This window comes from Methylocystis sp. (assembly GCF_021731785.1).
Classification (GTDB): domain Bacteria; phylum Pseudomonadota; class Alphaproteobacteria; order Rhizobiales; family Beijerinckiaceae; genus Methylocystis.
This window is the reverse complement of the sequence record NZ_JAKFWS010000016.1, coordinates 1-56,067: the sequence shown is the minus strand read 5'-3', so window position 1 is coordinate 56,067 and position 56,067 is coordinate 1. Positions and strand designations below refer to the sequence as shown.

Sequence of the window (56,067 nt, the reverse complement as noted above, 5' to 3'; positions counted from 1 at the left end):
TCGCTTCAATGATGCGGCGAACGCCGTCTATCGCTTCGTGTGGAGCGTCTTCTGCGACTGGTATGTGGAGCTGGCGAAGCCGCTGCTGCAGGGCGCCGACGGCGCGCAGAAGGACGAGACGCGCGCGACGGTCGCCTTCGCGCTCGACAAGATTTACGCGCTGCTGCATCCGTTCATGCCCTTCCTCACCGAGGAGCTTTGGGCGATCAAGGGCGCCGAGGGCCCCAAGCGCGAAACGATGCTGGCGCTCGCCGCGTGGCCCTCGCTCGAAGGCTTAGAAGACGCCGAAGCCGAGAGCGAAATCGGCTGGGTCGTCGACGTCATTTCGGAAGCGCGCTCGCTGCGCGCGGAAATGAATCTCACCAGCGAGACCGAGCTGCTGCTGATTGGCGCCGATGAGGCGCTGAAGGCGCGCGCGACGCGCTGGGAGGAGACGATTCGCAAGCTTGCGCGGCTCTCACGCCTCGGCTTCGCTGAGGTCGCGCCGAAATCTTCCGCGCAGATTCTCGTGCGCGGCGGCGTCGCCGCTATGCCGCTCGCAGGCGTGATCGACCTTGACGCCGAACGGGCGCGGCTTGCGAAAGAGACGGCCAAGCTCGAAGGCGAGTTGAAGAAACTCGACGCCAAGCTCGCCAATCAGGGCTTTCTCGCCAAGGCAGACGAAGAGGTGATCGAAGAGCACCGCGAACGGCGCGAAGAGATCGCCGCCCGCATCGAAAAGCTTAACGCGGCGCTCGCCCGCCTGAGCTAGCGCTTCGCCTTTTCAACGACGCCGACGATCGGCCCCATCGCCGGTATGAAGCGATCGTGACGCGAGAGCGATGGCGCATAGAGTCCCGACGCCGAACCGCCGTCGAGAAAGAGTGCGTCCCGGCAATGCAGGCGCTCGCGAAACAGCCGCGCGAATTCGTGAAAAGTCACCGGCTGGTTGGAGATCGCAAAACGCGCGACATGACCGTCTTGAACACAGACGCCGTTGCGAAATTTTTGCGACATGCCGTCTTCGTGAATGCGCGGATGAACGCGCCCGCCGATGACGAGCATCGGACCTGACTGCGTGGCGAATTCGACGCGCTGCCGGCTTTTCACGAAGCGGGCCGTCTCGGTGACGCCGGCGCGCGCGCCGTCGACCCAGAACACGCCATTGGGCTTCAAATGGAAATTGCCGGCGCCGCTGCGCATATCGGCGCCGTTGAGCATGCGCCCGTTCTCGACATAGAGGCCCACCGGCGCGCGATCTTCCGCATACATGCCGGCGTTGGTGGCGAAGACGAGCGTTTCGCCCTTGCCCGCGCGTTCGCTCGCCAGGCGAGAAAAGTCGCCATAGGGTTCGCCTGTTTCGCTGCGCAGAAAAAGCCGAATGTCGCTTGTACGCGCATCGAAGTCGCACACTGCGTAACGCGCGCCACCGTCCTCGACCTCAGCACAGGGGTTTTCGCCTGCGATCGCGGCCGGCGCAAAGAACGCCAGCGTTGCGGCCGCCAGCGGCTTAAGAAAATTCAAGATCGCCTGCTTTCTTAGTTCCGCGTTCTGCAACCGCTTCTCCGTTTTTCCCTGTCTTGGCGCAATGTCATTCCCGGCGGGCCGTAGGCCCCGACCGGGAATCCAGCTCAAGGTCAGGCGTGCTGGCGTCCCTCGATTCTCCATACGCTGCCCGCCAAAAACTGCACATAGAACCACTTGCCAAGCGGACGGTCCACATACGACAGACCCGGCGACGGGATCGACCGCTATTCGTATCAGGGGGCCGGGCTCTCTAAAAATTCACCTTCGACGCAAGATAGAAGCTGCGGCCGGGAGACGGGTATCCGTCGGCGAGCACATAATAGTCGTCGAAAGCGTTGCGCACGCCGCCGGAGAATTTGATGTTGTCGCCCGGCTGATAGTCGACGTTAAAGTTCGTCATGCAGAATGCGCCGATCCGATAGTACCATTGGCCATTCGTCGTGGACGTCCAGCGAGCACCGTCTATTTCAATATTCGGCGTGAAGGTGAGTTCGGGAATCGGGCGGTAGCCGGCGTAAAGAAGCAGCTTCACGTCAGGCACGCCGATCGGCTGAAAATTGACGATCGACGGCGAATAGACGCGACGCCGCATCAGCGTGAGATTGCCGCCGAGTGAGAAATCCTCGCGCGCGAAATAGTCGGCGGAGATTTCCGCGCCATAGAATCTGCCGCTGCCGACATTCTGGGACTGCGTGACGTTGACGCCGAACTGGGGCGCCGGCACGCTTTGAATCAGATTGTCGACGATGCTGTAAAAGACGTCGACCGAGACTCGGCTTCCAGGCGCGAACAGGCTTGACCAGCCGAGGTCGAAATTGGTGGCCCGTTCCGGCCTTAGCGCAGGATTCGACGTCGCGCCGCCAAAGCGGGTGCTGAAACGTTCGAATAAAGTCGGATAGCGCGTCCGGCTCGAGCCATTGAAGTAGATTCGGTCCGTGTCGTTATAGCGCCAGATGGCTGCGCCCTGATAGTTCGGCGCCTGCACGTCGAGCGGCCGATAGTCGATGACGCCCTGCGGAACCGCAAAGCCTTGCGCCTGGCGCAGATGCCGCCAGTCGTAGCTGAAGCCCGCAACGATATCGATATCCTGCCTCGGGTGAAACGTGTTCTCGACCGCCGCCGAATAAGTGTCTTCAATGCTTGCAATCACCGGCTGGGTGAAACAGGGCGCGCTGATCACGCAGCCCACGCGCGTGCCGCGGAAATTCTGCCCGAAGTTCTCCTGCCACTCGGAATGATTATCGAGCCGGTAGAAGAACAGCGCTTTCAGCGTGTCGACGTCGCCGATCTGCGTCCCCGCCTCGACTTCGGCGCCGAGCGCATAGTCAGCGTATTGGCTGTTGAAAGACCGAGGCAGCGACTGATTGATGAAGGAGGGGGCATCATAGGAGACCAATGAATTGTCGAATTTGCTCCAATAGCCGCGCATCTTCACATAGGCCGCTTCATTGAGCTGAGTCCTAGACAGGAAATAGAGGTTCTGGACGCGCCAGTAGGGCCACCGCCAGAAGCGCTGCGTGGCGATCGGATCAGTTATGTGTAGGGGCGCGCCCTTTTGGCCTTCCTGTCGGCTGAAGCTTAAGGAATATTCGTCGGTGGCGTTGGGCGTCACGGCGACACGCGCATTCATGTTGTAGTCTTGGGTGTAGGATTGCCCACGCATGCCCGGTCCCTGCGCAAGGGTCGAGCGATAGCTCGCGGGCAGCATCCATCCGTCGTAGTTCTGAAACGTGCCGCTGAGCTGCGCGTACCAGAGATTGTTTTTCGTGCCCGCGAAGCCGTAGGTCATCGGTCCCAGGAACGTGCCGTCGCGGCCAAAATCGAAACGCGTGCGCCATTCGGCTTCGATCTCTCGGGTCGGCCGCCGCGTCACCAGATTGATCTGGCCGCCCATGCCGCCCGGACCGTCGAGCACCGAGACATAGCCCTTGGCGATTTGCACTTCGGCGATGTCGGCGGTCAGAAAGCGCGCAAAATCGAGTCGGTTGTCGACCGGCAGATAAACCCGAACGCCGTCGACGGTGAGCGGCACCTGCCAGCGATCGAAACCGCGCACATAGATATTTTGCTCGTTGCGGGAATTGCCCGAAATCTGACTATTGACGCCCGGCGCAATATTGACTGCGCTGTCGAGCGTCGGGCGCGCAAAAGTCTCCATCTGTCTGTTGGTGATGGTATAGCCACCGAAGGCGTCGGTGTGCTGCCTTGGCGTCGGGCCATTGTCGACGTTTTCGGACGGCGGCGCCTGCGTCCTCCGCGACTCGCCGTCGCCGGGCTCCGCGACTCCTGCCGGCACGCCAAGCCGACGCGCACCGACTTTGATCTGACCGAGTTCGAACGCTTTCGGCGCATGCACTTCGATCGGCGGTAACGGCGTCTGCGCGCTCACGGGCGCCGAAAGCACAAGAAGCGCGCCGCCTGAGATCGCCGTTGTCGTCAGCAGTCTGGTCATCGTTGCCCCCATGGACGTCAGAGAGAGTTGAGGAAAGCGAGCAGCGCGTGGCGCTGGGGTTTGGGAAGACTGCAGAATGCGTCGGCGGAGGCTTGCGCTTCGCCGCCGTGCCAGAGGATCGCCTCAGTGGGCGTGCGCGCCCTGCCGTCATGCAGAAAATTGGCGCCGTCTCCGCCTTTCCCGGCGAGACCTAGCCCCCAGAGCGGCGGCGTTCGCCAATCGCGCGAGCCGGCATCGAAGTCGTCGCGGCCGTCGGCGAGCCCCTCGCCCATGTCGTGCAGCAGAAGGTCGGTGTAGGGATGGATCTCGGCGCCATCGAGCGCCGGTTGCAGCGCAAAGTCCGCAACATGCAACGCGTCGCGATGACAGTCCGAACAACCGATAGCGCGAAACAGGCTTTCGCCGTCCGCGACGCGCGGATCTTGAGGATTGCGCCGAGCCGGCGGCGCGAGCGCCCGGATGTAGGTTACGACCGCATCAAGTTGAGCGTCGTCTAACTCCGGCTTCGGCGCGCCAAGACATGCGCTCTGAGTCGGCGCGCAGTTTTCAAACGGAAAGAGCGATGAGGTTACGCCAATCTCGTCGGCAAAAGCGTTGGCGATCTGCTGCCTGAGATTCGGTTGATTGGCTTTCAGTCCGAAGCGGCCGAGAGACTTCCGGCCGTTCTCAACGCTGAAGACAAAATTTGGTCTGCCCTTGCCGGCGAGAATTTCGGCGTCGCTGACGGACTCGATCAAGCCCAAGCCGAAGACGGGCGGCGCATTGCGCAGCGAGGTCTTCGTCTCCGGCCCGAGCGCGCCATAAGCGAGATTGCGGAAGGAGAGTTTTGGTCGTCGAAGCGTTGTTGTTTCGCCGTCGGATAGCGTCACATCGAATTCGGCGTATTCGACGACGGCTTGGCCTTCGCAAGCGACGCCCGGAACGCCCTCGGGATTGAGCTGAGCGCCGTAATGTGGATGGGCGCGCGGTCCGCCATGCGAATCCCGTCCTTCGACGCTCAGCCTCGCCGCCATTGTGCGCGCCACGCCATTTTCGCTGTCTGGAGCGGCGCCGCGTCCGTTCTTGACGTGGCAGGCGATACAGGAAAGCCGATTGTAGAGCGGACCGAGACCGACAAAGTCGGGATGATCCTGTGAAGGCCCGATGATCCAGGCCTGCCGGAATATGCCGCTCCCCTGGCGAAAGCTCGCGGCATGATTGGCGTCCAGTCCCTCGATCGGCTGGGTGAACGCTTCGCTCTCCGGGCCGTTCGCCTCGTAGCGTCCGGCGCCGGCAAGCATCGCCGCGCAGAGAAGGACGCCGATGCGCTTCATGGCGCGGGCTCCAGGCTTTTGACGAGGTCGCGCGCCTGTCGCCGCGCAGACGCGATCTGATCGCGCCATTGCGCGATCAGTTGCGGATCGATCGCGTCGCGACGCGCGAAGCGCTCGAGGAACGCCGGCGCGCGCGATTCGGTTTCCGAAACGGGAACGAAGACGACGAATTTCTTCGCCTCGCGAATGACCGCCATAGCCTTGGCGTCGGGGGCGAATTTTCGCTCGGCGTCGTGAATCTTGCGCCACAGTTCGGCGTTGTCGGCATGGCCTTCGACAATCGCGAGATCGAAAAGGAGCGTTATCAGCGGCGGCCGCCGGCGGCCGATCTCGGCGTCATAATCGAGGAGCGTCGGCGACGGCAGGGCAAAGGGATTAACGAATCCCTCGGAGGCGTTCTGATAGGCGTCGGGTCGCGCCGGATGCCGGCGGCTGTCGCGCTCCATCATCAATTGCTGGCCGTCTTTCGACAACAGGAAGTCGATGAAGGCATGCGCGCCGGCGACATGCTTGGAGCCGGCGGTCATCGCGACATGAGCGGGTAGAAACGCGGTGCGCTCCGGATAGATCATCTCCACCGGGGCGCCATTGGCCCTAGCGGTCTCGGCGATGAAATCGATCGTCAGCGCAAGGGCCGCTTTGCCTTCACGTACCGAGGCCGTCGGCGCGAATCCGGAATCGAGCAGCGTCGCCTCGCCGGCCATCTCGCCGATGAGGCGCCATCCTTCCGTCCACCCTTCGCTTTGCAGAAGGATGTCGTAGAGCGCCGGCGAAAAGCCGACCTTGCCGGCGATCGGCATGGCCATTCGGCGCGCATATTCGGGCGAGGCGAGGTCTCGCCAGCGACGCGGCGCCGAAAGTCCGGCGGCCGCTAGCGCCCCCGGATTCGCGACGATCCCGTAGCCTGCGATGTCATATGCCTCGTACAGGCCAGTCGGATCCGACAACTCCTGCGCGACCAGCCGTCCGGGAAGCGCCGCGCGGTCGACCGAGATGTCGCGAAAGGCTCCGCGGTCGCGGAGGAGCGCAAAATTCGACGGCGACGGCGCCCAGTACAGATCGGCGCCGCCTTGCTCCGGCTTGGTCAGTTCGGCCAGCGCGTCGCGCGACTGCCTCCAGACGAATTGGACGTGAATTTGCGGGTGCCGGCGCTCGAACTCGCGCTCATAGCGGGTCGTCAATTCTTCTGGAAAGCTTGTGACGACGACGACCGTTTCCCGCTCCGCCGCCTGCGGGCGATCGGCGCCAGAAACGTTTATAAAACAAGACAATACAGCGGCGGCAAACGCGCGAAACATCGATTTCGATCTCGTTGTATATTTGCAGTACATAACCAACTACTACAACGTGCTGTATAAGAGTCAATACGCGAATTTTTTGCAGATGTTGATCAGTATGTAGGCTGCGATCCACAGGCGCCACCTATCACGCTGTGTTACAATTAAATATTGCGCATGTGATAAAATTACAACATTGAATCAACATGATGCGCGAGGCGTCCCGACGCTGGCGGGTCGTTCAGGCGGCTTTACTGCATTTTGTCGAATTCAATACAGGCAATAGTAGGATTCATACCAAACGAACAATCGAGCGAGTTCTCTTCGATTCAGCTTTTCACGGAATCTCCTCGGCAAAATCGGCCGCGAACATGCTTGAGGAGCCAGACATGGGCGGTTGTCACCGGCCGTTCGACCCTGTATCGGGGCGACAAGGCAGGGCGCTGACATGGCGGACAGCAAGATCGATGCTTCACTGGCGCTGCGCAGCGAGGGCCGACTCCTTGTCGGCCGCGATCGCGTCAAGCTGTTAGAGGCGGTCGCGCTTCATGGCAGCATCACCAAGGCCGCCAAGGCCGCCGGCTTCAGCTATAAGGCGGCATGGGATGCGGTGAACGCCATCAACAATCTGCTGCCGACGCCGGCCTTTCTCACCAAGGCGGGCGGCCGCAGCGGCGGCGGTGCCGAAGTGACCGACGAAGGACGCCGGCTGATCGCCACCTTCCACCGCCTCGAAGAAAAGCTCGCGCGCATATCCGAGACGATCGCCGAAGAGGGTCTCGCGGGCGCCGAGGATTTTCTGCTGTGGACCACGGGCATGACAATTTCGGCGCGCAATGTTTTTCGCGCCGAAGTGACTCAGGTCAAGAAGTGGCCGGTCGACGTTGAAGTGACGTTACGCGTGTCGGAAAAGGATACGATCCTGGCGATCGTCACCAACGAATCAGCGGAGCGACTGGGCCTTTCTCGCGGGCGCAAGGCGCTGGCGCTGATCAAGGCGTCCTTCGTCAATCTGGCGCCCGCCGGGGACGCGACGCCGCTGCAGCGCAACTGCTTTCGAGGCGTGGTCACGCAGCGGGTCGACGCCGAGCGCAATAGCGAAATCCTGCTCGACATCGGTTTCGGAAAGACGATGACCGTGGTGACGCCGCGTCGCCACGTCGAAGATATGGGATTGAAGGAAGGGGACGCCGCCCTGGCGACCTTCGACGCTTCACACGTCATTTTGGCTGTGGAATAGCGGCCTCCCGAGGCGTGGACGACTGCAGCGAAACTGGATAAGAGCGCAATTCCGCAATAGTCTCGCCTTTCCGCGCCTTGACGGAAGCGCGAGGCCGAAGGAGCGTCCTATGAAGCGAATCTATTTCATCGCCGCGGCAGGTTTATCCTTTTATGCGACTGATCTCGTAGCGGATACAAAAAAGCCGACGTCCAAATGGACGTGCGAGGAATTCCTGGCGATCGATGACCAATTTCAGCCAAAAGTGATCTATTGGGCCTCCGCTCAGAGCAAGACGGGCAGGCCGCTCGGATCGGCCGTCGACATCGAAGGCGCCGAGAAGGTCATTCCGATGGTCATCGACGACTGCAAGAAGGCGCCGAAAGAGACTTTCTGGAACAAGCTCAAGAGCGCTTGGAAAAAGGTCGAAGACGATGCGAAGTCTCTCGGCAAAAAATTGTGACCCCCTTGCCGTCTGGCCAAATGGAAGGCTGAACAATGCTTGAAACGATCGCGGTCATCCTCGTCATCATGTGGCTGCTCGGGCTGGTCTCCTCGTATACGATGGGCGGCTTCATTCACATCCTGCTAGTGATCGCAATTGTCGTGATCATTTTGCGCGTCATCCAGGGCCGCAGCATTCTTTAGCGAACGCCGCGCGAGCGCTCACGTCTGGCCGACGACCAGGGCGGGGACGCCAGCGCAACGCCGTTCGCCGGCTTTCCGATCGGCCTGCTCCATTCCGACTCGAAGCGGGCGAAGCGCGCTTCGAGCTCCCACTGCAGTCTGGCTTTTTCTGAACCCGCCAAGAAGCGGCTGCAGTCGCGCGAAGGCGCACTCCCCCCAAGTTGTCCATCCACGCAAGCGGAAACAGGGCGCGCGGCTGCGGGATCCCGCCACAAGCTTTCGCCGGGAAGAAAGGCGTAGGTCAGACTATTGCGAGAGAGCTGTTTCAAGTCGCGATAGGAAAGTTGATAGGCGTGCGCGGCGCGCTGGTACTCATGCGTGAGATCGATTCGCGATACGCCTTCGTCGTCTGTCGACAGCGCCGTGGGCACGCCCGCGTTACGATAGAGCGGAAATGGATGGTCCGCGCCTTCGACGCCAAGAATTTGCGCATTGGAAGTGAGATTGATCTCGACCATTATTCCATCGCGCGCCATTCGCCGCATCAGTTCTTTGGCGTCGCGTTCGAAACCTATGTCGACGCCGTGACCGATGCGCTTTGCGCCGGCGACCTCGACCGCCTCGCGAATATGGAAGGTCAGGTCTTTGGGAGGAACGAGACCCATTGTCAGCTCGCCAGCGTGGAGACTGATCCGCGCTTTTGGATGCCGGCGTCCGACATCGCCGACGATACGCATCTGATCGCTGTAGTTTCGCAGCGTGCTTTCATCATCTTCCGCAGCAACGAGGTTCAATCCGACGACCAGACCGTCGAGCGAGGCGAGGCGCGCGGCAAGCGCCGTCTGCGCAAACAACTTCGCGCGGTCGACATTACGATAGACTTGAGCGAGAAACCGGACGCCAACGTCGCATCCGGGCCGACGATGAACCGCGTCGCTACAGGCGAGTCGCCGGTCCTTGTCGGCGACGACCGCTGCGACGCTCGCCGCCGCCCGTTTGACAACATCGCCGAGCCCTTCGCTGTCGAGCGCAGCAAGCATTGCGTCAGGATCGTCTTTCCAGCCGATCTTCTCGCCCAGATCGCGCGCCTCGCCCATCAGCGGACTTATCATCAACTCGAGATAGAGGACATTCTGGGACGCGGCGCGATCGACAACCTCCGCGAGGGCGGCGCCGATATTGTTTCCTGTTACATCTGAAAAGCGGAAGAAGCTGTTGAAGAACTGATCATGGCTGCTCACCCGCGCGGTGATAACGTCGCGCATCGACCAAGCATTGATCGCGTCTCGGTAGGCTTGGGTGGAGCGCAACGCCTCGGCGAGAGGCGGCTTGGATGCGGCGTCGCAAGGCGGCGGCAACGCCGCCTTGCTTGCGACGTCGAAACACCAGCCCTCGGCGCGAGCCCAGGCCAAAGCGCTTTCCGCATACACGGCGCCGGCAAGGTGATTGTGCAAATCGGCGCCTTTCGGCATTTCGGCAAGGAAGCTGCGCAGAGCCGCGCCATTGCCGCGGAGACGATCCAGGGCCGCCGAAGCATCATTCACGTCGGCGCTTGACTTGTCTCGCGCGCTTACGGCGCAGCCGCCCCAGGCGATCGCGAGTATCGTCCAGAGAATGCGCAGCGGCGCAGAGGTTGGCCAAATTTCAGTGAAAGGGCGACGCAGAGGCGAGGTCATGAAAGGCTCCGGAAATGCAGCGTCTCAACCGAACCGAAACTCCGCTTGGCATTCGACTACGCAAATCGAATTTTTGCAAAGGAAGCTTGCTCAATTCAGTCGACCTATGACAGGACTGACGCTCATAATCTGGCGACTCCTTCACTGAAAGCCTCGGCGTTCTCTACGAACAGTCTTCGTCGGCTTTTTCGCGCAAGCGTTTCCCGCGATTGACGTATTGAATGGGGGCGTCTCGAGTTACGCGCCATCCGTCTATTGCGAGAAGCTCAAATATCTTCTCGACTCCGGGCTCAGGTTCGACGAAGCGGTCGTCTATGTCGATATCTCCGACATACAGGACGAAGCCATCCTCTATTCCTATGACGTGAACGGCGTATTGCAGATGGGCTTGTTTCAGACCGGCCCGAGGAGTGTTCGCCGGCGCCGCGCCCGCCGCTGCAGCGTCCGGAGAAGCGCTGGTGGGAGAAGGCCTCCAATATCGGCGAGTGCCTCGGCCAGATGCGCTATTCGCGCAGTGGCGACGGCAGGTTTCCCGGGGCGGCGCAACCTTCAGAAAAGGCGATAGAATTCTCGTCGATGAGACCCGGCCGCAGCAGAACCGGCAGCTTGATACCGGCGGAGATATCCATTAGTTTGCACCCTCAAATGAAGCGATGCGGAAATGTTTGCAAGGCCGCGAAAGTTTGCTGTTCGCGGGCCTTGGAGTTAATTTGCCGTCGAGGCGACCTGGGGGGTCTCGTCTGAATGTCGCATGAGGACTTTTCGAGAGACCGTTCGGCCGCGATGGGATCCGATCGATCGTTCGGATTCGTGATCGCCGCAGCGATTGCGATCATCAGCATGTTGCCAATTCGGCACGGCGAGGCGCCCAGTTTCTGGGGACTTGCGCTGGCGCTCGCCTTCGCCGCAGCCGCGTTCGTCGCGCCAGCCAAACTGCGGCCGCTTAACCGGCTTTGGTACAAGCTTGGATTGGCGCTGCACAAAATCACCAACCCGCTCATCATGGGCGTCCTGTTCTTTGGCGTGATCGTCCCGATTGCGGTGATTTTCCGATTGCGTCGCGCCGACCCGCTCAAACTTTCGTTCGACAAGAACGCGACTTCCTACTGGACCATGCGCAATACGCCCGACGAGGCGAGCGACATGAGCAAGCAGTTCTAAGGAGACAGGCAAAATGAGTTTTCTGGCCGAACTCTGGGATTATCTGAAGACCCGAAAGAAATACTGGATGGCGCCGGTGCTGGTCATCATGCTGCTGATCGGCGCCCTGATCGTTCTGCAAGGCACCGCGGTCGCTCCGTTCATCTACACGCTCTTTTAAAGCGCGATGCGGATACTTGGCATCTCCGCCTTCTACCACGACAGCGCTGCCGCCGTGGTGGAGGATGGCGAAATTATCGCCGCTGCGCAGGAAGAGCGATTCTCGCGCGTTAAGCACGACGCGCGCTTTCCGCGTCACGCGATCGACTATTGTCTTGAGGCAGCCCGCGCAACGCCTCAGGACATCGATTTCGTCGCCTTCTACGACAAGCCGTTCGTGAAATTCGAGCGGCTGCTGGAGACATACGTCGCCTTTGCGCCACGCGGATTCCAGTCCTTCAAGATGGCGCTGCCGCTCTGGCTGCGCGAGAAGCTCTTTCAAAAGTCGCTGCTGCTGAAGGAGATGAAAGCCTATTCGGGGGATGTCGACTGGGCGAAGAGGCTGCTGTTCGCCGAGCATCACTTCAGTCACGCCGCCAGCGCCTTCTATCCCTCTCCCTTCAACGACGCGATCGTTTTGACCATGGACGGAGTCGGCGAATGGGCGACGACATCGGTCGCATTCGGCAATAACAATCAACTGACCATGCAGCGCGAGCTGCGCTTTCCGCATTCGCTCGGCCTGCTTTATTCGGCCTTCACATATTATACCGGATTCAAGGTGAACTCCGGCGAATACAAGCTGATGGGCCTCGCCCCCTATGGCGAACCCAAATATGCGGACTTGATCCTGAACCGCCTCATCGACCTCAAGCAGGACGGCACCTTCCGGCTCGATCAGTCGTATTTCGACTATTGCACCGGATTGCGAATGACCAACGCCAAGTTCGACGAACTTTTCGGCGGTCCGGCGCGCAAGCCGGAAGAATTGCTGACGCAACGCCATATGGATATCGCCGCCTCGATACAGGCGGTCACCGAGGAGATTGTCCTCAGATTGACCCGCGGGCTCGCCCAGGAAACCGGCGCCCGGAATCTTTGTCTGGCCGGCGGCGTCGCGCTGAATTGCGTCGCCAACGGAAAACTGCTGCGTGACGGCAGTTTCGACCAAATCTGGATTCAGCCTGCGGCCGGAGACGCCGGCGGCGCGCTCGGCGCGGCGCTTGCCGCTTACTACGACCACAAGAAAAATCCGCGGAGCGTCAACGGCGGCGGCGACGCCATGCGCGGCTCCTATCTCGGCCCTTCGTTCTCGCAAGCCGAGATCGAGCGCCGGTTGCTAGCCGTCGGCGCCAAATTCGAAACAATGGCGGAAGGCGATCTGATCGAGGCGACAGCGCGGGATCTTGCGTCCGAGCGAGCCGTTGGCTGGTTTCAAGGCCGAATGGAGTTCGGGCCGCGCGCGCTCGGCGGGCGATCGATCCTCGGCGACCCGCGTTCAGATACGATGCAGAAGACCCTCAATCTGAAAATCAAATATCGCGAATCTTTTCGCCCCTTCGCACCCTCGGTTTTGCGCGAGGATGTCGCCGACTGGTTCGATCTCGACGGCGATTCGCCATACATGCTGCTCGTCGCCGACGTCGCTGAGAAGCATCGTCTTGCGATGACCGCCGAGCAGCAGGCGCTGTTTGGAATCGACAGGCTGAATGTTCCGCGCAGCGCAATTCCCGCCGTGACCCACGTCGACTATTCGGCGCGAATCCAGACTGTACACAAGGAGACAAACCCGCGCTATTACGCGCTGCTTACGGCGTTCAAACGCTTGACCGCCTGCCCCGTGCTGGTCAATACGAGCTTTAATGTGCGCGGCGAACCGATCGTCTGCACGCCGGAGGACGCCTTCGGTTGTTTCATGGGCACGGAGATGGACGCTCTGGTGATCGGCGACTGTTATCTCCGCAAAGAGCATCAGGACGCGTCGCTCAAGCACGACTATAAAGAGAAGTTCGAACTCGATTAATGCGGGCCTCTTTTCGTGAGCAAATCGGAACTCATGCAATGGCTGAAGCGCGCCGCGAAGATCGGGGCGATCAACGCCGCGATATTTTTGGGTCTGTTTGTTCTCGTCGAACTGGGCTTACACCTCAAATCTCCTAATCAGAACCCGCTGCTTGGACCGCCCTTCGTCAAGAGCGCCTTCAGAGTGCATGTTCCCGTCTACAGCCATTCATTGGCGGCCAATTTCGACGGCGACGATCAGTGGGGCGGGCGTCGTTACCGCATTCGGACGAATGCGCTCGGGTTCAAGGATGCCGTCAATCGAGAGGCGCCTTCGAAGTCGGACCGTCGGCGGGTTCTGTTTATCGGCGATTCCTTCACCGAAGGCATGGGGCTGCCCTATGAGCAGACGTTCGTCGGCCGCTTCGCTGCGGCGTTTCCTGATATCGATGTTCTCAACGCAGGCGTAAGCTCCTACGCCCCTTCCGTCTATTTCATGAAGATCAAGTCCTTGCTCGACGCAGGACTGCAGTTCGACGAAGTCATCGTCTACGTCGATATATCCGACGTGCAGGATGAAGCGATCTACTACCGCTATGGACCGGACGGAAAACTCGAATGGACTAATTTCGAAAAGGAGTGTGCTTCGCCGGAGGCGACTCTCGTCATTGAGCCGTCTTGGTGGGCGCGGCCTTCCTACATACTGGACTATCTCGAGAAGGACCGCTTGATGCGGCGCGCGATCAAGGATATTCGAAGCCTGAGCGGCGCAGAGCTGGTCAAGCCTGGCATGGGGTACGGACCCGATAGCGATCGCAGCAGCTGGACATATGACCCGAAAGCCAAGTGCTACGGCGCGATGGGGATTGACGGCGGCGTCGCCAAGGCGATGGACAACATGGATCGTCTTCACGCGCTTCTGAGCGCGCGCGGAATTCCGCTGTCCGTCGGAGTCTACCCTTGGCCGCAGCAGCTGCTATACGATCAGGAGAATTCACGGCAGGCGCAGATCTGGCGCGACTGGTGCGCGGACAAGTGCCGGAAGTTCTTCGACCATTTTCCGGTGTTCTTTGCCTATAAGAACTCTCACCCAAACTTTCTCGAAGACTTGTTCATATGGACGGACGTGCATTACAACGAACGTGGCAATGATCTCCTGGCTCAGGATCTCATCGCGAAATACCGCTAGTCGTCCGGCCGCGAAACCGGCGTCAAGCGGTATCTCGACGCACCGCAAGCACATGGATATCGCCGCGCTCGATACAGGCGGTCGTCTATCTGCTGCGCGGTGAGACGGCGGTCGCCCATTTGGAAAATCCAATCTCAACCGCTAGAGCGTAATGCGCAGAAGCGGCGCCACGTTTTTTGCGCAGTGCGTTCGCTCGAAACTTTTGAGATCAATCAATTTATCCGCATTTGGGCGGAATCGCCCATTTGCAGCGTGACCTGGTTCGCTCAATTCAAGCATTCGGCGACACCATCCAGCCGCCGCCCGTTTCCAAAAAAGTCTATGTCTGTCAATATCATAGAGGGCGCCGCCGCTTGCAAATTGCGGACGACCGCCGCAAAGTAAAGCGCCGAAAGCGCGCCGTCAGGAAGATGGATTATGGTGTTCAACGTAGCCTCGCCCTTCGACAATCTGTCTCCAGCGGACTTGCAAAGGCAGGTGATGGATTTCGCGTCGTCGGAGAATCCGAAGACTTGGGACAAGACAATTCTCGATCAATATGTAAACTGCATTATTCCACGGTCGATTTTCTTCCGAAACACCGCGGCGAACGCGCATGTGCTAGATCTCGGCGCAGGCGATGGAGGCTTGGCGACGCTGAAATCGTGGCCCTTGGTCACGCGCCGCGACATCAAAATGTACGCTGTCTCGCTCGAAAAGGGCGCCCAGTTTTCGCTTTATGAGGATTTCGAGTTAGGCAATTTCGAAGAAGCGTTGCCTAATTTCAACGCCATGCTCTTTGACGCGATCATGTGCTCCCACTTTATCGAGCATATATCCGACCCCATCCGGGCGCTGCAATTCATTTCAACCCGGCTCAAGCCAGGAGGATCCGTCTACTTGGAATGGCCGCATCCTATGTCGAAAAACATGCCGTCGTTGACGAAGCTTCACGATATTGGCGTCAATGTCATGACGACCAATTTTTATGACGATCTTACACACAAGGAGGCTTGGACAATGGATCACATCGCATCCGGATTGGAATCGAAAGGCCTGCGCATCAGCGCCTGTGGCCGCGTCTGGTTCGATTTCATTGCCGATGAGCTCATGGCGCACGGCAAGGCCGCCAACAATGCAATCGATCTGACCTATGCCGTCTGGTACAAGTTTGCATGGGCGCAGTTTGTCGTCGCCTCGAAGCCCTTGTGACAACGACGCGCTTTCTTTCAGTTCTCAAGAATTTCTTTCGGCGACCAGCTTCCGTGACGCGCACGGAGGCGATGAAACGCAAGCGATAGTTGCGCTCTGCCCCTTCCGGGCGTCGCTGAAGCCGCGATGGCTTTTTCGGCGCATCAATCTCGCGATGGCGGCGGATACGTTTTTTTCGTGCGACGCACAGCGGCTGCAACGCGTCGAATTTTATTCTTGCATGGAGCGGCAAATGGATTTCGATCACGTCAAGCGGGAAAGTCTTGTCCACAGTTTACGCGACGCTCTGCCCCTTTCTGGCCGACCCCGACCGGCGCTTCTCGCCTTTCTTCGCGCGCGCGGCGCGATCGGGCGCAACGCGCCGAAACTCCTCATCGTCGACATCCTCGACGCAGGCGCAAAAGATGTGATGTGCCGTTTCATGATCGCGGACGACGACGCGTCCAACTTCGTCGCGCCGCTGGCGCAAATTGCGTTGGACCGCAGACATCCCCTGGTCCAGAGGCTTGCCCTGCGTCGGCGAAATGCTGCGCGCCATGGGGGCTGCGCAAGATGACGCCTAACCGGCGTCCGCCCGTGCGACGCCTCCGGCGAACTGCGCCGTCAGCATGCCCGGAGTTGAATGGGCGCGGGCGCATCTTCCCTGCTGATCGACAAGAATGAGGCCGCCCTGGCCGTTCACTTTGGCGACGAGATAGCGCATCGCCTCGCGCGCGGCCTCTTCAGCTTGCATGGCGAGAAATTCCACGAAGAAACTGGCGGCGCGCGCCAGCGAAGCGCGGATGAAATCCTCGCCGACGCCCGTGCACGAGACGGCGCAACTGGCGTTGTCGGCGAATGTCCCCGCGCCGATAATCGGTGAATCGCCGACCCGTCCGTTGAGCTGATTGACGACGCCGCCGGTCGACGTCGCCGCCGCGAGATCGCCATTTCGGTCACGCGCGACGGCGCCAACCGTGCCGTATTTGTCATCGCCTGTTCCCGAATGATCGAGCGCGATCTCGCGCTTTCGCTTCGCCTTGGCCAATTGCGCGATGCGCTCCTGGGTTTTGAAGTAATCTTCGCCCTCGAACGCCAAATGCCGCGCGCGCGCGAAGCGCTCCGCACCTTCGCCGACGAGCAGCACGTGACCGCTCTTTTCCATCACCTCACAGGCAAGGCGCACCGGATTTCTGACGCCACGCACCGCCGCGACCGCCCCAGCCCTGAGCGTTCGGCCTTCCATAATCGATGCATCGCACAGGACTTCGCCCTCTGCATTCAGCACTGACCCCCGACCGGCGTTGAACAGTGGATCGTCCTCAAGCAGAGCGACGCAATGGACCACGGCGTCGAGCGCCGAAGACCCTGCCGCGAGAACCCTCACGCCTGATTCGAGAACCGCGCGCAGCGAGGCGTCATAGCGTTGCGGATCGCGGATTGCGCCCGCGCCGCCATGGATCATCAGCGAGAAGTCCATCATGACTTGCCCGGTCGCTTGCCAATTCATCTGGCCTTTGCGCTATATTCTTGCACGCCACGATATTCGGATGAACGCCATGCGCAACACATTGCTTGTTTCCTTGACCTTCGCAGCGCTTGCGGCGCCTGCGGCGTCGGAAACGTCGATCATAGGCCAAAAGGATGGAAAGGACATCGTCACCGTGCGCGTCGACCAAGCTGTGCGGTCCAAGCAGGCTCTGCCTTTCCTTCCTGGAATCTCCACAAAGACCGTCGGCTCAAAGGGGCTGTCGTTGCTCAAAGTGGTGATTCCTCCAGGCGGCAAGGCGGAGGCTCACATCCACAAAGGCCACGAGTCCGCGATCTATCTTTTGCAAGGCCGCGTCGAGACGCGCTATGGCGATCATCTCGAAAAGAGCGTCGTAAACGTCGCTGGAGATTTTATTTTTATTCCGCCCGACGTTCCGCATCAGCCCGTGAACTTGAGCGACAGCGAGCCAGCAATCGCGATTGTCGCCCGCACGGATGGGAACGAACAGGAGAATGTCATCCTCTATCTCGAGAAAAAATAGGATGTGGTCTCGATCGCCAGGATACGCGGCGGACGATCAAGCGCGACACCGCTGCGACGCGCGCCAAGGCGTCAGTAAAGCGCGGCGTCGTCGAACAAATGCCACAGCGACTTTTGCAGGTTGCGGCTGGTGATATGCGCGCCGGCTGTCCGGCGCTCGAGAACGAGTTTCTTGTCGTGAAAATCTTCCATGCCGACGCGATGGCCGACGCTGATCGCCGTCGCATCGGCCAAATCTTCGTTAAACAGCCGCAGCATCGAAACCTGACTTTCTTCGTCGAGCGCGGACGTCGCCTCGTCCATGATGATGATCTGCGGCCTTTGCAGCAAAAGCCGAACAAAGGCGGTTCGCTGCCGCTCGCCGCCGGAAAGAATTTGATCCCAGCGTTGCTCTTCATCGAGATGTTTGACGAGATAGCCGATGCCGCAGCGCCGCATCGCGCCTTCAATCATTTCGTCGGTGATTTCCTTGTCGGAGATCGAATAAAGTATCACTTGCCGAAGCGTGCCCAGCGGAATGTATGGCTTCTGCGGCACAAAGGCGATGTGCGCGTCTTTCGGCAATAAAATCCGGCCGGAGCCCCACGGCCATAATCCTGCGAGCGCGCGAATAAGCGTGCTTTTTCCCGTGCCGCTCGGCCCCGCGACAAGCAACTTCTCGCCGATCGGAATGACGACGTTCGCGTCGGCGATCACAATTCGTCCGTTGCGATGCGCGACGGCGAGATTTTGAATGTGAATCGCGTCGTCATCGCTGACGCCGAACTCGATAACCTTCTTTTCCTCCATGATGACGCCGACATCAAGGCTCTCAAGAGCTTCGACGAGTTCGTCAACCCGGTTAGCGGAAGCCATCCATTCCGCGACACGCACGGAATTGTCGATGAACCAGTTAAAGGCGACCTGCACCGACAGGAAAGCGGCGGCCAACTGCATGACAGCGCCGAGCGTCAAAGCGCCTGACAAGTATTTTGGCGCAACGAGCACGAATGGAATGAGCGGGGTCAGCGCGCCATTGGCGTTTTGAACGGTCGCGAGCACGCCATTGCGACGGATCTGGCGAACCCAGGCGGCGACGACGCGTCGATAGTTCTGCAAAACAGAATTTAACTCGTCAGCGTCGCCGCGAATGAGCGCGATGCTTTCCGCATTCTCCTTCATTCGCGAAAGTTCGGCGAGGAACTGCGCTTCGGCTTCGTTCTTTTGCGCAACAGCTGGAACGAGCGGACGTCCCGCGAGATAGGCGACGATGCCAGCGATCGTCGCGTAGGCCACGGCGGCAAAGCCGAGATAGCCTGGCAACACAATCCGAGCGCCAAAGAGATCGAACTCCAGCGGCCCGCCGACCGTCCACAAGATCCCGACGAAAGCCAAAGCCGTCGCCAACGCGGTTAAGAAGCCGACCGCGAATTCGACGAGCGGATCGATTGCTAATTGAACGTCCTTAGCGATCCGGTATTCCGGCGAGGTCTGCTCTCGAGCCGCGATCTCAAGCCGATAGTAGCGCTGGTCCTCGAGCCACCAGCCGGCGAGTCTCTGGGTGAGCCATTGCCGCCAACGCATCTGCAATGTCATGCGCGTGACGAGCGCGCCGCTGAGCGCGGTGGCGCTGAAAATCACAAGCGCTGGCAACAGGGCCGTCGCCCAGAGGAATGATTCGACGTTCTTGCTTTCGAGCGCGTCGAAGAATCTTCGGTTCCATTCATTGATGCTGAGTTGCGCCCCAAGCTGCAGGGCAATGCAGAAGGCGACCCAGCCGGTCAGGATCCATGCTCGCCGACTGGTTTCGCCGATCCAGTATTCCAGCGCGAGCGCGCAGAATTCCCGCCACCGCGTTCGATCCGACTGCTTGACCTCGGACGAGAAAGCGCGCTCTACAGCTTGATCATTCAATGTTAATGCGCCCCTCCGCTTGAGCGCTCGATGCGAGCGAAGGGGCTCATTTCAAGCGGCTTGCCGCGCTTCGCGTGCTCACGCCCCTATATGGCGCGCCAAACAACGCGAGACTACAGCTTTCAGGCGCCGCTTTCGTGGAACGAGATGCAAGAATGGTTGGGTCGCGGAGATTCTGCGCAAAACCAGCGTGATCTAGGCCGCGCGAGACGCCTTGCGCTCAAAGAACAGCGCCTGGCTGATCGTGGCCTTGACCGTATCGACCTTGTAGGGCTTGCTGATGAGAAAGGCGGGCTCCGGCCGTTCTCCGGTCAGCAGCCGCTCCGGAAATGCGGTGATGAAAATGACCGGCGCGTCAAAACTTTCGAGCATTTCGTTGACGGCGTTCAGACCCGAACTGCCGTCGGCGAGCTGAATGTCGGCGAGGATCAGTCCGGGCCGCTGACGCTTGGCGAGCTCCAGCGCCTCTTGATGCGTGCGCGCGACGCCGATGACGCGATGGCCGAGATCGCGCGCAATGAATTCGATGTCCTGCGCAATAAGCGACTCATCCTCGATAATCAGCACGTCCGTCGCGACGCGCTCGGCGATTTCGCGGCCAGCGTCCGTCACGAGCGCTTCAACTTCTTCTTGGGTCACGCCCAGAATCGCGGCGACGTCTTCGACCGAAAAGCCTTCCACAGTGCGCAGCAAAAAGGCCTGCCGCGAACGCGGCGTCAGCATGCTTATATTGCGCTGCGCCGCTGAAATTTCGTCGGTATTGGGCGACGGCTCGGTGTTCAGCCGGATCGATGACCAGGACGCCATGAACAGATGGTAAAGCCCGACTTTTGGCGACATATTTTCGGGGAAAGCATCGGGGTCCGCGACCAACGCTTCGAGCGTGGCGACGACATAGGCGTCGCCGCTTCTTTGCGAGCCGCAAAGCGCCCGAGCGAAGCGGCGCAAATACGGCAAGTGCACCGCGATTTCACGGGAAAGATTCATAGTTTCATCCTATTGCCGGCCAAACGGCGAAGTCAATCAGCGCGCCGTCTGATATATCACGGTCTTTGGTCGTCGGTTGCAATTACGGAACAATTAGTGTTCCTACGCGTTTGAACAAGGGAAGTCGTGCGCGCGGCACCCCGGGTTCGGGGCAGTCTCGAGGTGACCTCGGGGTCGAGAATGAGCCAACGCGAAAATCAGCACGATAACGATGGCCCATGCCGCGACGCGGAATCTGATCCTAATAGGGCTCCTGAGAACGATATTGACGGCTCCGTCGTTGACGGAGTCGCGCTGGATCCAAAAATTCAAGATCAGCTCGGGCGAGTGTTTCGAGCCTATTGCGATGATCTGATTCATCAACCAATTCCAGACAAATTTACTGTGCTGCTGGCCAAGCTGGAAGCCAAACAGCGCGAAAAGAAATGACCGAAGAATCCTTTGGAGATCAGATTGTGGCGCAGATGCCCTATCTGCGCGCCTTCGCCATTTCGCTTTGCGGCTCACATAGCCTTGCCGACGATTTGGTTCAGGACGCTCTGGTCAAGGCTTGGTCACACGCCGATTCCTTCCAGCCGAATACCAACCTGCGCGCTTGGCTGGTGACCATCCTGCGCAACACCTATTTTTCAGCTTATCGCAAGCGCTCGCGGGAAGTGCAGGACAGCGACAATCTCCTCGCCCAGCAGATTCCTGTGAAGGGCGGCCAGGAGTCGGCGCTGACCCTCACCGACGTTCAGGCGGCGCTGGACAAGCTCGCGCCCGAGCACAAGGAAATCTTGCTGATGATCGGGATCACCGAGCTTTCGTACGAGGAAGCCGCCGAGATTTGCGGCGTCGCCATCGGCACGGTCAAGAGCCGCTTGAATCGGGCGCGCGCCAAACTTGCCGAGCATTTGGGCCTGCTTGCCACGAGCGAAATCGATACAGATCCCACCGTCTCGGACCTTGCGGCGCGGCGGCCGTCCCGCGCGATTTAGCTGGCCGGAGCTTTGCGTGGGTGTGCGCCGGGAAGCATTTGCTCTATCTGAAACTTACGCTTGGAAGGTCCCCCAGCAATCGGCAGCGTCGATGACGAATGGCTGCGAAGGTCAATGTTCCCGACCCCGTCCAATAGCGACCAAGCACGCGGCTGGCCAAGCCGCGGCCGGCCGCGCCATGGCCACCGCTCTGCTCACACTGTTCCTAACGTCGGGGGCGTTCGCCGCAGACGACGCTGCGACAATGGCTGAGGTCTGGCTCTCCGTCGTCGTAGCTCTAAGCATCGCGCTGGCCGCCGCCCTTGCAGTGATCTTCCAGCTCGCGAGGCAGCGCCGCGAAGCGCAAAAGGCGCAACATGAACTCGCCGAACTGACTCTCGCGGTGGAAGTGCGCGGCGACCCGCATTGGCGCGACACTGGCATCGCCGAGGTCGACGCCATCGCCCACAGCCTTCAGGACATCGACGAGCGTCTGCGAGCGAAACGCAAAAGATTGTCTGAGTTGAACGACCTGTTGATGAAAACCACGACGGTCGTCAGCCGAGCCGGCGCCAATCTGCAACTGCGCGCGCTGCTCGACGCCGTGCCCGTTGGAATCCTTATTGCCGAAGCGCCAAGTGGACGCATCGTCGAGGGCAACTCCCTCATGGAAACCATCCTGCGCCGGCCCGTTCGCTATTCGGAAAGCACGGAAAGCTATGGCCAATGGAACGCCATCCATCCGGACGGCCGGCCCGTCGTGAGCGGGGAATATCCGCTGGCGCGAGCGCTTGCTGGCGAAGATCATCCGCAGCTCGAGTGCAAGATCGAGCGCGGCGATGGCGCCTATGTCTGGATCAATATCGTCGGCGCGCCGATCCGCAACGACCAGGGCGAGATCATCGGCGCGATCGTCGCCGTCACTGATGTCGACGACATCAAGAACGCAGAAATTCATAACCAAATGATGAACCGCGAGTTGCATCATCGCGTGAACAATTCGCTCGCGATGATGCAGGGAATCGCCAACATCACGGCGCGAACCGCGCCGGACTTTTCAAGCTTTCAGCAGGGTTTCTCCCACCGCGTGCAGTGCTTGAGCCGCATCTCGACGCTGCTCGTGCAGACGTCATGGGAGCGGACGCCGCTCAGAGACCTGGTCCTGGTCGCGATGTCCTGCGGCAGCCATGACTATGGCGACCGCATCTCAATATCGGGCGAAGACGTGCAATTGCGTTCCGCGGTGGCTTCGGCCTTGGGTTTGGCGCTCAACGAATTGCTCGTCAACGCCGAACAGCATGGAGCGCTGTCGAACGACGATGGCCGGGTCTCGATCGATTGGCGCGCGGATCGCGAAGGGGATCGGCCGCGTCTCATCTTGAATTGGACGGAGGCGGGCGGGCCAACCGTCGAAAACCCGCAGCAGACGGGCGTCGGGCATTTCTTGATCACGAATGTGCTGGCGCGCCAGATGGGCGGCGAAGTGAGGCTCACCTATCGCGCCGAGGGTCTGCAAGCCGAAATTTCAGCAGATATTTGAAACGTCCTCAGACGGCTTCCTGCGGCGTCACCTTGAGCGCGGTGACGCGGTTCCTGATCTTGCGCATCACCACGAAACGGAAGCCGTGATAGGTGAAGACCTGTCCGGCTTCAGGAATCGCTCCGGCCTCATGGATCACGAGGCCGGCGATCGTCGTCGCTTCCTCATCGGGCAATTCCCAGTCCATGACGCGGTTCAGGTCGCGCACCGGCACGGCGCCGTCGACCAACACCGATCCATCGGGCTGCGGGCGCACGCCCTGAACGGCGAGATCATGTTCGTCACGAATGTCGCCGACGATTTCCTCGAGTATGTCTTCCAGCGTGACCAGTCCCATCACCTCGCCATATTCGTCGACGACCAAAGCGAAATGGGTCTTGCGCTTGAGAAAGGCTTCGAGCTGATCCTCGAGCGTCGTCGCCTCGGGCACAAACCAAGGCGCGAGCATTACGTCGTCGACGCTGATTTTCGCGGCGTCGCCGCCAGCGGCGTTCAACGCCCGCAACATGTCCTTCGAATGAAGGACGCCGACAAAATTATCCGGTCGCTCGCGCCAGAGCGGCATGCGGGTGAATGGCGAGGACAGCACTTCGCGCACGATTTGCGCCGGCGGCAGATCGGCGTCGATCGTGCGCATCTTGGTGCGGTGGATCATCACGTCCGAAACATGCAGCACCTGCAAATCGAGGACGCCGCCGAACATATCGCGCGCGGAGCGTTCGACGTTGCCTTCTTCATGCAGAATATCGACGGCGCTTTTCAATTCGTCATATGGCGAAAGCACGGTTCGACCGTGGCCGACTTCCACTCCCACCATCTTCAACACCATGAGCACGACATATTCGACGCCGGCGAGCAGCGGGCCCACGATGCGCACGAAGGGCGCGATAAATTTCGCGACGCGCAAGGACGTCTCGTCCGGATGATTGATTGCCAGCGTCTTCGGCAAAACCTCGGCGAACACCAGCAGCAGCACGGTCATGATGATGGTCGCATAGATCGCGCCATTGTCGCCGGCGACGACAACGAGAACGCTCGTGGTGAAAGCGGAACCACCGATATTGACCAGCGTGCCGCCAAGCAGCAGCGCGGCGATCATCCGGTTGCGCTGGCGCAGCAGGCGGTTCACCGCCGCGGCGCGCTTGTCGCCCTCCTTTTCGAGAGAATGCATACGGGCATGCGATGCGGCGGTGAGCGCCGTCTCCGACCCTGCAAAGAACGCCGAAAGGAAGACGCAGATCGCGACGATGACAACCGCAGTCCATATGTCGACCTGCGGTGCGCCGGTCTCGAGGCCATGCATGGGACTATGTCCGATTCAACTCGTCTTTGAGAAAAGCAAGCACCTCAGCGGCGTCGACGGATTTCGCGATGAACGCCTCGCCAATGCCGCGCAGGAGAACGAAGGTAAGAGCGCCGCGCTCCACCTTTTTGTCCTGATACATCGCGTCGAGAATCGTCTGCGGGTCATCGCGCCAATCCGGAATGTCGCGGATTTTGGTCGGCAAGCCCACGGCCTTCAGATGGCGCTCGACACGCTCCGCCACGGCCGCGGCGCAGAGGCCACGGCGCGCCGAGAAGCGCGCTGCGCAAACCATCCCAATCGCGACGCCCTCGCCATGGACGAGGCGTGCGCTGTCATAATCAGTCAGGCTCTCGAACGCGTGGCCGAATGTGTGGCCGAGATTGAGAAGCGCCCGTTCGCCCTGCTCGGTTTCGTCGCGCGCGACGATCGTGGCTTTGGTCTCGCAGCTCACCGCGACCGCGCAAATCTGCTCCGCCTGACTGTGGAAAACGGCGTCCGCGTCCGCTTCGAGCCAGTCGAAAAAACGGGCGTCGCCGATAAGTCCATATTTCACGATCTCGGCATAGCCGGCGCGAAACTCGCGCAGCGGCAATGTCCGCAGCGTATCGACGTCGGCCAGAACCAGGGACGGCTGATGGAAAGCGCCGATGAGATTTTTGCCGTGCCGGGAATTGATCCCGGTTTTGCCGCCGACCGAAGAATCGACCTGGGACAGCAGCGTCGTCGGAATTTGCACGAAGCGCGAGCCGCGGCGCACGCTCGCCGCGACGAAACCCGCCAGATCGCCGACGACGCCGCCACCAAGCGCGACAATCAGGTCGCGTCTCTCGATCCTGGCGGCCAGCACGTCGTCGCAGACGCGGCCAAAGACCGAAAGCGATTTCGACGCTTCGCCCGGCGGAACGATGATCGTCGTCGTCGCCAGCCCGGCGCCCTTCAGGCTCTGTTCGACTGTTGGAAGGTGCAGTCTCGCGACGTTCTCGTCGGTGATGATCGCGCAAGCTGCGCCGGGAGCGATCCCCGCGACAAGCTCGCCGGCTCGCTGCAGCAGCCCGTCGCCGATAAGAATGTCATAGGAGCGCCCGCCAAGGGTGACCCGCACGGTCTCCTGACGAGTGGCTTCTTCGCCTTCCGCGCGCGCGGGATGAAGGTGAATCATGGCTTTGGCGAAACCTTTGCTTTGCGCGCGCCGTCTGAGCTCCTCGATCCGCGGCAGCTCAGCGGCAAGAACGGCGAGCGTATCATCCGCCATCGCGTCCTGAGGAATTTCCCGCGACTCGACACGAAGATCGGCCAATTCGTATACGGGGCGGCGCGCCTCGATCAGCTTGCGCAGCGTTTCCTCGGGATCGTCCGTCTGCAGCAAGGGCCGATCGCTCTTGCGGCGCACGCGCTTCAACAGGATTTTGAGATCGGCGTCGAGCCATATCGATACGCCCCGCTCGGCGATGCGGTCGCGGGTGCGCGGGTCGAGAAACGCCCCGCCGCCGGTCGCCAGCACGATCGGGCCGCCGTTTAAGAGGCGCATGATCACGCGACGTTCGCCGTCGCGGAAGTAGCGCTCGCCATATTTGGCGAAAATCTCTGGGATGGACATGCCGGCCGCGGCGACGATCTCCGCGTCGGCGTCGACGAAGGGCAGGCCCAGCCGCGCCGCGAGCCTCTGACCGATGGCGCTTTTTCCCGAGCCCATCATGCCGACGAGCACAATCGCTCGACCGTCAAGCGCCGCGCGAACGGAAAAAACGCGCGCGTCATTTGGCGCTTGAGGAGCCGGCAGGACGACGCCGGAGCATGGCGGTCGAGTCATTTGCGCCACATTTAACCCGCGCGGCGCGGAATTTCATCCGCTCCTCCAAGCGCGCGCATAAGATAAGCCACCATGAACACGGGCAGCCGAGCGTCTGACAGCGCCTCCGGACTGGAAATCATGTGAGCGTCCGCCAGTTCAGGCGCGCGCTCAACCGCTAGAAAGGCCTTCACTTTCGCGGCGAGGGCCTGCGAAGGCGCATCAAAATCCAGTCTCTTGATGCAGGCGATATTCTGCCGATCGAAAACGACCGTCCAGTTCGCGGCCGCGCGCGCCGCCGTCGCTTCGAGGCCCGTCTCTTCCGCGAGTTCACGCACGAGACTGCCTTCAAGGTCGACGCAGCCGCCCGCGACGATGTCGGAAGGATCGGGCGTGCCGCAGGGAAAATAGAGTTGGCCGGCGAATGAGTGGCTTGGCCCCATTTCGCCAAGGAGGTAGGCGCCGTCGCGAGCGCGGACCGCCGGCATCGAGAAGCAGTTATAGATGGATTTGTCCGGCCAGCCGAGATCGCGCCAGACGAGAAAGCGCGAGAAGCGGGTTTTGAAGAGCGACATGCGCAGGATGCGCGCGCCATCCTCGCCGATCACCCGCGCGACGCGACAGGCGAGCAACACGGAACCATCGTAGAGCGCCGGATTGGCGCGCCGGCGCTCCTCCCAGTGATCGTCGATCATGGCGGACCGCTCTTCCGCGAAGCCCCAGCGATGATCGACAATGCGACACTCAAGCCGGTCGACGTCCACGATTTCGAGAGTCACAGGCGGACCGCTCCTTGACCGCACTGGCGTCGCGCCGAGGAATGCATGTCGCGGCGCCTCGTCAAGCCTGCATCTGCAGAAGCGCCACGCTGTCACGAAATTCGACGAGTTCGACGATGCGGCCGTCCTCGTAGCGCACGAAATCTGCGAGCTGAACCTGACCGCGACGGCCGGTGCCGCGGTGGCGCCATTCGACGGTTCGACGCGTCGCTGCGGTTCCGCCGTCGACGATGACCTCGTCGGGGGTCGCATGTCCCAATTGCTCGAATTCCATTCCGATGCTGCGCACGATGTTGACCAGCGCCTCGACGCCGCGATGTCGCCCCGCATGTGAGATCGTCGCCCTGTCGCCAACGAATTCGCACACCACGTCGGGTGAACATATTTCGCGAAACAGCGCGATGTCGGGCCCGCACGAGAAGTTGCTCATAGCGACGAGCCGGCGCGCCATTTCATCACGCGGCAGTCCCGGGCCGCGAGGATTGAGAATTTCGTCGAGACTTTGCGGCAAGTAATCCGCTCCGCGCGAAACGCAACGATGGTCCCGGAACTCATACATTTCCGAAACCAGCCCGTTCCGCCAACGCAGAAAATGCGCCATGTCCATGCGGTGGATCCGGCCCGTCGCGCGGTGACGCCAACTGCTCAGCCAACGCAACGCCGTGTTGTCGCCTTCGACCAGAACCGAGAGAATTTCCGCGTCAATTGGTTCATAGTCGACATCGACGCGACGCAAATGAGCGCGCAGCGCATCTCGCCCGCGCCACTGTCCCGGCGGCAGCACGCCAAGCCGTGAACAGTTGTAGTTCAGTTCGACGTCTTCGACGAAGTGTTCGACCAAGGTCTGGACGTCATAGGTCATGCGGCTCCGCACGATCTCATGAACGCGGCGACGCGTTTCACTCTCGATCAGCTGACTCGACCGTCCGCCCGCCCCCTGCATTCATCCCCCGCTACGGCGACGCATTCGTCGTTGCGCTAACGGCCCGGTCAGAAATCTGCCAAACCCCAGTGCGCCCTCGCCTTTTTGGGATCATTATGCGCTAATTGCGGTCTTTGTCGACCAACTTGTTCTTGCCGATCCAGGGCATCATGCCGCGGAGGCGAAGGCCGACGTCTTCGATTGGATGAGCGTTATTTCGGGTGCGCGTGGCCTTAAAGGATGTCTGGCCGACTTTATTCTCCAGCATCCAGTCGCGGGTGAACTTGCCGGTCTGGATATCGTCAAGGACACGCTTCATCTCGGCCTTGGTTTCCTTGGTGATGATGCGCGGGCCGGTGACATATTCGCCATACTCGGCCGTGTTGGACACCGAGTAATTCATGTTGGCGATGCCGCCTTCATAGATGAGATCGACGATCAGCTTCACTTCGTGAAGACATTCAAAATAGGCCATTTCCGGCGCATAGCCCGCCTCGACCAGGGTCTCGAATCCAGCGCGGATCAATTCCACCAGGCCGCCGCAAAGGACGACCTGCTCGCCGAAGAGATCGGTCTCGCATTCTTCTCGGAAGGTCGTTTCGATAATGCCGGCGCGGCCGCCGCCGATCGCAGAGGCGTAGGAGAGCGCGATCTGCTTGGCGTTACCGGAAGCGTCCTGATGCACAGCCATTAGGCAGGGCACGCCGCCGCCCTTGAGATATTCGCCGCGGACGGTATGGCCCGGCCCTTTTGGCGCGACCATTGCGACGTCGAGATCGGCGCGCGGCTCGATCAGATTGAAATGGATGTTGAGCCCATGCGCGAAGAAAAGCGCCGCCCCTTGCTTGAGATTAGGGGCAAGCTCATTGGCGTAGATTTCGCTCTGAAGCTCATCCGGCGTAAGCATCATGACGACGTCGGCCCATTTAGCCGCGTCGGCGACGCTCATCACCTTCAGCCCGGCGCCCTCGGCCTTTTTGGCCGACGCCGAGCCGGCGCGCAGCGCGACGGCGACGTCTGGAACGCCGCTCTCCTTCAGATTGAGCGCATGCGCATGTCCCTGACTGCCATAGCCGACGATGGCGACTTTCTTACCCTTGATCAAATTGATGTCGGCGTCTCGATCGTAATAAACGCGCATGTGCTCTGCTTCCCTTGATATGCGTGCGCTCTTTTGGGGGAACGGCGCGCCCCCGCGCCGTCGAATTCGCTGGCGGCTCCTTCTACGCGGGCCGCCCCGGAAGGTCAAAATTCTCGCGCCTTAGATCGGCTCCGGCCCGCGCGAGATCGCCGCCACTCCGGTGCGGGACACCTCGACGAGTCCGATCGGGCGCATCAGGTCGACAAACTCGTCGATCTTATGCGGCTTGCCGGTCAGTTCGAAGATGAAGCTCTCGGTGGTCGCGTCGACAATGCGGGCGCGAAACGCTTTCGCGAGTTGCAGCGCGAAGGTGCGATGCTCGCCCCTGCCCTTGACCTTGACCATGGCGAGCTCGCGTTCGAGCGACCGCTGCGACACGGTGAGGTCGGTCACCTGATGCACGGGAACGAGGCGCTCGAGCTGATGATGGATCTGGTCAATGGTCTCCGGCGCGCCGGAGGTCAGAATGGTGATGCGCGAGAGATGTTCGGCATGGGCGACTTCGGCGACCGTGAGGCTTTCGATATTGTAGCCCCGGCCCGAAAACAGGCCGACGACCCGCGCCAACACGCCCGGCTCATTGTCGACGAGCACGGAGAGCGTATGCGACTCGACCTTGGAGTTCGTCGCCGCGGCGGCGTATGGGGAAGGCGGAGAAGCAGGGGCGTTCATCTTTTTTCCTGGCAGTCGGCAAATCGGCGGTCGGCAGTCAGTTGCAGTTCATACGCTGCCGATTGCCGAAGCGCGACTGCCTAGACAAGCATCTTTCCCTTTTCATCGATCACCGCGCCGATCTCAATTCCGGCGTCGTCGCAAAGATCGGCGAGCAGCATGTCGTTGTGCGCCTTGCCCGACGGGATCATCGGGAAGCAGTTCTCGACCTTGTCGACGACACAGTCGAAAATCACCGGTCCGTCGTAGTCGATCATCTCCTTTATCGCCGCGTCGAGCGATGCGGGATCGGCGCAGCGGATGCCCTTGGCGCCGAACGCTTCAGCAAGCTTGACGAAATCGGGGAGCGCTTCGGAGTAGCTGTGGGAATAGCGGCCGCCATGCAGCAGCTCCTGCCACTGGCGCACCATGCCCATATATTCGTTGTTGAGGATGAAGATCTTCACCGGCAGGCGGTATTGGATCGCCGTCGACATCTCCTGGATGCACATCAGGATCGAGGCTTCGCCGGCGATGTCGATCACGAGTGACCCGGGGTGCGCGAGCTGCGCGCCGATCGCCGCCGGCAGACCGTAACCCATCGTGCCGAGACCGCCTGACGTCATCCAGCGGTTGGGCTCTTCAAAATGATAATGCTGGGCCGCCCACATCTGATGCTGCCCGACCTCGGTCGTGACGTAGACGTCGCGATCCTTGGTCAGCGCATAGAGCCGCTGCACCGCATGTTGCGGCTTGATCGCCGTTTCCGAATTGCGGAATGCGAGCGATTTTTTGGCGCGCCACTCATCGATCTTCGCCCACCAATGATCGAGCGGCTGCTTATCGGCGCTCATCGCCTCGGCGCGCCATAGCCGCACCATGGCTTCGAGCACATGGGCGCAATCGCCGACGATGGCGAGATCGACTTTGACGTTCTTGTTGATCGACGAACGATCGATGTCGATGTGGATTTTTTTCGAGCCCGGCGAAAAGGCGTCGAGACGCCCGGTGATGCGGTCGTCGAAGCGCGCGCCGACCGCGATCATCAGATCGCAGTCATGCATGGCGTGATTGGCTTCCCAGGTGCCGTGCATGCCGAGCATGCCGAGCCAGTTCTCGCCCGATCCGGGATAGGCGCCAAGCCCCATCAACGTCGAGGTGATCGGAAACCCCGTGAGGCCGACGAGTTCTCGCAACAGGGTTGAGGCCGCAGGTCCTGAGTTGATGACGCCGCCGCCCGTATAAAAAATCGGACGCTCGGCCGCCGCCATCATCCGCACCGCCTGCTGGACCGTCTCCAAGTCGGCGTCGAGCTTGGGATGATAGGTCTTGTGCGCTGCGCTGCGCGGCGGCGCGTAGACGCCGCGCGCAAACTGCACGTCCTTGGGGATGTCGATGACCACGGGGCCGGGCCGGCCGGACGAGGCCACATAGAAAGCCTCATGCAGCACGCGCGGCAGATCGGCGACGTTCTTGACGAGATAATTGTGCTTCGTGCAGTGGCGGGTGATGCCGACCGTGTCGCATTCCTGAAAGGCGTCCGAGCCGATGAGATGCGTCGGCACCTGGCCGGTGATGCAGACGACCGGAATCGAGTCCATCAGCGCGTCGGTCAGGCCCGTTACCGTATTGGTGGCCCCCGGACCCGAGGTAACGAGCAGCACGCCGACCTTGCCCGAGGAACGCGCATAGCCCTCGGCGGCGTGAGCCGCGCCCTGCTCATGGCGCACGAGAATGTGCTGCACCTTGTCCTGATGGAACAGCGCGTCATAGATCGGAAGGACGGCGCCGCCGGGATAGCCGAAAATAATCTCCACGCCCTGGTCCTTCAGGGCTTCGACCACCATTTCGGCGCCGGTCATTTCCTTCGACATCGTCTCTTTCCGTCTTGCTACTCGCTGCGTGGACTGGGTTTCGGGCAACAAAAAAGGCCCTCTTGGGGCCTTGGGTCAAGCGCCGCTGGCGGAGGCCGGGCCTAGCCCCGCTCCGTTCCTGGCGCTCGAGATACGAGAATTGCGCGCATGTCTGCGTTTCCCTGCTAACCGAGGGACGTTACGGGAGGCCGGGCTGATAATCAAGGGTGCAATAAGTCTTCAGCGAGCGATCCATCCGCCGTCGACGACAAGCAGGTGGCCGATGATGAAGCGCGCCTGTTCCGAACACAGGAATAACACGGCCTCGGTAAGCTCTTCGGCCTTGCCCATGCGCCCGATGGGAAACAGCTTTCCCGCTTCCTCAGGGGTGATGCCCTCCTTCTCCATCCATTGATGGAACACGTCGCCCGGCGCATCGATTCCGCAGGCGCAGATGGCGTTGACGCTGATATTGTCCTTGGCGACCTCGAGCGCGACCGTCTTGGTCAGGCCGTCCACGCCGCCTTTGGAGGCGGCATAGGCGCCTTCCGCCGGATTGCCGGTGAGACTGCCGGTGATCGAAGATTGGTTGACGATGGCGCCGCCGCCGTTCTGGCGCATCTGCCGGATCTGGTGTTTCATGCAAAAGAACACGCCGCGCAGATTGACGTCGATGTGGAAATTGAAGCCTTCCTCCGTCTCCTCGACGATCGGCTTGAAGCGCACGACGCCGGCATTGTTCACCGCGCAGTCGAGGCGACCATAGGCTTCGACTGTCTTCGCGACCATGGCTTCGACGTCCCGCTCGACGCGCATGTCGGCAAGCGTGAACAGCCCCTCGCCGCCTTCCGCGATGATCATGTCGAGAGTCTCGCGCCCGCCAGCCTCGTCGATGTCGGCGAGCGCGACCCTCGCCCCCTCGCGCGCGAAGGCCAGCGCCGTTACCCGCCCGAGACCTCTCGCAGCGCCCGTGACGAGCGCGACTTTGCCGCTGAACCGACCCATGAACGACTCCAAGCCTTCGCGTCGGTGCAGGTTTCACACGCGAGCCGTTGCGGTCAAGCTCGGAAGCATTCATCCAAGACGTCATGCGCCTTCGGCGGCGAGCGCGCGCTTGACCCCCTCGTCCGCCGCCATCATGTCATGATGTTTCCGGACGCTTGGGTATTTCGACAGCCCGTCCTCGAGCATCGATGCGGCCCAACGCTCCATCGGAAAAACATAGGCGTCGAGATAGCTGCGCTTGTCGCCCACCATGTAGCGCCGCCCGGAAAGATGCGCTTCGAGAATGTCGAACTTCTTGCGCACGAGCGCCTTGGCGGCCTCGCGCACATCGTCGAAGGCCTCCTTCTCGCGGGCGCGCGTATAGCGGTTGGGCGAGAACAGCGAAAAAAAGGCGGGGTGAAGATCGCCGGTGATAAAGGAGGACCAGCGGTCCGCCTCGGCCTCGTCGCGCGGCGAGCTGTCTGCGGCGATTCCTGCTTTTGGGTAGCGGCGGGAGAGGTAGCGTAACACCGCCGCCGCCTGAGTGAGTATCCAGCCTTCGCCGGTGTCGAGCGCCGGCACCGCGCCCGCCGGATTGACCTTCAAATATTCTTTGTCGCCAAACTCGACCTCCTTGGTCTCATAAGGCTCGCCGATCCATTCGAGGGCAATGTGAGGGGCAAGGGAGCATGCGCCGGTATGGTAATAGAGCGTGACCATGAGGGCCTCCGATTGTGGGAGTCGCTCTTAGAATAGGGTGGCGGCCCGCGGGAGGGTCGCGCCTATCCCTCGCCGCAGTCGAGAATCCAGGTCTTGTCGCAGAAGGCCACATATAGGCGCTCCTGACCTAGCGCGGCGCCGAGTTCGCCAGCAAGCTCATTGAGCATCGCCTCGATCTGCGCATCGGGCAGGGAGCCCAGATAGGCGTGCACCGCTTCGCCGGTGAATATCGCGACCGGCTCGCGGTCCGAGCCGACGGCGCCGTCGTCTCTGCGCCAGGCGTAGGTCACCTCGCCGCGGGTGAACATGCCGGAGAGCGCGGGCTGCCCCGCTTCGACGCGGCGGCGCATCCAGGCGTGCGCGCAGCGCACCGCTTCCGAGACGTCATAGACGCGCCCCTCCGCCTCCCAGCCTTCGCGCAGCCCGACGGTGATACGGAAATCCCGCCGCGGCCCACGCGAGCCGTCAACGAGGCGATAAACACGCTTGGTCATGGCAGGAAAGGTAAGGCGCCCGGCGCGAACGAGGAAGGCTGTGGTTTGGTCAGCGCTTGCCCGTCCATGTGGACGCGAGCTTTTGCAGAGCCTTATCTGCTTCCTGCTCAGCTTCGCGCTTCGTGTCGTAGGCATGTGGGGACCGCAGATGAATCTGGGTCCCTTCGCAAACAGTCCAACGAAACCGCCCAGCGCAGAGCGGGTCCGGCTCAATTCTCGACGTAAATTGATCAGTTTCGCGCATGGCCATATTATGCGCGCAAGCAGGTCATTATCAAAATGACCGCCGTCTGCTCCGCCTTTTTTGCTTCGCGCAGGCGACTCAATGCGCGCGGTGGCGCGCTGATTGCGATTTGGGGGCAAGGGTGAAAAGAGCAGACCGTGGATGGCCCCGGGTTTTCGTTGGCGGACGTGAGTGCGATCTCCCCCTCACTCATCGGCTCCGCCCTCGCCGTCGGCGCTCCTCGCGCCCTACTGCGCCGCCACCGGCGTGTGTCGCGTCTCGTCGCCCCGGCCGGCGAGCAGTCCTTCGATGGAGATGTCCTCGTCGAGCTCGTCCCAATGCAGCCCTTTGCGGCTGATCTCATAAGCGAGGCGCTGCGCCAGCGTCGCATGCAGAAGACGCGGGAACCAAACGAGCGGCACGCCGAGCGTGCGTCCGTCGGACAGTTCGACCCACATGCTATCGTCGTCAAAGCGTAGGGACTTAGCCGAAATGCTCATGCCAGGCCCTTTCTATGAAAGTTGCGCGATCCTGGACGATTTTCTCCAATTGGCGCAAGGTCCGCGCGTCAAAACCATCGCTGGCGGCGAGGCTGACGGGCGAAAGCCAAAACTTCGCGTCGCCCTCGCCTTTTCGCACATGCACATGGATCGGCTCGAGCGGGCTGCCTCGTTTGAATAGAAAAAGAAGCGAAAGCCGTCCTGTCGAAAGATGACCGGCATTTCGCCCGTTCCCCATTCTCGTCCGCCGCCCTTACCCCTCCAGCAGCCGCCGCGCGATCACCTGCGCCTGAATTTCCGCGGCGCCTTCGAAAATATTGAGGATGCGGGCGTCGCAAAGCACGCGCGAGACCGGATATTCGAGCGCAAAGCCATTGCCGCCGTGGATCTGCAAGGCGTTGTCCGCCGCAGCCCATGCGACGCGGGCGCCGAGCAGCTTCGCCATGCCGGCCTCAAGGTCGCAGCGCTTGCCCTCGTCCTTCTCGCGCGCGGCGAAATAGGTGATCTGGCGGGCGATATGGATCTCGACCGCCATGGAGACGATCTTGTTGAAGACGCGCGGGAAGGAGAACAGCGGCTTGCCGAACTGGATGCGCTCCTTGGCGTATTTCAGTCCGAGATCGAGGGCGCATTGGGCGACGCCGAGCGCGCGCGCCGCCGTCTGGATGCGGGCCGACTCGAAGGTCTCCATGAGCTGCTTGAAGCCCCTGCCCTCCTCGCCGCCGAGAAGGTTTTCGGCCGGAACTTCGAAATTGTCGAAGCCGATCTCGAACTCCTTCATGCCGCGATAGCCGAGCACTTCGATCTCGCCGCCGGTCATGCCCTTGGCGGGGAAAGGATCGCTATCGGTGCCGCGCGGCTTCTCGGCGAGCAGCATGGAAAGGCCCTTGTAGCCCTTCTCGTTCGGGTTGGTGCGCACGAGCAGCGTCATCAGATCGGCGCGCACCGGATGGGTGATCCAGGTCTTGTTGCCAAAAACCTTATAGGCGCCGCCTTCGAGCGTCGCGCGGGTGCGCAGCCCGGCGAGGTCGGAGCCGTTGTTGGGCTCGGTGAAAACCGCGGTCGGCAGGATTTCGCCCGAGGCGATCTTGGGGAGATATTTCTCCTTCTGCGCCGGCGTGCCGCCGACCAGGATGAGTTCGCCGGCGATTTCCGAGCGCGTGCCGAGCGAGCCGACGCCGATATAGGCGCGCGACAATTCCTCGGAGACGACGCACATGGCGATCTTGCCCATGCCGGAGCCGCCATATTCGTCTGGAATCGTCAGGCCGAAGACGCCGAGTTCGGCGAGGCCGGAGATCACCTCGAGCGGGATGTAGTCGTTCTTCGAATGCCAATCCTGCGCATAGGGCGTGACATTCGCGGTGGCGAATTTGCGCATCTCGCTGCGGATCGCCTCGAGCGTCTCGTCGAGGCCCGACGCGCCGATGGTCTCCGCCGCCGCGTGATGGTCGATGAGTTCGGCGAGGCGGGCGCGGTTCGCCGGCGTATTGCCGGTAAGGATCAGCCGGTCGACCGAGGCGGGACGCCGTTCCGCGATCTGCTGGCTGGTGAGCCCGAAATCACTGAGCCGGACGATCTCGCCCTGGCTCATCGGTATGCCGCCATAAACTTGCGCGAGGAATTCGGCGAAGCCGATCTGGTTCAACAGCTCCTCGGTCTCGCCATAGGCGCCCTCGCCGGAGAGGCGCTCAGCGTAATCGATCAGTTCGCGCAGGCCCTGCACATAGGTCGCAAGCCAGGCGAGCCCGTGCGCGGCGTGCTGATCGGCCTCGAACAGATCATTGGCGATCTTGCCGTCGCGTGAGTCTCTGGCGCGCAGGCTCGCCAGCGCATCCTTGTAAAGCGCCTCGACGGCGGCGAGCGCCTCTTTCGCGTCGCTGGTCCAATCGGCGGCTTCAAGTTTCGTCGCGACGGCTGCGGTCATTCTTTCTTTCCGAAATGAGAGCCCACATGGGGCGGATGCCTACCCTCCCCTCGCAAACCGGCTGTTCCCGGTTTGCGCATTTAAATTGGCCAAAGTTGGCAACAGCCGACTTTGGCTGGGGAGGGTCGAGCCGCGTCAGCGGCTCGGGGTGGGGTGATACCGCCAGGCAATCCTGGCTACCACCCCCACCCGATCGCCTGCGGCGATCGGCCTCCCCCGTCGAGGGGGAGGTGTTTGCGCCCTACATGCCGACATTTGGCCTGAGACGCAACCGGTCCCGACTACGGGGTAATGTCAAACGGGGCCGCCGTGATCCTATTCGGGCTTTAACTTAAACCGGTTCGCCATTGGCTCGGCGATCGGCCGACGATCTTCTTGAACGCCCGGCTGAATGCAGCTTCTGACTCGTAGCCGATTTCATGCGCTACGGCGGCAACCTTGACGCCGGGATCCGCCAGCCGCTTGGCAGCGATCTGCATGCGCCATTGGGTCAGATACTGAATCGGCGGACAACCCACTAGCTGAGAAAATCGATCGGCCAGGACTGAACGTGAGGCGGCGGCTTGCGCTGCGAGTTCCTCCAGAGTCCAGGCGTGCGTAGGTCGCGCGTGCAACAACGTTAGCGCGCGACCGACCAGGGGATCACGTAATCCTGCCAGCCAGCCGGTGCTGTTGTTCGCAAGCTGATCCATATGCAACCGAATCACTTCGACAAACATCAGTTCCGATAGGCGGTTGAGCACGCTTTGGCTGCCGGCGCGTTTGTTCTCCGTTTCGGCGGCTGCGAAGCGAATGAATTGGTCAAGCAGGCCTTGTGAGTCGTCACGCCGCAGCCGCATGAAGCGCGGCAGTGAGTCGAGCAACGGATTGAAAGGACGCGCGTCGCAACTGAAGAAGCCGCAAATCACATGGGTGTCGCTTGCACCTTCGCCGCCGGTCCGCAATGCGAAAGGCAATGCGTTGGCATCCTCGGGCCGCCGGTGCATGTCCAAGTTCGGTTCGGCGCGCATACCCGGCGCACTTGACACGACATGCGGGTCGCCATGCGGGATGACAGCTATGTCCCCTTCCTCGAGTCTGACCGGCCCGAATACAGCTTCACTGATGAGCGATATCCAGCACGAGCCGCGAGTGACGACATGATACTCGATCGCATGCTGGGCGCCAGGCGTCACCTCGTTGGCAATCTGCGCTGCAGGCGGCGCTTCCGCAACCCACGGCGATTTGGCGGTAACGTCGAAAAAGACCGAGCCGGATAAACGCACGGCGGAGAGGACATCCGACAACGCGTCTGTGCTCATGGCATGACCTCTCGAAGTACAATTGCTGTGTCTGCCACTACATGCTGGACGCTAAAGCAAGCTGCCCGGACAATCGGCAGGGACGATAGCAATTCTGGATGCGCGAGCAAGAAGGCGGGCAGCGCAATCATTCAACGCGGGAGGCGATTGACCTAAGGCTCATGCCAAGGTCGCACGCGCCGTGCGCCTCGATACGTCGCCTTTGGCGACGTGTTGCGACTCGGAATTGTTGAGGAGACCGATCATGACTACAGCAATTGAATGCCGCCCGCCTGTGACAGCAAAGCCGGCTGTGGAATTGAACGCCCTCAAGGCCAAGCAGCAGACAGCCTGGTCGTCCGGCGACTACGCCGTCGTCGGCACAACCTTGCAAATTGTCGGCGAACGATTGGCGGAAGCCATGGACCTGCGTGCTGGCCAGACCGTGCTCGACGTCGCCGCCGGTAACGGCAATGTCACGCTAGCCGCCGCTCGGCGTTGGTGCGAGGTTACGTCCACGGATTATGTCGAGCCCGTACTGGTGCGTGGCCGCATGCGAGCCGAAGCGGAAGGGCTGCAGGTCAAATTCCAAGTCGCCGACGCCGAGAATCTGCCGTTCGCGGACGCGTGTTTCGACGCGGTGGTCTCGACGTTCGGCGCGATGTTCAGCCCCGATCAGGATCGTACCTCAGCCGAAATGATAAGGGTGTGCAGGTCCGGCGGTCACATAGGCCTCGCCAACTGGACGCCGGAAAGCTTCGTCGGCCAATTGTTCAAGACGATCGGTAAATACTTGCCGCCGCCCGCCGGCGTGAAGTCGCCGGCGGTCTGGGGCACGCGCAGCTGGGTGGAGATGACGTTTGCTCCAGCGGCATTTACACTCGCCACCGAGCCGCGCCACTTCAATTTCCGCTACCACTCGCCGCAGCACTTCCTCGATATCTTCCGCTCCTACTACGGGCCCGTGCTCAAAGCTTTCGAGGCGCTCGACGACGCCGACCGGAAGGGCCTCTCGTGTGACATCATCGATCTGATCGGACGCTACAATACGTCCGGCGACAAGACGATGGTCGTTCCCAGTGAATATCTCGAGGTGATCGTCACCAAACGGTGAGCGCTGCAGCGAGCTGCGTGACGTCACGAAGAGCTTTGCGATAGTAACGAATCCATACCAAAATTTAACGCACGTGCCGGCCAAGTCTGCTTAAACAGGCATGGTCGGCCTTTTTCCCAATAAAGTCCGCCTTGGGTCAAATCAAGCCATTCATCATCCGCACGGCGGACGACTTCTAAGGTAGGCCGAAATTCAAGCTGAGGACGTTGCCGGCCGCGCTCTATCGTGGCGCGGCCCGGCGGAATCCGCGCCAAGCGAAAATGGCGAGAATCAGCATCGGCAGCGCGACGCCGATGAGCGGGCCGGCAAGTCCGGCCGGCGCGCACGCCACCAACTCTTCGTCCGCCTGCGTAAATTTCGGCATTGCCGCGTAATCCTGCGCCGTCAGCGATGCGCCGGCCTTGGCCCGCGAAAGGAAGAACTCGCGCCAATCGACATGGAAGGCGCGGATGCGGTCGAGAAAGGCACGATAGCGCGCTTCCCCCGAGCCGGCGATGTCGGCCAGCGCCCGATAGGTCAGATAGGCGGGCGAGAGATAGCCAAGCCGGTCGGACAAGTCGCGCTGTCGCGCAAGCTGCGCGTCATGGTCGGCGACGATCGCTTCGACGCGTTGAAAGGCCGCCTCCTGCGTCGCGAGGCGGCGTAGCGTCGCCTCCTGCGCGGCGCCGCCGCTCGCCGGCTTGCCGCCGCCGCCATGCTCGTCGGCGTAGCGGGCGAGCGCCGCGTCGCGGGCGCGATCGGCGTCGGTCGAGGCGGCGCGGGCCGCCAGCACCATATCGATCCGCGACGGCGCCGGATGCGCAAAGGCGGCGAGGCTGTTGATCGCGGCCGGCAAGATCATCGTGATCGCCACCCATGCGCCAATCAGCGTCAGCGCGTTGAACGCCGAGCCTCGGCCGAGCCCGTCGACCGCGGCCGCCAGCGCCGCCCAGAACAGGCCATAGAGCGCCACGACCGCGAGCAGCGCGGCGAAGCCCGAAGAGGCGAGCCGCTCCCTGCCCGCGAAAATCCAGACGCCCGCCGCCACCGCAAACAGCATCACGGCGATCGGCGCGGCGACGCGCGCGGCCAGCTTTCCACCGAGCGCGGCGGCGGGCCGGCGCGCCGAGGCGAGCGTCATGCCCAGCGTTCCCTGCTCGCGCTCGCCGGCGAGCAGATTGAAGGCCATCGCCAGAACGACGAGCGGATAGACAAAGACGACGACGAAGGCGAGATCGGTCGCGCCCGACATCAGATTGGCGGGATTGTCGATCTCGTCGGCGAAGAGAAAACTGTCCTTCGAACCCGTCGTCACCCGGACCGCGGGCGGCAGCAGGTCGCTCTGGCCGGTCGCGACGAGCCCCAAGGGCGCGGGCGCGAGCGCCGCGACTGTCGCCGCAGGTCCGCCGCCCATGAAAGCCGGGTTACGCGGATCGCGGAACGGCGGCGGCTCGGGCGCAGGCTTTCCCTGCGCGTCGCCCTGCTGCAATTGCGCCAGCGTTTTTTGAAGTCTGGAAAGCCGCTGGCTTTCGTCGGCGCGCGCTGCGGCGATCGTCGCCTGCTGCGCAGCGATCCGCGCCGACCCCATGGCGAGGGCGAACAGCGCGACGCCCGCCAAAATCAGCAGCGCAAACCAGACCGCGCCGTCGCGGCGCATCATGCGCGCTTCAAAACGCGCGCCGGCGAGAAAAGCGGAAGACATCGGCGCGCCTCACACCGGCCGCAAACGGCGCGCTGCGAAGAGCGCAAAGACTGCCGCGATCGCGAGCCACCCGACAAGCGCGGCGGTGGGCAGCAAGCTGTATCCCAGGGCGAAGCCAGCTCCAGGCGCCCGATAGGCGAAGGCGGCGATCTTTCGCCACAGCTCCGGGCCGGCGAGGTAAGTATTGTCGTGGGCAAAATGGATGATGTTGTCGCTTACTTCGTTCTGAATGTCGCGCCGATGCGCTTCGGCGCCGGAAGCGAAATCGAATTGGCTGCGACTGTCGACGCCGGCAAAGGCCATTGAGATCGGCCGCAGCGCCAGGAGCGGAAAAAGGAAGCCCGGCGCGGCGCGGAGCGCGTCCTGGCGGTCGAAGGCGGTCTGCAACGCGCCGAAATGGCGGTCGAAAATCGCGTAGCCGCTCTCATCGTCCTTGCGCAGCGCGAGGCCGCGGAAATTGACCGGCAAATCCTCGATCCGCGTGACGCCGTATTTCTTCAAGGTCTCGTCGCGGAACGCGACGAAACCGGGATGACTCTCGTCATGACCGAAAGTTTTCGCCTTATCTTGCGCGATGCCCGCGCGAAATTCCTGCCACGTCGGGGTTGGCGCAAAGGCGCGCGCCGCGTCTGTCGCAAGCCTTGGCGCGAGAAATGAATTGGCGAGCCAGAACGCGAGCAGCGTGACGAGCGCCGCGCGCGAATTTCTGGCGAGCGCCGAAACGCCAAGCGACAAAAACGCGAAGCCGGCAAGATAGGCCGCATAGGCGGCACCGAGCACGCCCAGACGAATGAATTGATCGACAAGTGACAGGCGCTCGCGATCGACGAAGAAGAACAAGGCGAGCGCCGCGCCGATGAAGGCCGGCGCAAGGAGAGCGAAAATCGCGCCGATGAGCGCCAGCGCTTTGCCGGCGAGAATGTCGCGCGGCCGCGCGCCGACGCTGAGCAACTGTTTCAGCGTGCCGCTCTCCCGCTCGCCCGAGAAGCTCGCAAATCCCATCAGAATGACGATCAGCGGCGCGATCGTCTGCAAAATAAACGCAAGCGACAGCGCACCGAGGCGCGCGCCGACGCCGCCGTCGCGGGCCTGTTTGAACTGCGTCTCATTTTGCTTATGCGCCTCAAGCCACACCGCCGAGCCGACATAGGCGTCGACGCCGGGATCGGCGAGCGCCAGCGGACTCAGCGGCTTGAAGGCGTATTGGCCAAAATGCGCGGCGGCGTGTGGATTCTTGGCGCTCTGTCCGACCCAGAGTTCGCGATCGGCCCTCGCCGCCGCCTCTCGCTCGCTTAAGATGCGGGCGCTTTCGACATAGCCGAAGGCGAGCGCGGCCAGCATCAGCGCGACGACGAAGGCGCAAAGCCAGACGAGGCGACGGTCGCGAAAAAGCTCCAGCCATTCCTTGGCTGCGACCGCGCGCATGACGCGCCAGCGGCTCTTCGCCGGCGCCGCCACGGCGAGTGGCGCGAGCGCGAGATCGCTCATGCAGCCCTCGCGAAAAGATCGAGATAGGCGCGCTCCAAGCCCAGATGATCGACGTCGTCGGCGCCGAACACCGACGCCAGACGTCCCCGCGCCATGATGCCGATCTTCGTGCCGCACTGCTTGGCGAGAAAAAGATCATGCGTGACCATCAGCACCGCCATGCCGTCCTTGCGCAGCCGCTCGATCAGTGCGGCGAACTCATTCGCCGCGAGCGGATCGAGCCCGGAGGTCGGCTCGTCGAGCACCAGCGCCTGCACGCGCCTTGCGAGCGCGATGGCGACGCCGACCTTCTGGCGCATGCCTTTGGAATAGCCGCGCACGGGACGTTGAAAGGCGTCGCTCGGCAAGCCGGCGGCGGCAAGCAGCGAAAGCAGCGTGTCGCGCGGCGCTTCGGCGCCCGAGATTTCGGTAAAATATTGCAGGTTTTCGAGGCCGGTGAGCGCGCCGTAGAGCATTACCTGCTCGGGGATATAGGCGAGAAGCGCGCGCGCCGCCGAGGGATCAACCGCGGCGTCGATGCCACAAACGAGCGCCTGTCCCGCCGTCGGCTGGATAAAATTCAGGAAAAGATTGACGGTCGTCGTCTTGCCGGCGCCGTTGGGCCCGAGCAGGCAAAACACCTCGCCCGCCGGCACGATCAAATTCAGACGGTCAAGCGCCGGCCAGTCCGCGCCGTCATACGTCTTGGTGAGGTTGCGCGCTTCAAGCATGGCCGCATCCGCCCCACGGCTCAACTCCGGCGCGCGTGGCCTCGCGCCGGAGAGGGTATAATTTCCGATTAAGCCTGCATCATTGCGCCAACACGGTCAAGCAGCAGCGCTCAGTGCGGGGCGGCGCCCAGACTCGATACGTCGACCTTCACGCCCGGACCCTGGGTCGAGCAGATGGCGATGCGCTGGATGTAGGTGCCCTTGGCGCCCTGCGGCTTCGCCTTGGCGACGGCGTCGACGAAGGCCTTGATGTTCTCGACGAGCTTGCCGTCGTCGAACGAGGCCTTGCCGACCGTGCCCTGAACGATGCCGGCCTTTTCGACGCGGAACTCGACAGCGCCGCCCTTGCTGGCCTTCACCGCGCCGGCGACGTCCATCGTCACCGTGCCGACCTTCGGGTTCGGCATCAAGCCGCGAGGCCCGAGCACTTTGCCCAGGCGCCCGACGAGCGGCATCATGTCCGGCGTCGCGATGCAGCGGTCGAAGTCGATCGTTCCGCCCTGCACCGTCGTGACGAGATCCTCTGCCCCGACGACGTCGGCGCCCGCGGCTTTGGCCTCATCCGCCTTGGCGCCGCGCGCGAAGACCGCGACGCGCAGAACGCGGCCGGTGCCGTTCGGCAGATTGACGACGCCGCGCACCATCTGATCGGCATGCTTCGGGTCGACCCCGAGATTCATGGCGATTTCGACGGACTCGTCGAACTTGGCCTTGGCGCGCTCGCGCACCAGCTTCACGGCGTCGGTGACGGGATAGAGCTTCGTGCGTTCGATGCCCTCGCGGGTCTTCGCAATGCGTTTTCCGATGTGCGCCATGATCTTACTCCACCACCTCAAGGCCCATCGCGCGGGCGGAGCCGGCGATCATCGACATCGCGGATTCGATCGAGGCGCAGTTGAGATCGACGATCTTCTTTTCCGCGATGTCGCGGATCTGCGCTTGCGTGATCTTTCCGACGACGTTGCGGCCCGGCAATTTGGAGCCCGAGGCGGGCTTCTTGCCGATCTTGAGGCCCACGGCCTTCTTCAGAAAGAAGCTGACCGGCGGCTGCTTCATTTCGAAGGTGAAGGAGCGGTCCTGATAGGCGGTGATGACGACGGGGATCGGCGTCCCTTTCTCGATCTGTCCCGTCTTGGCGTTGAACGCCTTGCAGAACTCCATGATGTTGAGTCCGCGCTGGCCGAGCGCGGGACCGATCGGCGGCGACGGATTGGCCGCGCCGGCCGGCACTTGCAGTTTGATATAGCCGGCGATTTTCTTCGCCATTGCCTTTCTCCAACGTTTGGCGCCCGCCGCGATTTTCACGCGTGCGCGCCGGTTGCAGTTCGTGGTCCGGTCTGGAGTTCCCCGATGGCGTCAGGGCAGACCCGCCACGTATGTTTTCATTTCCATTGGACGGAATGAAAAAAGCCCTCCGGAAGAGGGCCTGCGACTTATACTGAAGAGATCGGCAAAAGCAACTGAATGCCGCTGAAATGCGCCTCAATGCCCCTCGGGCGTGAAGCCCACATGCTCTTCGAGCCGGCGCAAGCGCTCTTCGAATTCGGTCAGCAGCACGCCGTGGCCAATCGCAGAAGAGTGATATTCCATCACCGAGCGGCGCAACCCGGAAATCTGGTCGCTCAGGCGCTTCTCCTGCTCCTTGATCTGCTTTTCCAGATTCATAATGTCCGAGGCGACATCCGCGCGCAGCGAATGGACCTCCGAGCGGACGTCAGCGACGTCGCTCTTCGTCGCCATGACTTCGCGAATGCCCGAAACCTCGCCGCGAAGCGTATCCACCTTCCCGTCGATCTTGCGCAGCAGCGCCAGCGTGAAATTCTCGGGCTCGTCGCTCATCGCGGCTTCCATCGCCGCTAAAAAGCGCGGCGGTCTTTCATAACATAATTTGCGAAAACTGGGCAGCAGCTCTGCCTCGCCAAGGCGGGGAAAGAGGAAATATCAAACCTTCTCGACCTGGGCGAACTCCAGTTCGACCGGCGTCGGCCGGCCGAAGATCGACACGGCGACCTTGAGGCGCGAGCGCGCCTCGTCGATTTCCTCGACGAGGCCGTTGAACGAGGCGAAGGGCCCATCGGCGACGCGCACCGTCTCCCCGACCTCGAACATGATCGTCGGCTTCGGCCGCTCGACGCCCTCGGCGACCTGGCCTTTGATGCGCAGCGCCTCTTCCTCGCTGATCGGCATCGGCTTGTTGTCGGCGCCAAGAAAGCCCGTGACCTTCGGCGTATTCTTGATGAGCGAGAAGACCTGGTCGCTGAGGTCGCATTTCACCAGCACATAGCCAGGAAAGAATTTGCGCTCGGCGGACACCTTGCGGCCGCGCCGCACTTCCATGACCTGCTCGGTCGGCACCAGAATCTCTTCGAAGCTGTCGGCGAGTCCGCGCTGCGCCGCGCCTTCGCGAATAGCCTCGGCGACCTTCTTTTCGAAGTTCGAATAGGCGTGGACGATATACCAGCGCATGCTCATATCGGCGCGACAAGCTCCAATTATTTAATGCCCGACGCCCAGCATCAAGCCGACGCCGAAACGCAACGCGTAATCGACGATGACGAAAAACAGGCTGGCGAACAGAACCATGAGAATCACGAGGCCGGTGGTGATGAAGGTCTCCCGCCGCGTGGGCCAGGTGACCTTGCCCGCCTCGGCGCGGACTTCCTGCAGGAACTGAAAGGGATTGACCATTCGACTACCGGGCTGTGCGGAGCCGCTCGACCTTACGAGAAGAGCCGCAAAAGGAGAACGCGCCGCAAAACGATCGCGGCGCGGGACCTGCCGGCCGCGCGCCACGAATTCGAGCGGTTATAACCCCTTGACGCCGCGCCGCCAAGCGAAAAACACGCGGCGTAAGGAGCGCCAAGCCGGCAGCGCAGGCGCGCGAGGCCGTTACGACATTGCGGCGGCGGAATGAAGTACGGCGCTTGCCTCAGCCAGAGCCACGAGATTGGGCGGCAGCAAGCGCGCCTCTTCCGGCGTGACATAGGCGATCCGGCCGGCGAGACCGGGCCCGAGTCGCGCCATCGCGGCCTTAAGGTTCGAGGGGCCGTAACGCGTATTCTCGACCCCGTAGACTTCGCAGCTTCGGCCGAGCTTGGCCAGCACGCTCCAGTGGACTTTTTCGTTGACATGCTCTTCGTCAGGGCTGCCGCCCCAGAGGAGGCTATTGGCCGGAGCGCCGATGGGAAACATCTCGCGACTGCGCGGAAAATTCCTGTCGATCGGGTATTTCTCCGCCGAGTCCGGAATGTCGCCGTCGATGTTTGGCTTCAGCGCGCGCCTGATCGCGCCATTGTCGAATGAGAGCCCAGTGAGCGCCTGGGTGCGCGCGATCATCCAGATCAACGCGATATCGGAAAGACCCGATTCCGGATAGCCGCCGCCCACATTGCTATGGACGCCCGGAAACCAGTTCTGCTCGATGTTCTTTGGATGCGGCTCCCCTTTCTTGACCGTCCAAAAGGTCGGAATGAACGGACGGCGCCGCTCGTCGACGCCGATGGCATGCAAGGCGTGATCGACGTGGGCACCAAGCCGGGTGTCTTCGAACCCGCCGAAAGCCAAGAGCGTAATGTAGCGACCCAGCGGCGCAAGCCCGCTGAAGCCCGCGGGCACGCCGTATGAGCCGACGGTTTCGAAGACGCCGAGCAGCTTGATGCGATTATTCGCCTGAATGTCGGGACCACTCGGGGGTCCGCCGCGGCGCGAGGCGTCCCGCGCGCTCCTGTTGGCGCGCGCGATGTCGAAAATACCCTTGTCCTTGGTCTTTCTGACGCCGCAGTCGCCGATCAGGCCGGCCAATGCGCGGGCCGCATAGGCGCCGCGCGAAAATCCGTAGATGTACAGCTCCTGATCGTCTCGATAATTGTCGACGACCCAATCGTAGGCGTCCTGGACGATCGCGCGCAGGCCGAGTCCTACCGTGCCCCCGATGATCTTGAATCCTTGTGCGCCGACGCCGGAGAAATAGCGGACATTTTGCTCGACGCCGTCAGCGCCGCGCGGCGGAATGAGCCGTTCGGCGACTTTCTCCTCCCACGATTTTTTGCAGATGCTGGTGAAGTCGCGGGGCGTATTCCACGTGCCGTCGAGCAGGACAATGTTGCGAATCATTTTTCCTCCAACATTGCGCAACGCTTAAACAATTACGACGGGAGCGCATGTGGATGGTGACCCGCTTCGACCGCCTGCGCAAGCGCAGAGGCAATATTTGCCGAAAACGGGCGCTCTCCGTTATGAGAAGCGAAACCTCAGCCAAGCATGGGAGATAAAGGATGCGCGCATGCTTAGTTTTACTGGCCGCATTCACAGCGGCCGTAAGCGCCGGCTGCAACGCCGCCCGTCCGCCGCAAGCCGCGCCGCCTGGACCGGCGGTCTCGGCGCCGACGGCGCAAGCGCTTCCGCCCGGCGCCCCCGGCTGCGCCGGCGCCGTGGCGCGCTACCGCTCCGTCGTCGACAACGACTTGGCGATGGGCCATGTCAACACGAGCGTTCACGCCCAGATTTCGAACGAGATCGCCGAGGCGGCGTCGGCATGCTCCAGCGGCCAGGACGGGCGCGCGCTGTCGCTGCTGCGCGCCTCGAAGTCGCGTCACGGCTATCCGGGGTGAGCGGCGCGCCGGCGCTCTGCGACACTAGCTTGGAAGCGGTCCAGATTAGATTGATTGACCTCATGTTTTGGCGTTCTTACTTTCGGTAAGACGCGGCGGACTCGGGAGATGCGGTTTTTGAAACGTCACCATGCGTATGCGGTCTTGGCCGCTTGGGCTTTGGGCCTTTCCGGCGCCGCTGCGGCCGAAAACGCCTTCACGCTCACCATCAAAGATCACCGTTTCGAGCCCGCCGAACTGCGCGTGCCGGCCAATCAGCCCGCGACGCTGACCGTGAAGAATCTCGACGCGACGCCGGAGGAATTCGAAAGCAAGCCGCTGCGCATCGAGAAGGTGATCCCGGCCAACAGCGAAGCGACCTTCACGCTTCGCCCCCTTAAGGCCGGCCGCTACAAATTCGTCGGCGAATTCCACGAGGACGTGGCCAAAGGCGAGGTCATCGCGGAATAGGCCATGCTCGGCGCGCTCATCATCGTCTTTCGCGAAGCCATCGAAGCCGGGCTCATCGTCGGCATCGTTCTCGCTGTGACGCGCGGGGTCGCCGGGTCGCGCAGCTTCGTTGCGGCTGGCGTCGGCGCAGGCGCGCTTGGCGCCGTCATCGTCGCGGCTTTCGCCGACCGGCTGTCGCAGGCGTTCGCCGGCGCCGGCCAGGAGGTCTTCAACGCCGCGATCCTCGCGCTCGCCGTCGTAATGCTCGTCTGGCACAACATCTGGATGGCGCAGCATGGGCGCGAACTGGCGCAAAACCTTTCCGAGGTCGGGCGGGCGGTCGCGCGGGGCGACGAGACCCTGTTCGCGCTGACCGCCGTCGTCGGCCTCGCGGTGCTGCGCGAAGGCGCCGAGGTGGCGCTGTTTCTTTATGGCATTCTCGCCTCGGGCGAATCCGGCTGGGACGTCTTCGCTGGGGGAATCGCGGGACTGGCGCTCGGCGCGGCGACAAGCTTTGCGACCTTTTACGGCCTCGTCGCGATCCCGCCGCGCCGCCTGTTCGCCGTGACGACATGGCTCATCACGCTGCTCGCCGCCGGACTTGCGGCGCAATGCGTCGCTTTCCTGCAGCAGGCCGGACTTGTCACGGCGCTTTCCGACACCGCTTGGGACACATCGTTGCTGCTGTCCGACAAAAGCATCGTCGGAAGGGTGCTGCACACGCTGATCGGCTATAGCGACCAGCCTTCGGACATGCAGGTCGCGGTCTATCTCGGAACGCTTGTCGCGATTGTCGCGGCGACCAAATTCTTCGCCGCGCGGCCGCCTTCGGCCGCGGTCCGCGCGCCGGCGGAGTAGCGCCGGGATTGATCGCGGCGCAGCTGGGACCGCGCTCGCTCAGCCGCCGCCGAACAGCTGCTCGAAAACGCTTCTTTCCGATGCGCCGCGCCTTTGTCGCGGACGTTCGATCGAGCCAACAGTCGGAATGTCTTCCGGCGGCAGAAGGTCGTCGATCGCGCGCGGGGCTGCGGCCGGTGCGCGCGGCGCGGCGATATCGGGCCGCGCCTCCGCGGTGGGGGGCGGCTCCTCGAGCGGCGCGCCAGGAATCGCCGTCGGCGGGAGCGGCGCCGGCGAGCTTCTCACGCGTTGCGGGCGCGGCGTCGCCGGTTTGGGCTCTCCGGTGAACAGGCCGATGAGATCGTCGATCGGCTTGGCGATCTCCTCGGGAATGGCAGCGTTCTCGGAACGCCAAGCGCCCGACGGCAGTCCGGCGACCGGCTGGCCCTTCAAGGCGACGCCCATGAAACGGCTCCAGATTTCGACCGGCAGATTGCCGCCCGACGCTCTCTTCGTCGGCGAATTGTCGTCATTGCCGAGCCAGACGCCCGCGATCAGCCGCCCCGTATAGCCGACGAACCAGGCGTCGCGGAAATCCTGGCTGGTGCCGGTCTTGCCCGCCGCCTCCCAACCGGGAAGTTCGGCCTTGCGCGCTGTGCCGGTGAGCAGCGTCTCGCGCATCATGCCGTTCATCATCGCCACATATTGCGGCGCGATCACCCGGCCGAGCGACGCGCCCTTGCGCTGATAAAGCGTCTTGCCGGCGGCGGTCTTCACCTTGACGATGACATGCGGCTGCACGGCGACGCCGCCATTGGCGAAGGGCGTATAGGCGGCGACGAGTTCGAGCGGGGTGACTTCGGACGTGCCGAGCGCGATCGAGGCGTTCGCTTGCAGGTCGGACTGGACGCCGAGGCGATGCGCGGTTTTCGCCACCGTCTTCGGGCCGACCTCCAGGCCGACCCGCACGGCGACAGTGTTGAGCGAAAGCGACAGCGCCTTGGTGAGCGTGACCGGCCCCAAATACTGACGGCTGTAATTTTCCGGCCGCCAGCCTTTGACGTCGAGCGGGCCGTCCTCGCGAATGGACTCGGGCGTCAGTCCCTGCTCCAGCCCGGCAAGATAAACGAAAGGTTTGAAGGCCGAGCCGGGCTGGCGCTTCGCCGAGACGGCGCGGTTGAACTGGCTCTCCGAATAGTCGCGTCCGCCGACGAGCGCGCGGATCGCGCCATTGGGGTCGAGAGCGACGAGCGCGCCCTGGGCGACGCCGAGTTGAGCGCCCTTTTCATCGAGCGCCTGCTTGAGCGCGCCTTCGGCGGCCATCTGCATGCGGGCGTCGATGGTGGTCGTGACGACGAGATCCTGATCGATCGCGCCGACCGTGTCGTCGAGCATATCCATCACATAATCGGCGGCGTAATTGATTGATCCGGCGCCGATGTCGCTTCGCGCGCGCGCCGGACGCGCCAGCGCCGTCTTCGCCATCGCCTCGGTGATATGGCCCTCCTGCGCCATCGCGGCGATCACCTGCGCCGCGCGCTCCGCCGCGCCGTCCGGGTTGCGGTCGGGCGCGAGCTTGCTCGGCGCCTTCATCAATCCGGCGAGAACGGCGGATTCCGACAGCGTGAGCGTTTTTGCGCCATGGCCGAAGTAGCGTTCGGCGGCGGCTTCGACGCCATAGGCTCCGGAGCCGAAATAGACGCGATTGAGATAGAGTTCGAGGATCTGGTCCTTGGAATATTTGCGCTCGAGCCAGAGCGCGAGAATCGCCTCCTGAATCTTGCGCGAAATCGTGCGCTCTTGGGTCAGGAAGAGATTTTTGGCGAGCTGCTGGGTCAGGGTCGAACCGCCCTGCATGCCGCCGCGGCCGGTGACGTTGCGCACCACGGCGCGGCCGATGCCGATCGGATCGACGCCCCAATGCGAATAGAAGCGGCGATCCTCGATGGCGATGAAGGCCTTTGGCGTATAGGTCGGAAGGTCCGAAAGCCGGATCGCCGCGCCGCCGGTGTCGCCGCGATTGGCGAGAAGCTCGCCGTTGGCGTCGAGGATGGCGATATTGGGCGGGCGCTTGGGCACCGCCAGCTGGTCGATCGGCGGCAGGCGCGAACCGTAATAGACGGCAAGCCCGCCGGCCGCGATCGAGCCCCAGAGCGCCAGCGTGACGCCCCAATAGATCAGCGCGCCGAAGAGCGAGCGCGAGCGGCGGCGCGGCTTCTTGCGGGCGCGCGGGCGCGGCGGCGGACGGCGCTCGGCGCGCAATTCGCCGTCGTCGTCGTCGTCGAACCGCGGTTCACGACGCCTGTCGCTGCGCGCCATCGGATTGCTCGCCTGTCGCCGCCGCACGGCCTTAAAATGCTTGATGAAGCGTAACGACGGCCGTTTAAGGGCCGGTTAAGGGCCGCATCGCGCCAGCAAAATCTACTGGACAAGCAGGTTCTATGCGTTACGCGCCCTTGCGCTTCGCGCCCTGCCGCGCCAAAGTCTTCGCCCCCGGCGCGGCGGCCTGCCGCGCCGCAATAATATGCGGACGGATTCCCCGGCGATGAAGGTCACGATCGAGAGAGCGGCGCTGGTGCGGGCGCTCGGCCATGTTCACCGCGTGGTGGAGCGGCGCACGACCATCCCGATCCTGGCCAATGTGCTGCTCTCCGCCAAGGACGGCGCGCTGACGCTGAAAGCCACCGACCTCGATCTCGAAATCACCGAGAAGGCGATCGCCGAGGTCTCGCAGCCGGGCGCCACAACGCTGCCGGCGCATACGCTCTACGACATCGTGCGGAAATTGCCGGAAGGCGCGCAGGTCTCTCTGGAGGCGACCGGCGACGCCGGACAGCTCACACTGCGCTCCGGACGGTCGCGGTTCAATCTGTCGAGTCTCCCGGAGAGCGACTTTCCCGACGTCACGTCCGGCGACTTCAGCCACAAATTCACGCTCGCGCCGGCGGATCTCAAGCGGCTCATTGAAAAAACCCAGTTCGCCATCTCTCAGGAAGAGACGCGCTATTATCTCAACGGCATCTATCTCCATACGCTCGACGTCGAAGGGCGGCCGATGCTTCGGGCCGTCGCGACCGACGGCCATCGTCTGGCGCGACTGGAGGCGCCTGCGCCTGAAGGCAGCGTCGGCATGCCGGGGATCATCCTGCCGCGCAAGGCGGTCACCGAAGTGCAGCGTCTCATCGAAGACGCGCAGGGCGACGTTTTGGTCGAGCTGTCGATCAACAAGATGCGTTTCAGTTTCGGCGACGCGCTGTTGACGACGAAACTGATCGACGGGACCTTTCCCGATTACGCCCGTGTCATTCCAGCCGGCAACGACAAGCGGCTCACCGTCGAGCGCGACGCTTTCGCCAAGGCGGTCGACCGCGTCTCGACGATTTCCTCGGAGCGCGGCCGCGCCGTCAAACTCTCGCTGTCCGAAGGCAAGCTGGTGCTGTCCGTCACCAATCCGGACCAGGGCTCGGCGGTCGAGGAACTCGAAGCCGACTATGACGGACCGCCGCTCGATGTCGGCTTCAACGCCCGCTATCTCTTGGACATCACGCAGCAGCTCGACAGCGATACGGCGCTCTTCAAGCTTGCCGACCCAGGCTCGCCGACGCTGGTGCAGGACCGCGACGGCGCCTCCGCCCTCTATGTCCTGATGCCGATGCGCGTTTAAGTCTTGGAGCGACGCCTTCGGACCGTTAGGCTCGGCGCGTGCTTGCAGAGATTCTTCGTTTGTGGCCCTGGCTTCTCGCGTGTTTCGCGATCGGCGCCGGCGCCGGAGCCGTTACGCGCCGCGCCCCTGAAAATGGCGTCGTCGCGCGTTGGCTCGTTTGGACCGCGCTCGCCTTCGGGGTCGCCGCTCTGGTCGTCCGGCTCGGCGCGCTTGCCGACGCGACGACGTTCATCAAGGCTGCGCTCGCCGCCTACGCCGTTTTCATCATCGGCGCCGCGCTCGGGGCGATCGCCCGGCACGGGTCGATCTCGGCGCATGAGGGCTGGGCGGTTGGGCTGATCGCCGCCGCGCTTGTCTGGGTTGGCGCCATGGTGATCGACCGGTCGGGCCATGACGAAGAGCTGCGCCGCCGCTTCGCCCGGCCGATCGAAGGTCTGAGCGCAGACATGCCGCGCCCGCCGTCTTCGCCCGCCAGCAAAGCGGCGACCGTCGCTCTCCCCGCAGTGCCCCTCATTGCAAAACCGCCGACCGCATCAACCGCGCCGGCGTCCGCCGGCATGACGCTCGCCGACTGCCAAGCCGGCCTGGAAGCGGCTTCGGCTGCAAGCGAACTGGTTTTTCGCAAAGGCGAGGCGCGAATAACGCCATCGGCCGCGCTCGCGCTCGACAAAGCGGCGGCGATCATTCGCCGCTGTCCGGAACACGCGACGATCGCGGTTCAGGGCCATGTTCGTGGTTCGGCCGGCAACGCGCATAATGACGCGCTCGCTCAACGGCGCGCGCAAGCGGCGATCTCCTATCTCGAACGTCGAGTCTTTAGCGAGCGCCGTCTGGTCGCGGCTTCCGGCGAGTCGGAGCAATCGGAAAACCGCGCCATAACTTTTGAGGTTCGTTGAGCCGCCGTCCCTTTGCTCGCCCATGGCGTAGCGCGACGACCTCGCGGCAGAAGCGATCGCGGTCAATCTGCCCGGCGCGTCGGGAGCGCTCGAATTGGCGACGTAGATTGCCCAATTTATTCGATGAACTTTTTTGGTTCGCCGCGCGCAGGCGCGATCCTCGCCGGGCCTTGCCGCAATGTGGACGCTATTTCAGCGGCATATCCGCCTTCTGGCGAAATCGATGCCGCGGATGGACATGAGCGTTTCGGGCAGGGCGCGTAACGAGGCCGCGAAACGCGGGCTGATGTCTGCGGCGCTCTTTGCCGCCGCCGCCGCATCTTCGGCGCACGCCGAGCAGCAGCGCCCCGAAGCAAGGGACGTTTCGTCGAAGCAGCAGGAATTGCGCGGTGTCGAAGACACGATGGGCGCCGCCCGGGAACGCGCCCGTCAGCTCGAAGAACAGCTCATCGATCACGCCGCCGCCCGCGAGAGACTGAACGGCGCGCTCATCGAAGCGACGCTGCGGATGCAGGAGACGGAAACACGCGCGGCGGAGATCGAGGAGCGGCTTTCGACGCTCACCGAGAACGAGCGGAAGATTGTGTCGTCGCTCGACGGCCGGCGGGAGCTGATCATCGAAATTCTTACCGTCTTGCAACGAATGGGCCGAAGGCCGCCGCCGGCGCTGATGGCGCGCCCGCATGAGATTCTCGAAGCCGTGCGCGCGTCGCTCGCGCTTGGCGCCGTGCTTCCGCAGATGCGCGCCGAGGCGCGCCAGCTTCAGCGCGATTTGACCGAACTGGAGCAGACGCGAGATGGCGTCCGGCGTGAACAAGATCTTCTCGGCCAACAGCGCGCGAGCCTGAAGGCGCAGCGCGAAAGGCTTGCGCCGATGATCGCCGAGCGTCAGGAGGCGATTTCGAGGTCGCAGGGCGCGTTGCAGGCCGAGACCGAGCGCGCGCGGTCGCTGGCGCAGCGCGCGATGACCCTGAAGGACCTCATCGCCCGCATGGAGGCCGAAAGCTCTGCTGCGCAGCGTGCTGCCGAAGAAGCCCGCAAGGCCGACGAAGAACGCCTAAAGGCTCAGGCGAAGCTTTCCGAACGCCAAAGGCTGGAGGCGCTGGCTGCTCCGTTTAAGGATCCGGCCCGACTTGCCCCGGCGGTCGCCTTCGTCGATCTCAAAGGTCGGCTGCCGGCGCCGGCGTCGGGACAGATCATTCGCCGCTTCGGAGCGCCTGACGGTTTCGGGGGCAAGGAGAAAGGCCTGTCGATCGCCGCAAGGGAAAATGGCGTGGTTATCGCCCCTTGCGACGGATGGATAGCCTTTTCAGGGCCTTACCGAAGTTATGGACAACTCTTGATCATCAACGCCGGCGGCGGTTATTATGTGGTCCTGGCCGGCATGAGTCGCACCAATGTGAACGTGGGACAATTTGTTCTCGCGGGTGAACCGGTAGCCAGCATGGGAGACGGAGCCGCGCAAACAGCGGCGACCATCGCAATCGGCGCGAAACAACCCATACTTTATGTTGAGTTCCGCAAGGACGGAGCCTCAATCGACTCAGGCCCATGGTGGGCGAAGTCAGACAGTCGGAAGGTCGGCGGATGATTCGCAAAACAGTCCTTATCGCTACGGGAATCGCTATTGGAGCGGGATGCGCCACGCTCGGCCAGCAGGCGCGCGCCGTCATCGGCGGTCCGGCTCAAGCGGCTTCCGCCGATACCTACAAGAACCTCAGCCTGTTCGGCGACGTGTTCGATAAGGTGCGCGCCGACTATGTCGAGAAGCCCGACGAGCAGAAGCTTGTTGAAAACGCCATCAATGGCATGCTGACCTCGCTCGACCCGCATTCGAGCTACCTTGACGCAAAAGCCTTCAAGGACATGCGCACCCAAACCGAAGGCAAGTTCGGCGGACTGGGCATCGAGGTCACGCAGGAAGACGGGCTGGTCAAGGTCGTTGCGCCGATCGACGACACGCCCGCCTCGCGCGCGGGAGTTATGTCCGGCGATCTTATCGGCGCGATCGACGACGAGACCGTGCAGGGCATGACCCTCAATCAGGCCGTCGACAAGATGCGCGGCGCGATCAACACGCCGGTCAAGCTGACGATCTTCCGAGGAAAAAACAAAGATAAGATCGAGGTCAAGCTGGTCCGGGCCGAGATTCACATCAAGTCGGTGCGCTCGCGCAAACAGGGCGACGATATCGCCTATGTCCGTATCTCGCAGTTCAATGAGGAGACGGCGGAAGGCTTGCGCAACGCCATGGCCAAGGCGCAGCAGGACATCCCCGTGGACAAGTTCAAGGGCTATATCGTCGATCTGCGCAACAATCCGGGCGGCTTGCTCGATCAGTCGATCCAAGTCGTCAACTCCTTCATCGACAAAGGCGAAATCGTTTCGACGCGCGGCCGCAACGCCGACGAAACCCAGCGTTACAACGCGCGCGGCTCCGGCGATCTTTCTAAGGGCAAGCCGGTCGTCGTGCTGATCAACGGCGGTTCGGCTTCGGCGTCCGAAATCGTCGCTGGCGCTCTGCAAGACCATAAGCGCGCGACGCTGATTGGAACGCGGTCCTTCGGCAAGGGCTCGGTGCAGACCATCATCCCGCTTGGCGGCAGCGCCGGCGCGCTGCGCTTGACGACGGCGCGCTATTACACGCCGTCGGGCCGCTCGATCCAGGCCAAGGGCATCGATCCGGACATGGTCATCCTTCAGGACGTGCCGGACGAACTCAAGGGCAAGGACGACACCAAGGGCGAAGCCTCGCTCAAGGGCCATCTCAAGAACGGCGAAGACGAGAAGACCGGTTCGCAGGCCTATGTCCCGCCGGAGGAGGCGAAGGACAAGCAGCTCACTGCGGCGGTCGAACTCCTCCATGGAAAGCCGAGGGCGCAAATCCTTGCCGAGCAAACCAAGGACGTCGCCAAGGACGCGACCAAGCCGCCGGCCAAAGCCGCGAATTGACGCGGCGGGCGGCGGGGCTTAGGCAGTCGGCGGGAGTCTTCGCCGTCGATGAGCTTTCTGTCCACTTACGCTAATCCAGCGCGCTTTCTGCGGTTTGCGGAACGCGCGCTGCCGTGGCTTTCAGGCGCCACGCTGC

At 62.4% G+C, this 56,067-nt stretch carries 54 protein-coding genes (1 of these 54 only partly in view); 21 read left to right on the top strand and 33 right to left on the bottom strand.

All coding sequences use genetic code 11. The annotated features are described in order from the left end of the window. Positions 1-751: the end of a valine--tRNA ligase gene (locus QZ964_RS03515; RefSeq protein WP_292528991.1), read on the top strand. 1,958 nt of this gene lie to the left of the window's left edge; the window shows 751 of its 2,709 coding nt (coding positions 1,959-2,709); its start codon lies beyond the left edge, outside the window; its stop codon occupies positions 749-751. On the opposite strand, the gene QZ964_RS03510 is transcribed toward QZ964_RS03515, so the two are convergent. From QZ964_RS03510 to QZ964_RS03495, 4 genes are all read right to left on the bottom strand, one after another. Next, complete coding sequence (locus QZ964_RS03510; protein WP_292528837.1) at positions 748-1,536, bottom strand: phosphodiester glycosidase family protein; 789 nt, start codon at positions 1,534-1,536, stop codon at positions 748-750. The two genes, QZ964_RS03515 and QZ964_RS03510, sit on opposite strands and share 4 nt — an antisense overlap. A gap of 220 nt (positions 1,537-1,756) precedes the next feature. Beyond that, entirely contained in the window at positions 1,757-3,958 is a 2,202-nt protein-coding gene (locus QZ964_RS03505; protein ID WP_292528835.1) for a TonB-dependent siderophore receptor, read from the bottom strand. Between the two features lie 17 nt (positions 3,959-3,975). After that, complete coding sequence (locus tag QZ964_RS03500; protein WP_292528832.1) at positions 3,976-5,271, bottom strand: di-heme oxidoredictase family protein; 1,296 nt, start codon at positions 5,269-5,271, stop codon at positions 3,976-3,978. Further along, entirely contained in the window at positions 5,268-6,569 is a 1,302-nt protein-coding gene (locus tag QZ964_RS03495) for an extracellular solute-binding protein (RefSeq protein WP_292528830.1), read from the bottom strand. The genes QZ964_RS03500 and QZ964_RS03495 overlap by 4 nt, the downstream gene beginning before the upstream one ends. Before the next feature lie 427 nt (positions 6,570-6,996). Between QZ964_RS03495 and QZ964_RS03490 the strand changes: the two genes are divergently transcribed. The 3 genes from QZ964_RS03490 (at position 6,997) to QZ964_RS03480 (ending at position 8,415) form a co-directional block, all read left to right on the top strand. Continuing rightward, positions 6,997-7,788: a TOBE domain-containing protein gene (locus QZ964_RS03490; RefSeq protein WP_292528828.1), complete on the top strand. Its 792-nt coding sequence runs from the start codon at positions 6,997-6,999 to the stop codon at positions 7,786-7,788. A gap of 109 nt (positions 7,789-7,897) precedes the next feature. After that, complete coding sequence (gene hdeA, locus QZ964_RS03485; protein ID WP_292528826.1) at positions 7,898-8,230, top strand: acid-activated periplasmic chaperone HdeA; 333 nt, start codon at positions 7,898-7,900, stop codon at positions 8,228-8,230. 35 nt (positions 8,231-8,265) lie between these two features. Beyond that, positions 8,266-8,415: a lmo0937 family membrane protein gene (locus QZ964_RS03480; RefSeq protein WP_292528824.1), complete on the top strand. Its 150-nt coding sequence runs from the start codon at positions 8,266-8,268 to the stop codon at positions 8,413-8,415. On the opposite strand, the gene QZ964_RS03475 is transcribed toward QZ964_RS03480, so the two are convergent. Beyond that, positions 8,412-10,070, bottom strand: coding sequence for an adenosine deaminase (locus QZ964_RS03475; protein WP_292528821.1), 1,659 nt, complete (start codon positions 10,068-10,070; stop codon positions 8,412-8,414). The two genes, QZ964_RS03480 and QZ964_RS03475, sit on opposite strands and share 4 nt — an antisense overlap. A 744-nt stretch (positions 10,071-10,814) precedes the next feature. Here QZ964_RS03475 and QZ964_RS03470 point away from each other — a divergent pair. The 5 genes from QZ964_RS03470 to QZ964_RS03450 all read left to right on the top strand — a co-directional run bounded on the left by QZ964_RS03470 (position 10,815) and on the right by QZ964_RS03450 (position 15,591). Continuing rightward, a complete protein-coding gene (locus tag QZ964_RS03470) occupies positions 10,815-11,231 on the top strand; it encodes an SxtJ family membrane protein (protein WP_292528820.1) in 417 nt (138 codons plus the stop codon). A gap of 13 nt (positions 11,232-11,244) precedes the next feature. Beyond that, positions 11,245-11,391 (top strand): DUF5989 family protein, encoded by a 147-nt coding sequence (locus tag QZ964_RS03465; protein WP_292528818.1) that lies wholly within the window; start codon positions 11,245-11,247, stop codon positions 11,389-11,391. 6 nt (positions 11,392-11,397) lie between these two features. Next, complete coding sequence (locus tag QZ964_RS03460; protein WP_292528816.1) at positions 11,398-13,233, top strand: carbamoyltransferase; 1,836 nt, start codon at positions 11,398-11,400, stop codon at positions 13,231-13,233. A 15-nt stretch (positions 13,234-13,248) separates the two neighbouring features. Further along, on the top strand, positions 13,249-14,400 hold the full coding sequence (locus tag QZ964_RS03455; protein ID WP_292528814.1) for an SGNH/GDSL hydrolase family protein: 1,152 nt from the start codon (positions 13,249-13,251) through the stop codon (positions 14,398-14,400). Positions 14,401-14,817: 417 nt separating this feature from the next. Then, complete coding sequence (locus tag QZ964_RS03450; protein ID WP_292528813.1) at positions 14,818-15,591, top strand: bifunctional 2-polyprenyl-6-hydroxyphenol methylase/3-demethylubiquinol 3-O-methyltransferase UbiG; 774 nt, start codon at positions 14,818-14,820, stop codon at positions 15,589-15,591. Between the two features lie 274 nt (positions 15,592-15,865). On the opposite strand, the gene QZ964_RS03445 is transcribed toward QZ964_RS03450, so the two are convergent. Together QZ964_RS03445 and QZ964_RS03440 are read right to left on the bottom strand one after the other, a co-directional pair. Next, positions 15,866-16,081 carry a hypothetical protein gene (locus QZ964_RS03445; RefSeq protein ID WP_292528811.1) on the bottom strand — a complete coding sequence of 72 codons (216 nt, stop codon included), beginning with the start codon at positions 16,079-16,081 and terminating at the stop codon, positions 15,866-15,868. Positions 16,082-16,150: 69 nt separating this feature from the next. Further along, the gene (locus tag QZ964_RS03440) at positions 16,151-17,053 is read right to left on the bottom strand and encodes an isoaspartyl peptidase/L-asparaginase family protein (protein ID WP_292528809.1); all 903 of its coding nucleotides are present in this window, start codon (positions 17,051-17,053) and stop codon (positions 16,151-16,153) included. Between the two features lie 67 nt (positions 17,054-17,120). Here QZ964_RS03440 and QZ964_RS03435 point away from each other — a divergent pair, with 67 nt between their 5' ends. Continuing rightward, positions 17,121-17,603, top strand: coding sequence for a cupin domain-containing protein (locus QZ964_RS03435; protein WP_292528990.1), 483 nt, complete (start codon positions 17,121-17,123; stop codon positions 17,601-17,603). A 71-nt stretch (positions 17,604-17,674) separates the two neighbouring features. Here QZ964_RS03435 and QZ964_RS03430 read toward each other — a convergent pair whose 3' ends face one another. Beyond that, the gene (locus tag QZ964_RS03430) at positions 17,675-19,495 is read right to left on the bottom strand and encodes an ABC transporter ATP-binding protein/permease (protein ID WP_292528807.1); all 1,821 of its coding nucleotides are present in this window, start codon (positions 19,493-19,495) and stop codon (positions 17,675-17,677) included. Positions 19,496-19,690: 195 nt separating this feature from the next. Continuing rightward, the gene (locus tag QZ964_RS03425; protein ID WP_292528805.1) at positions 19,691-20,482 is read right to left on the bottom strand and encodes a response regulator; all 792 of its coding nucleotides are present in this window, start codon (positions 20,480-20,482) and stop codon (positions 19,691-19,693) included. Positions 20,483-20,662: 180 nt separating this feature from the next. On the opposite strand from QZ964_RS03425, the gene QZ964_RS03420 reads away from it, so the two are divergent. The 3 genes from QZ964_RS03420 to QZ964_RS03410 all read left to right on the top strand — a co-directional run bounded on the left by QZ964_RS03420 (position 20,663) and on the right by QZ964_RS03410 (position 22,981). Then, positions 20,663-20,911: a NepR family anti-sigma factor gene (locus QZ964_RS03420; RefSeq protein WP_292528803.1), complete on the top strand. Its 249-nt coding sequence runs from the start codon at positions 20,663-20,665 to the stop codon at positions 20,909-20,911. Further along, positions 20,908-21,462, top strand: a complete 555-nt coding sequence (locus QZ964_RS03415; RefSeq protein ID WP_292528802.1) for a sigma-70 family RNA polymerase sigma factor — start codon at positions 20,908-20,910, stop codon at positions 21,460-21,462. Before QZ964_RS03420 ends, QZ964_RS03415 begins: the two co-directional genes overlap by 4 nt. A 178-nt stretch (positions 21,463-21,640) precedes the next feature. Further along, complete coding sequence (locus QZ964_RS03410) at positions 21,641-22,981, top strand: HWE histidine kinase domain-containing protein (protein ID WP_292528800.1); 1,341 nt, start codon at positions 21,641-21,643, stop codon at positions 22,979-22,981. 7 nt (positions 22,982-22,988) lie between these two features. On the opposite strand, the gene QZ964_RS03405 is transcribed toward QZ964_RS03410, so the two are convergent. The 14 genes from QZ964_RS03405 to QZ964_RS03340 form a co-directional block, all read right to left on the bottom strand. After that, a complete protein-coding gene (locus QZ964_RS03405) occupies positions 22,989-24,284 on the bottom strand; it encodes an HlyC/CorC family transporter (protein ID WP_292528798.1) in 1,296 nt (431 codons plus the stop codon). A 4-nt stretch (positions 24,285-24,288) separates the two neighbouring features. Beyond that, the gene (gene aroB, locus QZ964_RS03400; protein WP_292528796.1) at positions 24,289-26,097 is read right to left on the bottom strand and encodes a 3-dehydroquinate synthase; all 1,809 of its coding nucleotides are present in this window, start codon (positions 26,095-26,097) and stop codon (positions 24,289-24,291) included. Positions 26,098-26,108: 11 nt separating this feature from the next. Further along, positions 26,109-26,855, bottom strand: a complete 747-nt coding sequence (locus tag QZ964_RS03395; RefSeq protein WP_292528794.1) for an NUDIX hydrolase — start codon at positions 26,853-26,855, stop codon at positions 26,109-26,111. Between the two features lie 61 nt (positions 26,856-26,916). Beyond that, a complete protein-coding gene (locus QZ964_RS03390) occupies positions 26,917-27,717 on the bottom strand; it encodes a nuclear transport factor 2 family protein (RefSeq protein WP_292528792.1) in 801 nt (266 codons plus the stop codon). A 181-nt stretch (positions 27,718-27,898) separates the two neighbouring features. Continuing rightward, on the bottom strand, positions 27,899-28,918 hold the full coding sequence (ilvC, locus tag QZ964_RS03385) for a ketol-acid reductoisomerase (protein WP_292528791.1): 1,020 nt from the start codon (positions 28,916-28,918) through the stop codon (positions 27,899-27,901). A 120-nt stretch (positions 28,919-29,038) separates the two neighbouring features. Then, positions 29,039-29,590, bottom strand: a complete 552-nt coding sequence (ilvN, locus tag QZ964_RS03380) for an acetolactate synthase small subunit (protein WP_292528789.1) — start codon at positions 29,588-29,590, stop codon at positions 29,039-29,041. An 80-nt stretch (positions 29,591-29,670) separates the two neighbouring features. Then, positions 29,671-31,443 carry an acetolactate synthase 3 large subunit gene (locus QZ964_RS03375; protein WP_292528788.1) on the bottom strand — a complete coding sequence of 591 codons (1,773 nt, stop codon included), beginning with the start codon at positions 31,441-31,443 and terminating at the stop codon, positions 29,671-29,673. Positions 31,444-31,662: 219 nt separating this feature from the next. Then, complete coding sequence (locus tag QZ964_RS03370; protein ID WP_292528786.1) at positions 31,663-32,427, bottom strand: glucose 1-dehydrogenase; 765 nt, start codon at positions 32,425-32,427, stop codon at positions 31,663-31,665. Between the two features lie 81 nt (positions 32,428-32,508). After that, positions 32,509-33,126, bottom strand: coding sequence for a glutathione S-transferase family protein (locus tag QZ964_RS03365; RefSeq protein WP_292528784.1), 618 nt, complete (start codon positions 33,124-33,126; stop codon positions 32,509-32,511). A gap of 62 nt (positions 33,127-33,188) precedes the next feature. Further along, the gene (locus tag QZ964_RS03360) at positions 33,189-33,620 is read right to left on the bottom strand and encodes a hypothetical protein (protein WP_292528782.1); all 432 of its coding nucleotides are present in this window, start codon (positions 33,618-33,620) and stop codon (positions 33,189-33,191) included. A 471-nt stretch (positions 33,621-34,091) separates the two neighbouring features. Next, a complete protein-coding gene (locus tag QZ964_RS03355; RefSeq protein WP_029648996.1) occupies positions 34,092-34,343 on the bottom strand; it encodes a DUF2442 domain-containing protein in 252 nt (83 codons plus the stop codon). Beyond that, positions 34,327-34,581 (bottom strand): DUF4160 domain-containing protein, encoded by a 255-nt coding sequence (locus QZ964_RS03350; protein ID WP_292528780.1) that lies wholly within the window; start codon positions 34,579-34,581, stop codon positions 34,327-34,329. The genes QZ964_RS03355 and QZ964_RS03350 overlap by 17 nt, the downstream gene beginning before the upstream one ends. 15 nt (positions 34,582-34,596) lie before the next feature. Next, positions 34,597-36,270 (bottom strand): acyl-CoA dehydrogenase family protein, encoded by a 1,674-nt coding sequence (locus QZ964_RS03345; protein ID WP_292528778.1) that lies wholly within the window; start codon positions 36,268-36,270, stop codon positions 34,597-34,599. Between the two features lie 326 nt (positions 36,271-36,596). Next, complete coding sequence (locus tag QZ964_RS03340) at positions 36,597-37,571, bottom strand: AraC family transcriptional regulator (RefSeq protein WP_292528776.1); 975 nt, start codon at positions 37,569-37,571, stop codon at positions 36,597-36,599. 244 nt (positions 37,572-37,815) lie between these two features. On the opposite strand from QZ964_RS03340, the gene QZ964_RS03335 reads away from it, so the two are divergent. Next, positions 37,816-38,664, top strand: a complete 849-nt coding sequence (locus QZ964_RS03335) for a class I SAM-dependent methyltransferase (protein ID WP_292528775.1) — start codon at positions 37,816-37,818, stop codon at positions 38,662-38,664. Positions 38,665-38,884: 220 nt separating this feature from the next. On the opposite strand, the gene QZ964_RS03330 is transcribed toward QZ964_RS03335, so the two are convergent. The 9 genes from QZ964_RS03330 to QZ964_RS03290 form a co-directional block, all read right to left on the bottom strand. After that, positions 38,885-40,345 carry a DUF3526 domain-containing protein gene (locus QZ964_RS03330; RefSeq protein ID WP_292528773.1) on the bottom strand — a complete coding sequence of 487 codons (1,461 nt, stop codon included), beginning with the start codon at positions 40,343-40,345 and terminating at the stop codon, positions 38,885-38,887. Positions 40,346-40,354: 9 nt separating this feature from the next. Continuing rightward, complete coding sequence (locus tag QZ964_RS03325) at positions 40,355-41,833, bottom strand: DUF3526 domain-containing protein (RefSeq protein WP_292528771.1); 1,479 nt, start codon at positions 41,831-41,833, stop codon at positions 40,355-40,357. After that, on the bottom strand, positions 41,830-42,543 hold the full coding sequence (locus QZ964_RS03320; protein WP_292528769.1) for an ATP-binding cassette domain-containing protein: 714 nt from the start codon (positions 42,541-42,543) through the stop codon (positions 41,830-41,832). The genes QZ964_RS03325 and QZ964_RS03320 overlap by 4 nt, the downstream gene beginning before the upstream one ends. 110 nt (positions 42,544-42,653) lie before the next feature. Beyond that, the gene (gene rplA, locus QZ964_RS03315) at positions 42,654-43,358 is read right to left on the bottom strand and encodes a 50S ribosomal protein L1 (protein ID WP_292528768.1); all 705 of its coding nucleotides are present in this window, start codon (positions 43,356-43,358) and stop codon (positions 42,654-42,656) included. A gap of 4 nt (positions 43,359-43,362) precedes the next feature. Further along, complete coding sequence (gene rplK, locus QZ964_RS03310) at positions 43,363-43,809, bottom strand: 50S ribosomal protein L11 (RefSeq protein ID WP_014891468.1); 447 nt, start codon at positions 43,807-43,809, stop codon at positions 43,363-43,365. Between the two features lie 216 nt (positions 43,810-44,025). Next, positions 44,026-44,382, bottom strand: a complete 357-nt coding sequence (locus tag QZ964_RS03305; RefSeq protein WP_292528760.1) for a hypothetical protein — start codon at positions 44,380-44,382, stop codon at positions 44,026-44,028. A 102-nt stretch (positions 44,383-44,484) separates the two neighbouring features. Beyond that, positions 44,485-45,015, bottom strand: a complete 531-nt coding sequence (gene nusG / locus QZ964_RS03300) for a transcription termination/antitermination protein NusG (RefSeq protein WP_292528758.1) — start codon at positions 45,013-45,015, stop codon at positions 44,485-44,487. A 24-nt stretch (positions 45,016-45,039) separates the two neighbouring features. Beyond that, a complete protein-coding gene (gene secE / locus QZ964_RS03295) occupies positions 45,040-45,231 on the bottom strand; it encodes a preprotein translocase subunit SecE (RefSeq protein ID WP_292528756.1) in 192 nt (63 codons plus the stop codon). Positions 45,232-45,432: 201 nt separating this feature from the next. Beyond that, a complete protein-coding gene (locus tag QZ964_RS03290) occupies positions 45,433-46,656 on the bottom strand; it encodes a DUF2235 domain-containing protein (RefSeq protein WP_292528754.1) in 1,224 nt (407 codons plus the stop codon). A 161-nt stretch (positions 46,657-46,817) separates the two neighbouring features. Between QZ964_RS03290 and QZ964_RS03285 the strand changes: the two genes are divergently transcribed. From QZ964_RS03285 to QZ964_RS03275, 3 genes are all read left to right on the top strand, one after another. Next, a complete protein-coding gene (locus QZ964_RS03285; protein ID WP_292528752.1) occupies positions 46,818-47,153 on the top strand; it encodes a hypothetical protein in 336 nt (111 codons plus the stop codon). Positions 47,154-47,261: 108 nt separating this feature from the next. Further along, positions 47,262-47,603 carry a cupredoxin domain-containing protein gene (locus QZ964_RS03280; protein WP_292528750.1) on the top strand — a complete coding sequence of 114 codons (342 nt, stop codon included), beginning with the start codon at positions 47,262-47,264 and terminating at the stop codon, positions 47,601-47,603. A 3-nt stretch (positions 47,604-47,606) separates the two neighbouring features. After that, positions 47,607-48,440: an FTR1 family protein gene (locus tag QZ964_RS03275; protein ID WP_292528749.1), complete on the top strand. Its 834-nt coding sequence runs from the start codon at positions 47,607-47,609 to the stop codon at positions 48,438-48,440. A gap of 39 nt (positions 48,441-48,479) precedes the next feature. On the opposite strand, the gene QZ964_RS03270 is transcribed toward QZ964_RS03275, so the two are convergent. Further along, positions 48,480-50,738 carry a transglycosylase domain-containing protein gene (locus QZ964_RS03270; RefSeq protein WP_292528747.1) on the bottom strand — a complete coding sequence of 753 codons (2,259 nt, stop codon included), beginning with the start codon at positions 50,736-50,738 and terminating at the stop codon, positions 48,480-48,482. A 226-nt stretch (positions 50,739-50,964) separates the two neighbouring features. Between QZ964_RS03270 and dnaN the strand changes: the two genes are divergently transcribed. From dnaN to QZ964_RS03250, 4 genes are all read left to right on the top strand, one after another. After that, positions 50,965-52,083 carry a DNA polymerase III subunit beta gene (dnaN, locus tag QZ964_RS03265; protein WP_292528745.1) on the top strand — a complete coding sequence of 373 codons (1,119 nt, stop codon included), beginning with the start codon at positions 50,965-50,967 and terminating at the stop codon, positions 52,081-52,083. A gap of 38 nt (positions 52,084-52,121) precedes the next feature. Beyond that, positions 52,122-52,979, top strand: coding sequence for an OmpA family protein (locus tag QZ964_RS03260; RefSeq protein WP_292528743.1), 858 nt, complete (start codon positions 52,122-52,124; stop codon positions 52,977-52,979). Positions 52,980-53,202: 223 nt separating this feature from the next. Next, positions 53,203-54,570, top strand: coding sequence for a peptidoglycan DD-metalloendopeptidase family protein (locus QZ964_RS03255; protein ID WP_292528741.1), 1,368 nt, complete (start codon positions 53,203-53,205; stop codon positions 54,568-54,570). After that, the gene (locus QZ964_RS03250) at positions 54,567-55,931 is read left to right on the top strand and encodes a S41 family peptidase (protein WP_292528740.1); all 1,365 of its coding nucleotides are present in this window, start codon (positions 54,567-54,569) and stop codon (positions 55,929-55,931) included. Before QZ964_RS03255 ends, QZ964_RS03250 begins: the two co-directional genes overlap by 4 nt. The last annotated feature ends 136 nt before the right edge of the window (positions 55,932-56,067 follow it).

What these genes read in the sequence shown, in the direction of transcription:
- QZ964_RS03505 (WP_292528835.1), bottom strand. Translation starts at nt 3,958, where the DNA reads ATGACCAGACTGCTGACGACAACGGCGATCTCAGGCGGCGCGCTTCTT.
- QZ964_RS03500 (WP_292528832.1), bottom strand. Translation starts at nt 5,271, where the DNA reads ATGAAGCGCATCGGCGTCCTTCTCTGCGCGGCGATGCTTGCCGGCGCC.
- QZ964_RS03495 (WP_292528830.1), bottom strand. Translation starts at nt 6,569, where the DNA reads ATGTTTCGCGCGTTTGCCGCCGCTGTATTGTCTTGTTTTATAAACGTT.
- QZ964_RS03490 (WP_292528828.1), top strand. Translation starts at nt 6,997, where the DNA reads ATGGCGGACAGCAAGATCGATGCTTCACTGGCGCTGCGCAGCGAGGGC.
- hdeA (WP_292528826.1), top strand. Translation starts at nt 7,898, where the DNA reads ATGAAGCGAATCTATTTCATCGCCGCGGCAGGTTTATCCTTTTATGCG.
- QZ964_RS03480 (WP_292528824.1), top strand. Translation starts at nt 8,266, where the DNA reads ATGCTTGAAACGATCGCGGTCATCCTCGTCATCATGTGGCTGCTCGGG.
- QZ964_RS03475 (WP_292528821.1), bottom strand. Translation starts at nt 10,070, where the DNA reads ATGACCTCGCCTCTGCGTCGCCCTTTCACTGAAATTTGGCCAACCTCT.
- QZ964_RS03470 (WP_292528820.1), top strand. Translation starts at nt 10,815, where the DNA reads ATGTCGCATGAGGACTTTTCGAGAGACCGTTCGGCCGCGATGGGATCC.
- QZ964_RS03465 (WP_292528818.1), top strand. Translation starts at nt 11,245, where the DNA reads ATGAGTTTTCTGGCCGAACTCTGGGATTATCTGAAGACCCGAAAGAAA.
- QZ964_RS03460 (WP_292528816.1), top strand. Translation starts at nt 11,398, where the DNA reads ATGCGGATACTTGGCATCTCCGCCTTCTACCACGACAGCGCTGCCGCC.
- QZ964_RS03450 (WP_292528813.1), top strand. Translation starts at nt 14,818, where the DNA reads ATGGTGTTCAACGTAGCCTCGCCCTTCGACAATCTGTCTCCAGCGGAC.
- QZ964_RS03445 (WP_292528811.1), bottom strand. Translation starts at nt 16,081, where the DNA reads ATGTCTGCGGTCCAACGCAATTTGCGCCAGCGGCGCGACGAAGTTGGA.
- QZ964_RS03440 (WP_292528809.1), bottom strand. Translation starts at nt 17,053, where the DNA reads ATGATGGACTTCTCGCTGATGATCCATGGCGGCGCGGGCGCAATCCGC.
- QZ964_RS03435 (WP_292528990.1), top strand. Translation starts at nt 17,121, where the DNA reads ATGAACGCCATGCGCAACACATTGCTTGTTTCCTTGACCTTCGCAGCG.
- QZ964_RS03425 (WP_292528805.1), bottom strand. Translation starts at nt 20,482, where the DNA reads ATGAATCTTTCCCGTGAAATCGCGGTGCACTTGCCGTATTTGCGCCGC.
- QZ964_RS03420 (WP_292528803.1), top strand. Translation starts at nt 20,663, where the DNA reads ATGAGCCAACGCGAAAATCAGCACGATAACGATGGCCCATGCCGCGAC.
- QZ964_RS03415 (WP_292528802.1), top strand. Translation starts at nt 20,908, where the DNA reads ATGACCGAAGAATCCTTTGGAGATCAGATTGTGGCGCAGATGCCCTAT.
- QZ964_RS03410 (WP_292528800.1), top strand. Translation starts at nt 21,641, where the DNA reads ATGGCCACCGCTCTGCTCACACTGTTCCTAACGTCGGGGGCGTTCGCC.
- QZ964_RS03405 (WP_292528798.1), bottom strand. Translation starts at nt 24,284, where the DNA reads ATGCATGGCCTCGAGACCGGCGCACCGCAGGTCGACATATGGACTGCG.
- aroB (WP_292528796.1), bottom strand. Translation starts at nt 26,097, where the DNA reads ATGACTCGACCGCCATGCTCCGGCGTCGTCCTGCCGGCTCCTCAAGCG.
- QZ964_RS03390 (WP_292528792.1), bottom strand. Translation starts at nt 27,717, where the DNA reads ATGACCTATGACGTCCAGACCTTGGTCGAACACTTCGTCGAAGACGTC.
- ilvC (WP_292528791.1), bottom strand. Translation starts at nt 28,918, where the DNA reads ATGCGCGTTTATTACGATCGAGACGCCGACATCAATTTGATCAAGGGT.
- ilvN (WP_292528789.1), bottom strand. Translation starts at nt 29,590, where the DNA reads ATGAACGCCCCTGCTTCTCCGCCTTCCCCATACGCCGCCGCGGCGACG.
- QZ964_RS03375 (WP_292528788.1), bottom strand. Translation starts at nt 31,443, where the DNA reads ATGTCGAAGGAAATGACCGGCGCCGAAATGGTGGTCGAAGCCCTGAAG.
- QZ964_RS03370 (WP_292528786.1), bottom strand. Translation starts at nt 32,427, where the DNA reads ATGGGTCGGTTCAGCGGCAAAGTCGCGCTCGTCACGGGCGCTGCGAGA.
- QZ964_RS03365 (WP_292528784.1), bottom strand. Translation starts at nt 33,126, where the DNA reads ATGGTCACGCTCTATTACCATACCGGCGCATGCTCCCTTGCCCCTCAC.
- QZ964_RS03360 (WP_292528782.1), bottom strand. Translation starts at nt 33,620, where the DNA reads ATGACCAAGCGTGTTTATCGCCTCGTTGACGGCTCGCGTGGGCCGCGG.
- QZ964_RS03355 (WP_029648996.1), bottom strand. Translation starts at nt 34,343, where the DNA reads ATGAGCATTTCGGCTAAGTCCCTACGCTTTGACGACGATAGCATGTGG.
- QZ964_RS03350 (WP_292528780.1), bottom strand. Translation starts at nt 34,581, where the DNA reads ATGGGGAACGGGCGAAATGCCGGTCATCTTTCGACAGGACGGCTTTCG.
- QZ964_RS03345 (WP_292528778.1), bottom strand. Translation starts at nt 36,270, where the DNA reads ATGACCGCAGCCGTCGCGACGAAACTTGAAGCCGCCGATTGGACCAGC.
- QZ964_RS03340 (WP_292528776.1), bottom strand. Translation starts at nt 37,571, where the DNA reads ATGAGCACAGACGCGTTGTCGGATGTCCTCTCCGCCGTGCGTTTATCC.
- QZ964_RS03335 (WP_292528775.1), top strand. Translation starts at nt 37,816, where the DNA reads ATGACTACAGCAATTGAATGCCGCCCGCCTGTGACAGCAAAGCCGGCT.
- QZ964_RS03330 (WP_292528773.1), bottom strand. Translation starts at nt 40,345, where the DNA reads ATGTCTTCCGCTTTTCTCGCCGGCGCGCGTTTTGAAGCGCGCATGATG.
- QZ964_RS03325 (WP_292528771.1), bottom strand. Translation starts at nt 41,833, where the DNA reads ATGAGCGATCTCGCGCTCGCGCCACTCGCCGTGGCGGCGCCGGCGAAG.
- QZ964_RS03320 (WP_292528769.1), bottom strand. Translation starts at nt 42,543, where the DNA reads ATGCTTGAAGCGCGCAACCTCACCAAGACGTATGACGGCGCGGACTGG.
- rplA (WP_292528768.1), bottom strand. Translation starts at nt 43,358, where the DNA reads ATGGCGCACATCGGAAAACGCATTGCGAAGACCCGCGAGGGCATCGAA.
- rplK (WP_014891468.1), bottom strand. Translation starts at nt 43,809, where the DNA reads ATGGCGAAGAAAATCGCCGGCTATATCAAACTGCAAGTGCCGGCCGGC.
- QZ964_RS03305 (WP_292528760.1), bottom strand. Translation starts at nt 44,382, where the DNA reads ATGAGCGACGAGCCCGAGAATTTCACGCTGGCGCTGCTGCGCAAGATC.
- nusG (WP_292528758.1), bottom strand. Translation starts at nt 45,015, where the DNA reads ATGAGCATGCGCTGGTATATCGTCCACGCCTATTCGAACTTCGAAAAG.
- secE (WP_292528756.1), bottom strand. Translation starts at nt 45,231, where the DNA reads ATGGTCAATCCCTTTCAGTTCCTGCAGGAAGTCCGCGCCGAGGCGGGC.
- QZ964_RS03290 (WP_292528754.1), bottom strand. Translation starts at nt 46,656, where the DNA reads ATGATTCGCAACATTGTCCTGCTCGACGGCACGTGGAATACGCCCCGC.
- QZ964_RS03285 (WP_292528752.1), top strand. Translation starts at nt 46,818, where the DNA reads ATGCGCGCATGCTTAGTTTTACTGGCCGCATTCACAGCGGCCGTAAGC.
- QZ964_RS03280 (WP_292528750.1), top strand. Translation starts at nt 47,262, where the DNA reads ATGCGGTTTTTGAAACGTCACCATGCGTATGCGGTCTTGGCCGCTTGG.
- QZ964_RS03275 (WP_292528749.1), top strand. Translation starts at nt 47,607, where the DNA reads ATGCTCGGCGCGCTCATCATCGTCTTTCGCGAAGCCATCGAAGCCGGG.
- QZ964_RS03270 (WP_292528747.1), bottom strand. Translation starts at nt 50,738, where the DNA reads ATGGCGCGCAGCGACAGGCGTCGTGAACCGCGGTTCGACGACGACGAC.
- dnaN (WP_292528745.1), top strand. Translation starts at nt 50,965, where the DNA reads ATGAAGGTCACGATCGAGAGAGCGGCGCTGGTGCGGGCGCTCGGCCAT.
- QZ964_RS03255 (WP_292528741.1), top strand. Translation starts at nt 53,203, where the DNA reads ATGCCGCGGATGGACATGAGCGTTTCGGGCAGGGCGCGTAACGAGGCC.
- QZ964_RS03250 (WP_292528740.1), top strand. Translation starts at nt 54,567, where the DNA reads ATGATTCGCAAAACAGTCCTTATCGCTACGGGAATCGCTATTGGAGCG.